Origin of the sequence: Vibrio sp. Y42_MX_L11 (genome assembly GCF_024181785.1) — a bacterium.
Lineage (GTDB): Bacteria > Pseudomonadota > Gammaproteobacteria > Enterobacterales > Vibrionaceae > Vibrio > Vibrio diabolicus.
The window spans coordinates 1-52,158 of record NZ_JAMZAP010000029.1; the positions used below are offsets into that span (position 1 = coordinate 1).

Genomic DNA, 52,158 nt, shown 5'->3' on the forward strand with positions numbered 1-52,158 from the left:
TGAATCCGAAGATTCAATGGTCACTTCGTTTCATTGAAACCTAATTTGAAACCGAAGTTTCTAATTGGATTATCATCAACGAGTGCCCACACAGATTGATAGGTCTATATTGTTAAAGAGCAACTCTTCTTTGTGATTGACATCACTTCGGAAGAGGCGGCCATTCTAGCGAGATAATTTATTGTGTCAAACACTTTCTTCAAATTATTTCGTTTTTCTTTTCAGCCTTATCAACTTCGCTTAAACCCTTGTGAGGCCTTGCCCTGTCGACGAGGAGGCATTATAGAGATCGCGCTCACATTGGCAAGTGTTATTTTTCAAAAATTGCAAAAATAATGGTTAAACGATGAGTTTTCGATCAAACCTTTATTTATTCAACTTTACCCCAAACTCTCACACAACTTATCCACAGAGTTGTTCTTTGAGACGTGTTTTTCAAGTACCATAAATAAAGAAAGCTGCTTTATTGCAGCTATCTTTATTAAACTTAACCTAAACTCTATTTAAAGAGCATTATGGCTATATGCCAGACCCATCTTGTTCAGAACCATCATCTTCGTGTAGGCCACATTCTCGCTTTAAGCCAAAGAATCGAGTTTCTTCCTCTGACATTCCCGGCTCCCATTTACGAGTGGTATGTGTATCACCAACTGAAAGGTAACCTTCATCCCACAATGGGTGGTATTTAAGGCCGTGTTGTTCTAAGTAGTAATGAACGTCTTTATTAGTCCAATCAATTACTGGTAGAAATTTAAACACACCGTTCTGAATTGATAGAATCGGTAAACCTGCACGAGATTTACTTTGCTCTCGACGCAGTCCAGAGAACCACGTTCCAACATTAAGCTCTTTTAGCGCTCGACGCATTGGCTCCACTTTATTGAGCTTGTTGTATTTTTCAATTCCCTCTACACCCTGCTCCCATAACTTTCCATATCGAGCCTCTTGCCAATTCGCACTTTCTTTCGCTCGATAAACTTTTAAGTTTAGGTTGAGAGCATCTGTCAGCTCATCAATGAATTGATAGGTTTCAGCAAACAGGTATCCTGTATCGGTTAGAATGACGGGGATATCCGCTTTGACTTGAGTCACTAAATGAAGCATAACCGCGGCTTGAATACCAAAACTAGAAGAAACCGCAAACTCGCCCTCTAGATTTTCTAAAGCCCACTTTACTCTATCTTGTGCCGAAAGCTTTTCGAGCTCGACATTAATTTGAGCAAGACGGAGGATTTGCTCCGTCTTTGTTAATGTCAATAACTCTGTAAGCTCAAACCTGGATGCTACAGAATCAAGCATGAAAGTCCCTCTTTGATACGAGCACTTCTTGGATAATACCAGCACGAATTGTGAAATCGCCGAAGGCTTCGCCTTCTTCACGCTCTTTCGACCATCGAGCCACCAGCAGATCAATCTCTTCTAAGATTTGCTTATCCGTGATGTTCTCTTTGTACATTTTTGGTACTCGAGTACCAGCACGGTTACCACCTAAATGTAGGTTGTAACGACCTGGCGCTTTACCAACTAAACCAATTTCAGCCAACATGGCACGACCACAACCGTTTGGACACCCAGTTACACGCAAAATGATGTTGTCATTTTCTGGTAGGTTGTGCTTTTCCAAAATCCCCTCCACATCAGTAACAAACTGAGGAAGGAAACGCTCTGCCTCTGCCATCGCTAGCGGACACGTTGGAAAGGAAACACACGCCATTGAGTTTTTGCGCTGCTCACTGATATTGTCATCCATCAAGCCATGTTCACGAGCGATCTTTTCGATCTTCGCTTTTTCGCTTTTAGGTACCCCCGCAACAATTAAGTTCTGGTTGGCAGTCATACGGAAATCGCCTTTATGGATTTTGGCAATTTCAGCAACACCCGTTTTAAGTGGTTTACCTGGGAAGTCCAGCAGACGACCATTTTCGATGAAAAGTGCTAAGTGATGTTTACCATCAATTCCTTCTACCCAACCAATACGGTCACCACGTTCCGTGAACTCATATGGACGACTTTGCTCAAACTTAACACCAGCACGTTTCTCGACTTCCGCTTTAAAGACATCGCTACCTACACGATCCAATGTGTATTTGGTTTTTGCGTTCTTACGGTTTGAACGGTTACCCCAGTCGCGCTGAGTTGTGACAACCGCAGCCGCCACATCAAGTGTTTTTTCTAGTGGGATGAAACCGAAATCGTCCGCACGGCGTGGGTAGGTTGACGTATCGCCATGCGTCATCGCTAAGCCGCCGCCGACCAGGACGTTAAAACCAACCAGCTTGCCGTTATCTGCAATCGCTACGAAGTTGAGATCGTTAGCGTGTACATCTACGTCATTTTGCGGTGGGATAACCACTGTGGTTTTAAACTTACGCGGTAAATAGTTTTTACCCAGAATAGGTTCATCTTCTTCAGTGCTTTCTACTTTCTCACCGTCTAGCCAAATCTCAGCGTAAGCACGTGTTTTTGGAAGCAGGTGTTCACTGATCTTCTTCGCCCATTCATAAGCTTCTTGATGAAGTTCTGATTCGACCGGGTTAGTGGTACACAACACGTTTCGGTTTACATCACCCGCGGTTGCAATCGAATCAATGCCAATACTGTTGAGCGTTTGATGCATCAACTTAATATTCGGTTTCAATACTCCATGAAACTGGAACGTTTGGCGCGTCGTTAGACGAATACTTCCATATAAAGAGTGCTCCGTTGCGAACTTGTCGATCGCTAACCATTGCGTTGGCGTGATGATGCCTCCAGGCATGCGAGCACGAAGCATCACGTTATGCAATGGCTCTAGCTTTTGCTTTGTACGTTCATTGCGGATATCACGATCGTCTTGCTGATACATACCGTGGAAACGAATTAACTGGAAGTTGTCGGCAGTAAAGCCACCAGTAATACGGTCCTGTAAATCTTGCTCAATGGTGCCACGTAATAGGTTGCTTTCTCGCTTCAGGCGCTCGTTATCAGATAGCGGCCCTAGCTCTTCGCCTAATACAATCTGCTTGTTATTTTCAGTAGAAAAAGTCATTAGTACACATCCCTCTGATAACGTTTCGCTTTACGTAGGTCATTAATAAATTGTTCTGCATCGTCACGCGGCATCTTGCCTTCTTGTTCAGCAACGATAACCAGTGCGTCGTGCACATCTTTTGCCATACGAGTGGCATCACCGCAGACATAGATATAAGCGCCTTCTTGGATCCACTGCCACACTTGAGCTGCGTTTTCTAAGATGCGATGTTGTACGTAAACTTTTTCTACTTGGTCACGACTAAAAGCAACATCCAATCGGCTTAGTACTCCTGACTTGAGGTACTTTTGCCATTCCACTTGGTACAAGAAGTCTTGAGTGAACGTGCGATCACCAAAGAACAACCAGTTTTTGCCTTCAGCATCACGGTTTTCACGTTCCTGAATAAAGCTACGGAATGGTGCGATCCCAGTGCCCGGACCCACCATGATAATTGGGGTGCTATCATCTTCCGGCAGTTTGAAGTTGTTGTTATGCTCAACAAATACTTTAACTTCATCTCCCTCTTCGAGACGCTGTGCTAAGAAACTAGACGCACCACCATATCGTTTTTCGTCGTTTTGTTCGTACTCAACCAAAGCAACCGTTAGGTGTACTTCTTCATCGACCTCTTCTTGGCTTGATGCAATAGAGTAAAGGCGAGGAGTAAGACGACGAAGCAAACTAATCAACTCATCTGCGGTTAACTTGGTTTTCTTCTCTGCCAATACATCAACAATTTGAGTATTTGCAGAGTACTCGCGAAGTTTATCTTTATCGTCAACCAGCTTTTGTAGCTTCTTGCTACCGGATAACTCGGCAAACTTTGTAATGAGCTGTGGGTTAGATGTTGTGATTTCATATTTACTCACGAGAGCACTATGGATTGACAAGCTTTCGCCATCAACATCAACGGTTTCAACCCCAGACAAACCGACCTTACCAAGAATGGCATTAGCAAGTTCTGAGCTATTTTCAAACCACACACCTAGCGCATCACCAGGCTGATACGTTAACCCCGAACCTTCCAAGTCAATTTCTATATGACGAACATCCTTTCCAGAATCACGCCCCGTGATTTTTTGACTGGTCAGTAACGTCGCTGTGTATGGGTTTTGTTTATTGTAAGGAGAGTGCGCAGTCGCCGCCTGACCCACTGGAAGTTGAACCACATCCGCTTCAGTGCCAGAAGAAAGCGTATCTTTTACCTTACCTAACGCATTCTTACGCCATTCAGCTGCTGGTGCTTCATAATCCACATCGCAATCAAGACGATCGATAAATGGGGTCGCACCTAACTTTGATAGGTAAGCGTCGAAGTCTTTACCGGTTTGGCAGAAGAATTCGTAGCTCGAGTCACCCAGAGCAATAACGCCATATTGAAGGTTTGACAGCTTAGGAGCTTTCTTAGATTGCAAAAACTCGTGTAGCTCTATAGCGTTATCTGGTGCTTCGCCTTCGCCGTTCGTCGATGCCACAATAATGACATGCGTTTCTTTGGCTAAGTTTTTACCTTTGTAATCACTTGCATCAAAAAGTTCGACAGCAATTCCTTCTGCTTTTGCTTCCTGTTCTAGAGCTTCAGCAACGCCTTTAGCGTTGCCAGTTTGGGAAGCAAAAATAATACTCAACTTACCTGCAGGCTTCGCTGATACGGCTGCCGTCGCTTGTGCAATTGGCGTTACCGCTGTATTTGGTTGATTTTGAGCTAATCCCCAAAAATACCCACTGACCCAAGCAAGTTGCTGTGAAGACAACTCAGAGACAGTTTGTTGGAGTGAGCTAATTTGTTGGTCATTCAGAGGGCTTGCGATTGGAGGAGTTCCTCCTTGCCCATTATTATCTTCAGACACATTCTTGTGAGAATACTCATTCTTTTGAAAAGACATTATCACGACATCCCTATTCATTGCGTGACGATAGAGTACCCACTCTCCTTAATAACAAGAAAGAATAGAAGTGAATGTTTTATAACTTTTTGGAAGTAAGAACGGCTTACTTTTTGCTCATCGATCTTCAATGCGGACTTGTTGAAAGCCTACTGCCATTGCCGATTTTGACGCTGCATCCAAATCTTCATAAAGACATTCTTCACCATGACTGTCCGTCAGAAAAACAAAACCACCGCGCGCATGTCTGAACTCCACAACCCAGCCACCCTCTTGGATTGCAGGTTCAATAATCGCTTCGACAAGCTGGTTTTCACGGAATAGATGTCTTAGTTCGTTTATTGTCATCGCTATCCCTGCTTTAACTTTCACATTGCTCCTAGGTAAGCATGGTCTAAGTCAGCAAAATAGGCAGAAAATTCGATTGGATATAATGAAGTGATATAAAAAAACGCCGCTTATAAAGCGACGTTTTAAAAAAATCGAGTATCTAATCTGGCTGCATTTAGAATGCGTATTCTGCACTCACAAAAAAGCCGTTAGCAAAAATAAACTCTTTCCCTAGATCCGACATGAATTTCTCGGACTCCAAATCAATCACGCGGTAACCACCACGAAAAGCCAGTTGAGCTTTTTCGAGCGGTACATGGTATTGAACACCGGCCATGAAATCAGTGCTTTTGATACCTTTGTTGTCACCAAAGTTTATCTCACCAATCACATCAAAATTTGTGTCCGGAACTTGAATCTCTGCGTAACCGTACCAAGCCCAAATCAGCTCATCAAACTCTTCTATACGCTTGTTTGAGCCAGCATCAATGTATTTAGTGTCACTTAAATTACTGAATGTAACACCCGCATCAAAATGCAATAAATCATGCTCCAGAACTTGGTAGTACATGGTGAAATCGAGCTTATCGAACCCCATGTAATCCGCATCAACACTTGAGTAACGAAGGCGCGCATTAGGAACGTATTTCACATCATGTTCAATCGCCGCGTAAAATGCGCCTGTTGTGCTGCTATCTCGTCTTACTTCATTTACTTTAGTGTCAGCAGCCCAGATCTCTGCGCCGACTTTCGTCGATACAGAATATTCTGCAAAAACAGGAAAAGATACTGCCAACGATAATGCTGTTAAAGCGATGGTCGCTTTATTTGTCATGTAGTGTGTACTCCGAGATAGCTGATGTTCACGTTGAAGACGTGAGAGGAAATATACCATACTCTCACGTCTCCCTATCAACTAAATCATGTCACTCGTTATTTATAGCGGGGCTGGGCAACGTAATTCTTGAAGAACCAAACACCCAATGCAATCACGATTAACCATGGCAATAGTTTGAGTACCGCTCCGACCATTCCCAGTAAAAACATCACAACTAACGCAATACCGGTTGCTGCGAATACGGTCATCATTGTGATACCGGTAACCAATAGGGTCGCCGCAAAGACTAAAATAAAGATTAGCTCCAACATAATCACTTCTCCATTTGTTTTTAATAAACAGAGCAGTTTCCATACCAACTTACCAAGATAACGATAACACAATGATTTTTATTCAAAAATAAAGCCAGAGGCATTTCTGCACTCTGGCTTACTTGTTCTTTAGTTGGTAATTTTAGCCAACCACTGGTGAATTTTACACATTCAATTCTTTTGGAATCTTCGCTAACGCGTCTTGCAGCACTTCTAGACCAGAACCTGGTTTGTGCGCATTTTCACTGATATGACGACGCCATTGACGAGCACCGGGCATGCTTTGGAACAAACCTAACATGTGGCGGGTAATATGACCAAGGTACGCACCTTTCGCTAATTGCGCTTCAATGTATGGATACATCTCTTCAACAATTTCGCTGCGTTTCTTCACTGGAGCATTAGAGCCAAATAACTCTTGATCTACCGATGCTAGTAGATATGGGCTTTGGTAAGCCTCACGACCAATCATCACACCATCAAGATGCTGAAGATGTGCTTTGGCTTCTTCTAGTGACTTTACACCACCGTTAATAGCAATGGTCAAGTGAGAAAAATCTTGCTTCAATTGGTAAGCTCGAGGGTAATCCAATGGTGGGATCTCACGGTTTTCTTTCGGACTAAGACCACTTAACCAAGCTTTACGCGCGTGGATAGTGAACTGCTCACAGCCCCCCTTTTCTGAGACAATAGAAACAAAATCCGTTAGGAACTCGTAAGAATCTTGATCATCAATACCAATACGAGTCTTGACTGTCACAGGAATATCAACCACGTCCTTCATTGCAGCGACACAATCCGCAACCAACTGTGGTTCTGCCATTAGGCAAGCACCAAAGCGACCGTTTTGTACACGGTCAGACGGGCAACCCACATTGAGGTTAACCTCATCGTAGCCACGCTCTTGAGCCAGTTTAGCGCACTTTGCCAAGTCTTCTGGGTTTGAACCACCCAACTGAAGGGCCAACGGATGCTCTTCTTCGTTGTAAGCCAGGAAATCTCCTTTTCCATGAATGATCGCACCTGTCGTCACCATTTCAGTGTACAGCAGGGTTTCTTTGGTCATTAAGCGATGGAAGTAGCGACAATGACGATCGGTCCAGTCGAGCATTGGTGCTACGGAGAGCCTGCAAGAATGAGTCATGATATAAACACCCGTTTTTATGTTGCCAAGGTCGAGCGCAGCAGTACGCTCAAAAAATAAGTCGGGTATTGTATACCCAAGCACCTCTAGGTGCTAGTTTCAGCGAGAATGATTTGGTTGGCTGGCTAGCCAAATGCTTAGGAATATGCAGCAATAATACGAATTCGTCACTCGTTGATTCATTCTGTGATGACTATTCCGACTTCACACCACCACCGACTTGCTTTAATTCATGATTTTCGTTCTGATAGTGGGTAAAATGAAGCATTTCTAAACGAACTTCGTATAGAAATGATTTATCATAGAGCACGTCCGATAGTTATGGTGAAAGGTTTGAACCCAACAATCATTGAACAAATTGAAAGTATCTGCGCAGAGCGTGGAGTACGATTGACTCCGCAACGCCGACGCGTATTTGAACTCATTTGTTCTAATCGCCGCGCCTCAAGTGCGTATGAGCTATTGGAGCAACTAAAAGAGAGTGAGCCTCAGGCTAAGCCTCCCACTGTTTATCGAGCATTAGATTTTCTCCTAGAGCAAGGCTTCATCCACCGAGTGGAATCGACAAATAGCTTTATTACTTGTTGTTCTTTCAATACTCAGCAGCACTTTTTCCAATTACTAATTTGCGATAAATGTGGTGATGTCGTTGAACTCGAAGATGAGACGCTGATATCCTTGTTAGCCGAAAACGCCGAGAAGCATGGATTCAAACTGACCAACCAAGTTATTGAAACTCATGGTGAATGCCAGGCCTGTTCCTCCGAGACGAAAGAAAAAGTATAGAAGAACGTTATGCGCGCTGAATTTGTAAACCCGTTTTTAGCTTCTTTAATGAACGTGCTAAAAACCATGGCTTCTCTTGAGCTGAAGCCACAAAAACCGCGAATCAAAAAAGATGAGATCGCACGAGGTGACGTTTCTGGTCTGATTGGCATGGTAGGTCCACAAACTCGTGGTTCAATGTCGATTACCTTTGATGAAGCGCTAGCTCTAGAAATCATGCAGAACATGCTTGGTGAGCGTCCAAATGGACTCAATGAAGAGGTCACCGATATGGTGGGTGAGATCACCAACATGGTTACTGGTGGTGCGAAACGCATTCTGGCGGAAAGTGGTTTTGATTTTGATATGGCAACACCGGTAGTGGTTTCTGGCCGAGGCCATACGATTCGCCACAAGTGTGAGGGCTCAATCATCATCATGCCTTTCTCTTCCCAATGGGGAAATGCCTTTATCGAAATTTGCTTCGAATAAAAGAGAAAAAATAGGTTGGCACTGGCCAACCTATTTTGTTTTTGCCTCAGACAATAAAAAAGGTCAGCATTTGCTGACCTTTTCTTTATCTATTCAAACCAAACATTAAGCTTTGAACGCTTTAAATGCGTTGATTAGACCATTTGTTGAGCTGTCATGCGAGCTGATTTGAGACTCGTCTGCAAGCTCAGGTAGGATTTGGTTAGCCAGTTGTTTACCTAGCTCCACACCCCATTGGTCAAAGCTGAAGATATTCCAGATAACACCTTGTACGAAAATTTTGTGTTCGTACATTGCGATCAAGTTACCTAGCGTACGAGGCGTGATTTGCTTCACTAGGATAGAGTTTGTTGGACGGTTACCTTCAAACACTTTGAATGGCGCGATCGCGGCCACTTCTTCAGCGTTCTTACCTGCTTTCACCAACTCTTCTTTCACGGTTTCTTCACTCTTACCAAACGCTAGTGCTTCAGTTTGCGCAAAGAAGTTGGACATCAGTTTTTGGTGATGATCGCTAGCTGGGTTGTGGCTGATTGCAGGTGCAATGAAGTCACATGGGATCAACTTAGTGCCTTGGTGAATCAGTTGGTAGAACGCGTGCTGACCGTTGGTACCTGGTTCACCCCAAATAATAGGGCCCGTTTGGTAAGTCACAGCATTGCCTTCACGGTCAACGTATTTACCGTTTGATTCCATGTTACCTTGTTGGAAGTACGCCGCGAAACGGTGCATGTACTGATCGTAAGGTAAGATAGCTTCTGATTCCGCACCGTGGAAGTTGTTGTACCAAATACCGATAAGCGCAAGGATCACAGGGATGTTGCTTTCTAGGTCCGTTGATACGAAGTGCTTGTCCATCTCGTGAGCACCTTCAAGCAGCTCAACGAAGTTGTCGTAACCTACCGCTAATGCGATTGATAGACCGATTGCAGACCATAGTGAGTAACGGCCACCAACCCAGTCCCAGAATTCGAACATGTTCGCGGTATCAATACCGAACTCAGACACGGCTGTCGCGTTCGTTGAAAGCGCAGCAAAATGCTTAGCCACGTGCGCTTGATCACCCGCAGACTCTAGGAACCAATCACGAGCAGTGTGCGCGTTAGTCATGGTTTCTTGCGTTGTGAACGTCTTAGACGCGATCAAGAATAGCGTCGTTTCTGGGTTAACTTTCTTCAACGTTTCAACGATGTGCGTACCATCAACGTTAGATACGAAGTGAAGGTTTAGATGATTTTTGTATGGTGCTAGAGCTTCCGTCACCATGTAAGGACCAAGGTCAGAACCACCGATACCGATGTTCACGATATCTGTAATTGCTTTACCTGTGTAACCTTTCCACTCACCGCCGATAACGCGTTCAGTGAATGATTTCATTTTTTCTAGAACCGCGTTCACTGCTGGCATTACGTCTTCGCCGTCTACCATTACTGGTGTATTCGCGCGGTTACGTAGTGCAGTGTGAAGAACAGCGCGACCTTCTGTTTGGTTGATCGCTTCGCCACTGAACATCGCTTCAATTGCAGATTTCAGCTCAGTCTCGTTCGCAAGAGCGAACAGGTGCTTCAGAGTTTCCTCATTGATGAGGTTCTTTGAGTAATCGACTAGGATGTCTGAGCCGAAACGTGCAGAGTATTTGTCGAAACGCGCTGCGTCTTGAGCAAATAACTCTTTAAGATCCATATCTTGTGCAGATTCGAAATGCGCAGTTAGCGCTTTCCAAGCTTGTGTTTGCGTTGGATTGATATTTTTCAACATGGTCTTTATCCCGATGTTACAGTAGGTTCCATTCCTTACAGTCTAGCGAAAACTGTGGAATCCCCGATTTAGCAAATAGAATATTAATTAGATGTTTGGGCGAATTGCCACAAAACAAGTCTTTGTAATTTTTTTTCAGGTGCCAATTATGACTGAGAGATTTTACACTCACATTGAGTTAGGTCACGTTCCCTGCCCTGAAAATGAACAATTCATTTACGATGACAAGAATCATATCACTTACTAATGACAGGCTCTAATTGGAATAGGATAGACGCCAATTTATAAATTTCCAAAGGAACACGTATGTGGGCACAAAAAACACTGCAATTAAAAGCGAGAAGCCGCGGTTTTCACCTAATAACTGATGAAATTGAACAACAATTACCACAAATAAACGAGCTTTCAGTAGGTTTATTACACCTATTTATTCAACATACCTCCGCCAGTTTGACCTTAAATGAGAATGCTGATCCAACCGTGCGTATGGATATGGAAGCGCACTTCAATAAGTTTGTGCCAGAGCGTGCTCCTTATTATCAGCACACCTATGAAGGTGATGACGACATGCCAGCACACATTAAAGCATCCCTACTTGGCAGTAGTGTGACGATACCAATCCAAAATGGTCGATTAGCTTTAGGAACATGGCAGGGCATTTACTTGGGTGAGCACCGAGACTTTGGCGGCGGCCGCCGCGTTATTGCTACGATTAACGGTGAGTAGATAAAACAAAGGCTAACCTTAGGTTAGCCTTTCGCTGTTTATTTTGAGTACTCCATCTCGACGCGAGGCGTTAGCTTAGTCACGAGTTCATACGCAATGGTACCAATGTGACCCGCCACTTCTTCTACTGGGAGCTCTTTCCCCCAAAGAATCGCTTCGTCGCTGACTTTATCCGTTGCATCTGGTCCCAAATCGACCGTCAGCATATCCATAGAGACTCGACCTGCGATAGGTACTTTACGACCATTTACCCAAACCGGAGTGCCGTTCGGGGCACTTCTTGGGTAACCGTCGCCATACCCTACTGCGATGACACCGACTTTTGTATCTCGCTTACTGGTCCACATACCGCCGTAGCCAACACTTTCGCCCTTCTTAACTTCACGTACCGCAATAAGATGGGATTTAAGTGTCATCACGGGTTGATACCCCAGATCTTGTGCGGTCTTGTCATCAAATGGCGATACACCATACATGATGATACCCGGACGAACCCAATCCAAATGGCTTTGAGGCCATGCCAACAACCCCGCAGATGCCGCAAGTGAACGCTCCCCCTGACAACCAGAGGTCAACGACTTAAACAGCTCAATCTGTTGGGGAGTGATATGGCTATCCAGCTCATCTGCACAACCAAAGTGACTCATGTAACGTAACGGCTTGGCTACGTTTGGACACTCTTTCAACCGCGTGACAAACTCATCATATTGCTCAGGGCGAACGCCAAGACGGTGCATCCCACTGTCAATCTTAAGCCACACGACAACCGGAGTTTCAAGGTCGGCTTGCTCCAAAGCGATAAGCTGCTCTTCACAATGCACCACGGTTTGGATGTTGTTCGTCACAAGAACAGGTAAGTCACCTGGAGAGTAAAAACCTTCTAGCAATAGAATCGGCTTTACCACGCCACAAGCGCGCAGTTGCAACGCTTCTTCAATGCGCGCAACACCAAAGGCATCCGCATGGTTGGCATGTTTTGCAACGTGACGTAATCCGTGACCATAGCCATTGGCCTTCACTACAGCCATCACTTTACTTTGGGGCGCTTGCGCTTTCACGCGCTGTAAGTTGTGCTGCAACGCAGACAAATCAATGCACGCCTTGGCCGCTTTCATATAGCTCATGGGGTTACTCATCATCAATATCGAATGCAGGACCCGCGTAGTTGTCAAAGCGCGAGTGTTGACCTTGGAAGGTGAGACGTACAGAGCCGATAGGGCCGTTACGTTGCTTACCAATGATGATTTCTGCCGTACCTTTGTATGGGCTATCTGGGTGATACACCTCGTCACGGTAGATGAACATGATCAAGTCGGCATCCTGCTCGATAGAGCCCGACTCACGCAAGTCCGAGTTTACTGGGCGTTTATCTGAACGTTGCTCTAGGGAACGGTTAAGCTGAGACAGCGCCACGACGGGCACATTCAGCTCTTTTGCCAACGCTTTCAGAGAGCGTGAAATCTCCGCAATTTCCAGCGTACGGTTATCAGAGAGTGCAGGCACGCGCATAAGCTGAAGGTAGTCGACCATGATCATCGACAGACCGCCATGTTCACGTGCGATACGGCGAGCGCGTGAACGCACTTCGGTCGGAGTTAGACCGGAGCTGTCATCAATGTACATGTTTTTCTTCTGCATCAAGATACCCATAGTAGAAGAAATACGCGCCCAGTCTTCGTCATCCAACTGACCCGTACGGATCTTGGTTTGGTCAACGCGAGACAAAGAGGCCAACATACGCATCATCAACTGCTCGGCTGGCATCTCTAGCGAGAAAATAAGCACAGGCTTCTCTTGTTGCATGGCCGCATTTTCACACAAGTTCATCGCAAAGGTCGTTTTACCCATCGATGGACGCGCCGCGACAATCACCAAATCAGAACCTTGCAAACCTGCGGTTTTCTTATTGAGGTCAGTGAAACCTGTGTCGACACCCGTTACACCATCTTGCGGCGTTTTATATAACAACTCGATACGTTCTAACGTCTTTTCGAGGATGTTATCAACATTTTGTGGCCCTTCGTTTTCACTGGTTCGTGACTCAGCGATGGCGAAAACTTTACTCTCCGCCATATCAATCAGATCTTCCGAACTTCGACCTTGAGGATCGTAACCCGCATCCGCAATCTCATTCGCGACACCGATCAAACCACGGACAATCGCACGTTCGGCAACAATATCAGCGTACGCATTAATGTTAGCGGCGCTTGGCGTGTTTTTCGCCAAATCTGCAAGGTAAGCAAAACCGCCCACATCTTCTAATTGCTCGTGACGCTCCAGGTATTCCGATAAAGTAATAAGATCGAGAGGCTTGCCCGCTTCAAGAATGGTTTTTACACCTTCAAAAATTAGGCGATGCGGACGACTATAGAAATCACTGCTTACAACACGTTCGGCAACGGTGTCCCAACGTTCATTGTCCAGTAAGAGACCACCAATTACTGATTGCTCGGCTTCTAGTGAGTGAGGTGGCACTTTGATTGCGTCGACCTGACTGTCTGAAGGTTTGCGATTTCTGTTTTCCGCCATGACTTTGCTCGATAACTACTATTGACCCACGATTATAACCTTAACCTAACTGAGATGCTTCCCCGAAGCGACAATTACTTGTTAAGAAATCCACATGCGAACCGCACAAGTAATAGCCTGGTTCTTCCGCCCAGCTCTAATAAAAATTAACCTACCATTGACCCAACAAAATATCTGTATCAGTATCATGCCCCTCCTTTTTAATTACGTTCGAGGTTGATGTGTCCCGATACTGGTTACTTAGCTTTAGCTTACTATGCGCTAGTGCATCGTATGCTGACGAATCAGTACAGCCAGAGCAAAATATTGATGTGCCCGACCCATTAAAAACTGAGGTGGAGTTCGGCTATCAAGCTCACACAGGTAACACGGACTCTCGTTCCCTGAATGCTCGTTTGAGTGCTGAATATACGTCAGGTCGACACCGTTCTAATGGTGAATGGAAGTACTACAACTTGTACAAAGACGGTGAAGAAGACAAACGCTCATCCACCTACGCCCTACAGAGTGACTACAAGTTAGGCCCTAAAACGTATTTGTATGGCAGCTTTAAAGGGGTGGATTCTCGTTACAGTGCCTATTTTAAAGACTACACCCTATCAGGCGGTTTGGGTTACCAGTTTTCCTACACTGAAAACTTCATTTTAGAGGTAGAAGTCGGTCCTGGTTTTCGTTATCAAGAACCAAATTTAGATGAGATAGATGATGACGACATTGTCTTTCCCGATATCGTTCGAGAAGGCATTTTTCGAGGGAATATCAATACGACTTGGCACGCACTAGATAATTTGAGTTTCGCGGCTGATATTACGTTGGTAACAGGTAAAAGTAACACTCGGGCCGATAGTGAACTCAGCGTGACCAATGATATTACTGAAGATATTGCACTGAAACTGGCACACTCTCGTCAGTATCACGATAAAGTGCCTGAAGGCTTAAGCAAAGCGGACAGCGTATTTTCCGTTAATTTACTTTTCGCTTTTTAACCCTTTTTCTCTCAGTTTTAGAAATAAAAAAAGCACCTCCGAGGAGGTGCTTTTTAGTATTTCGTCTTGATACTGAATTACTCAGCAGCAACAACTTGTAGGTTCACAGTTGCGAAAACTTCAGAGTGAAGTTGAACGCTGATCTCGAACTCACCAGTTGTACGTAGAGCACCTTCAGGAAGGCGAACTTCGCTCTTAGCAACTTCAACGCCTGCAGCTGTGATAGCGTCAGCGATGTCACGAGTACCGATAGAACCGAATAGTTTGCCTTCGTCACCAGCTTTAGAAGCGATAACTACCGCTTCTAGAGCGTTAACTTTCTCTGCGCGAGCTTCTGCAGCAGCTAGTTGCTCAGCAACTTTAGCTTCTAGTTCAGCACGACGAGCTTCAAACATTTCAACGTTAGCTTTAGTTGCCATAACTGCTTTACCTTGTGGGATAAGGAAGTTACGAGCATAGCCAGATTTAACGTTTGCAGTATCGCCAAGACCACCTAGGTTACCAATTTTATCAAGTAGAATAACTTGCATTGCTTAATCCTCTTTCTTAATAAAATGAACCGATTACTGATGCTTGTCAGTGTACGGTAGTAGAGCTAGGTAGCGTGAACGCTTGATAGCACGTGCTAGTTGACGCTGGTACTTAGCGCTTGTACCAGTGATACGGCTAGGTACGATTTTACCAGCTTCAGTGATGTAGTTTTTAAGAGTTGCTACGTCTTTGTAATCAATCTCTTGTACGCCTTCTGCAGTGAAACGGCAGAATTTACGACGACGGAAGAAACGAGCCATGGGCTATCTCCTGATCTTAAATTTGAGTAATGTTGTCGGCGTGTAACACTAATTTTCCCACGCCATTTCGGCCGGTTTGATAAGTGACAAAACCACTTACCTTAATGTTACTGCCTTGAACTAAATTCTGAGTTAGTGCTTGTGACCCAAGCCCGCTGACGACTACCGGCATACGACAATAAACTTGTCGAGGTAAGTCAGCTTCGATAATAGTAGAGCGATGCTCCAGCCAAAACCGACAGTGTTCAATGCCACCAGGGCTTTTACTACGAATGGGCGGTTTGGCAATGGTGCCGCTCAGCTCCATTCGATTGGCCATAAGAAAACTTACTCAGCAGCTTCTGACTTAGCTTCAGGCTTAGCTTCAGAACGCTCTTCACGACGTGGAGCACGCTCTTCTTTTTGCTTAAGCATGATAGATTGCTCAGTGATCGCTGCTTTAGTACGCATGATCATGTTACGTAGAACTGCATCGTTGAAACGGAAAGCAGTTTCTAGCTCATCAATTACAGCTTGGTCAGCTTCAACGTTCATTAGAACGTAGTGAGCTTTGTGAAGCTTGTTGATTGGGTAAGCCAGTTGACGACGGCCCCAGTCTTCTAGACGGTGGATTTTACCGCCAGCTTCAGTGATTGAACCAGTGTAACGCTCGATCATGCCAGCAACTTGCTCGCTTTGATCTGGGTGCACCATGAATACGATTTCGTAATGACGCATTGGTTGCTCCTTACGGATTATTCAGCTTCCACAAATGGCTCAGTCGTCCAGAGGAAGCAAGGAACTAAAGATAATTGACTGAGTTTAAGGAGCACGAATAGTACAGAAAGGGCGCAAAATAGGCAAGTGATTATTTGCTCAACGCAGGGGATATTTTATTTCATCCAACGCTAGAAATAACAAAGGCTGCCAATAAAGTGACAGCCTTTAAAATCAGGGCATTATCGCGCGTATATCGGGACTTATTTTACTTCAGCCAGTTCCGTGCGCATTTGGTCGATCACTTGTTTGTAATCTGGCTGACCGAAAATCGCCGAGCCTGCAACAAACATGTCTGCGCCCGCTTCTGCGATTTCACGAATGTTGTCAACCTTCACACCGCCATCAATTTCTAAACGGATATCGCGACCAGACTCATCGATCATCTTACGAACTGCACGCAGTTTATCTAGCGTGTGAGGAATGAATGATTGACCACCAAAGCCAGGGTTAACCGACATCAGTAGAATCATGTCGACTTTGTCCATGATGAACTCAAGGCTCGCAAGTGGCGTTGCTGGATTTAGTACCACACCAGCCTGACAGCCGTGCTCTTTAATTAACTGGAGTGTTCGGTCTACATGATCAGAAGCTTCCACATGGAATGTAATCATCGACGCACCCGCTTTTGCGAAATCAGGAATAATGCGGTCAACCGGTTTCACCATTAGGTGAACATCGATTGGCGCTGTGATGCCGTAATCGCGTAGTGCTTTACACACAGGTGCACCAAAAGTCAGGTTTGGTACATAGTGGTTATCCATAACGTCGAAATGTACCACATCCGCACCCGCTGCGAGTACTTTCTCGACATCTTCACCGAGACGAGCAAAATCTGCCGATAAAATGGATGGAGCAATAAGAAAATCTTTCATACCTGACCTCAGTAGTAATGAGCAAACAATCTGCGCGCAATTCTACCGAAGCCAGTGGGGAGATCCACTATTTAGATTTAATAGTGTGAGAACTAAGAGCTTGGTTGATCCATCTCAGGGGCATGAAAAAGCGCAAGCAGCTCATCGACTTTATTACGACCACTGCCATTGCGGCTAATGGTGCGCTTTACTTTTACTACATTGAGATCTGCACCGTGATACAACCGACGCGTCAACGTAGTGTCGTGGTTAGAAATCAGAACCGGAATACCACGCTCAGTCGCCGTTCTTTCAGCAATGTCGGCTAATGCAGCCTGGTCATCCAACGTGAAACCATTACCTGCGTATGAGGTGAAATTTGCCGTGTTTGAAAGCGGTGCATAAGGAGGATCGCAATACACCACACTCCCCTTACGTGCTCGGCGAAAAGTTTCTGGATAACCTTCACAAACGAACGTGGCTTTCTTGGCTTTTTCGGCAAAAAACTCCAATTCCGCCTCTGGGAAGTAAGGCTTTTTATATGAACCGAACGGAACGTTAAAACCGCCTTTTTTGTTGTAACGGCATAGACCATTAAAACCAAAGCGGTTCATGTACAAAAACGCTAAAGAGCGGTACATCACGTCATCGGTTTTATTAAACTCAGCGCGAATGTGTAAGTAGGCTTCTTTACGGTTATTCTCGGCAACAAACCAACGCTTCGCTTCAGAGATGTACTCTTCAGGGCGTTCTTTCAGTAGGTTGTACAGATTGATCAGATCTGGATTGATATCTGCCAGTAGGTAATGGTCATAGTCGGTATTCAGAAAAACTGAGCCCGCGCCAACAAAAGGTTCAACTAGCTTTCGAGCCGGCGGTAAATGACGTTGGATGTCTTCAACCAGTCCGTATTTTCCTCCTGCCCATTTAAGAAAGGCTCGTTGCTTTTTCATCTACTGCTCTATCTATCGACCAAAAATTAAGGCTGCGGAATGTAACATATTTTTCAGCGAAGCTCAGGTTTATTTCACGCGATCAATTTCGCGATGAACCTGACGGAGTGATTTTGCCCAAGGACTCACCGACTTAACCGAATCAGGCAAGCTTGCAACGGCATCGCGAGCCATTTGAATTGTCGGATAATCTTGGTATGTGATGATATACCACTCGGTGTCATTGCGAACGGTAGGATAAATTCGTACTTGATTATTCAGCTGATGCTCATCGAGGAAGGCTTGTACATCGTCCATTGACGTCATAGCAGCAAGCTGCAGTGTATAAGCTCTTGGTGATAGTGCTTTTAATTCTTCGCGAGCAAATGAAAACTTAACCACAGACTGCTTCGCACCGTCTTCTCCTGACTGAGCAGAAGTTTGCGTCATACCTTGATTTGGTTTTACGACTTTAATCAAAGGAGAGTCAGTTTCATCAGCAGTTTCTGCTTTATCAGTACCTACGATATCATCAATCGCTTTTGTGTCTGCTGAATCAGCTTTACCTTCAAGCAATGCATCGACCACATTCGACTCAATCACCACTCTCTGTTGATTGTCATCACTGCCAACGCTCGCCACTTCTTCCGTTACTGCTGGCGGTAATGAATCAGAATCATCAATCGCGCCAGAGCCATCAAGACCACTGCTAGTGTCATCAGTCACAGATTGTAGTGAAGACTGCGCAGCACTGATTCCTGAATCTTCAAAAGTTGGAATAGCCGTTTGCTCTAAACTACCAGCAATTTGCTGCGCTTTATCATCAGGGCTTGGTTGATTATACATCCACCAATAGCCACCAGCAGCAAGCAACAGTAATGCTAATACCACTAACGCAATATTCAGCGGTGAACCGACAATCGAGCGGATAATGATCCTTTTTTCCACTTTCATCTCTCCTAACGCCATGATGTCACCCGGTACTGGGTCAACTTTTTTAAATGCATCTCGAACCCGCTTCTCCGCCTCATCATCAACATAGCGCGCAACAAGTGATTCAAAGAAACGACGGGCTTCCACTTCGGACAACATATCAATATCAAGCTCAACAGGCTTTATCTCTTGTCCGTAACTGAGACGTGACAGCAATCCTTCTAAGCGCCCAGACTGCGTAAATAATAAGACATTGATGGTCCAATTCGGCTTATGATGCGCCTCTAAAACCAGCATCCAAAGCTCAGAAACGAGCGTCTCACTTAATAAATGCGCATCATCAACCACAATCGCGATATCACAAGGCTCATCACCTAATAGTCTTTCGAGGCTATCAAGTAAAGGCTCTTGCTGATTAAACAATGCGTCCGAAACCAGTTGACTCAAAATAAGGATGCGGCGCTGCACATCATCTTGATTAGAATGACAAAGTAACAAACATTGATTCTTGTTACTGGCACCCACTTCAAGGTATCGCTGCGCTAACCAAGATTTTCCATAACCATCATGACCATTAATCGCAATGAAGTTGGAACCAAAATTAGTCAGCAATCCTAACCTATCAAGCAACTCGATTTGAGAATCTAATTCCAGAACGTGAGCAACACTCATCTAATAACCTTAATACACTACAAGAATGACGCCCAAAGGCGCCATTACAAGGTTAAATATCGCGACCGAAGTCTATCGCCTGTTTGAGTACGTCTTGTGTCGTATCAGCAATGACCTCGGCACTACCAATGCCTGTAGGTAGAACTAATCTTAATTGACCAGAGAGGACTTTTTTATCTCGCATCATATGTTTGAGGAAGTCATCGAAGCTCATACTGTCTGGAGTATGAACAGGCAGTTTGGCACGACGTAAAATCGCAACAATACGCTCAAATTGCTCTGCTGAGATAAGACCGCGCAGATGCGAAGTTTTGGCCGCCATAACCGTGCCAGCAGAAACCGCTTCACCATGCAGCCAATTGCCGTAGCCAAGCTCAGCTTCAATCGCATGACCAAAGGTGTGACCTAAGTTGAGCAGAGCGCGGATGCCCGATTCTTTCTCATCCTGAGCCACCACTTCCGCTTTTATTTCACAGCAACGTGCAATGGCATAAGTTAGCGCTTCTTCATCCAACGCGTACAAGCGTTCAAGGTTTTCTTCCAACCATACAAAAAAGTCTGCATCGTAAATGATGCCGTACTTAATGACTTCTGCGATACCTGCTGCGAATTCACGCTCAGGCAACGTCGATAAACAGTTGGTATCGATGATCACGGCTTTAGGTTGGTAAAACGCACCTATCATGTTCTTACCCAACGGATGGTTAACCGCGGTTTTTCCACCCACCGAAGAGTCCACTTGAGATAGTAATGTCGTTGGTATTTGAATAAAGTCGACCCCACGCTGGTAACAGGCAGAAGCAAAACCCACAAGGTCGCCAATAACGCCACCACCTAACGCGATGATCACAACATCACGAGCGTAATTCCCCTCGAGGAGGAAGTTCATCACTTGGTTAAACACATCCAAGTTTTTGTACTGTTCGCCGTCAGGCAATTCTAACAAGGATGCACTACAACCGAGCTGCTCGAGTTGCTTTAAAATTTTGTCTGCATACAAAGGCGCCACTGTGACATTACTGATCACAACAACTTTTTGTTTTGCATTTTTGTTTGAGAGAACTTGAGAGAGGTACGCCGGGTCCTCAAATAACCCGGCGCCAATAGAGATTGGGTAGCTACGCTCAGCTAGGTTGACCGTAATCCGTTCCATCGGTTTGCTCCAATTAAAAAAAAGATAAAAACTTATCTCTCTTCTAGCATTTTTACGATCTGGTTGGCTACCACTTTTGCACTCTGATCGTCAGTGCGAACAGTGTAATCCGCTACTTCTTCATACAGAGGATTACGTTCTTCAGCTAATTGCTCCAATACTTCGCGAGGGTTGTCCGTTTGAAGTAGAGGACGCTTCTTGTCACGGTTTGTGCGCGCAAGTTGCTTTTCAATCGTCGTTTCTAAGTAAACAACAACACCACGTGCCGAAAGACGATTACGGTTTTCTTTGCTCTTAACAGAGCCACCGCCAGTCGCAAGCACGATGCCTTGCTCTTGTGTTAGGTCTTCAAGTACCGCTTCTTCACGCTTGCGGAAGCCTTCTTCACCTTCTACATCAAAAACCCAAGAGATGTCTGCACCAGTGCGTTCTTCGATCACTGTATCGGAGTCAACAAACTCCATATGCAGTTGCTGTGCTAGATGTCTACCAATTGTACTTTTGCCGGCGCCCATTGGGCCAACAAGGAAAATATTACGTTTCTCAGCCATGTTTAGCAGTAATTTACAACATTGATTCAATAAGATCGCCACAAGAAAACACAGCTAAATCGCTGTTCTACAAGGCTTGTGGCACCAGTTCCTCACAGATAATTCGTGATAAGACCCGAAATTATCCAAGCATGGTGCCACTATTGCAACTTTATTTTTGATTTAATCAGTTTTTCACGAGGTAGAACTACTGAATCACCACCTTAGGGGTGACGAAAATTAACAGCTCACTTTTGCCAACATTTTCATAACTTCGACGGAAAAGCGCACCTAATAGTGGCAGATCGCCTAACAAAGGCACTTTGTCCACCGAGTTAGTAATGCTGTGCTGGAAAATACCACCAAGAACGACGGTTTCACCGTTATTTACTAACACTTGCGTCCCGATACGCTGAGTATCAATCGCAACGGCTTCACCAGTGCCTGTTTTCACGACTTGTCCAGGTCTATCTTGCGTAACGCTTAAATCCAACACAAGGCGGTTATCCGGTGTAATTTGTGGCGTCACCTTCAAACTCAATACTGCTTTTTTGAACGTTACCGTCGTAGCACCACTTGATGAGGACTCTAGATAAGGTATCTCGGTACCCTGCTCAATATAGGCAGGCTTCTTATTGGTAGTGATCAAACGTGGGCTTGAGATAATCTCAGCTTTGGACTCTTGTTGCAGCGCAGAAAGCTCGAGGTCTAACAAGGTGTCTGAGCCTAATTTTGCAACCTGAAAAGCAATGCTAGTCGCGTTTGGACTGGTTGCAGCTAAGTTTACGTTTAGGAAGTCATCGATACCTACTCCATCACCGTCACCACCGTCTTCTCCTTCACCACCACCGTTATATAAACCGATCGTGGCAAGGTTGTTTTCGATAGAACCACCAACCGTGTTATTGCCATTAATAGAGGTAAAGCCCCAGCGAATTCCCAACTCGTCCATGTTGCCTTCATTGATGGTCACAATACGCGCTTCAATTTGAACCTGCTTCACCGGGATATCCAAAGATTCAATAATTTCTCGAATCACTTCAATGTTTTCAGGTAGCTCACGAATCAATAACGAGTTAGTCCGCTCATCAATGGTCATACTGCCTCGCTCAGACAACATACTGATGTTCCCTTCTCCGTTGATCATCTCTGCAATATCTGATGCTTTAGCGAAGTTTACCTTGATGATTTCAGACGAAAGCTCTCCCATCGTTTGTTCTAGCTGCTGCTTTTCGAGTTGCTGTTTTTCGCGCAGATCAAGCTCATCTGTTGGAGCAACCAGAATCACGTTGCCATCCACACGCTTATCTAACCCCTTAACTTGCAAAATAATATCCAGCACTTGCTGCCACGGAACACCATCAAGACGAAGTGTGAGGTTACCTTCTACGGAGTCTGAAACAACCAAGTTGAACTGGTTGTAGTCAGCAATCAACTGTAACACATTACGTACAGGAATATCTTGGAAGTTAATCGAAATGAGCTTGCCTTCTTTTTCTAGAATGCTTTTATCCGGGGCTTTCTCATTGGGTTTGATCTTAGCCACTTTGATTTCCAAGAATCGCCCCGTTAAACGGTAATCATGCGTATATTCTTCATTAATGTGCGCAACCAAGCGCGTAGTTGAGGTATCGCGAAACACCTCTACGCTTTCAACCACAGTCGAGAAATCTTTTACGTCTAGGAGATACAGTTGCTCGTCTTTTACCGAAGTATTAAGCAAATCGATACTTAACCCTTCCTGTACGCGTTTGACATCGACAATCGCGGCAGGTGACGCCAGTTCAACGACAATAACGGCGTCTTTATCTTTATTAGTGCGAAAATCGATACTCTTTAAGGCATTAGACGATACTTCTTCTGCTGCCACTAAAGGGGCTAAAAATACAAACAACCATAAGGAGAAGAGCCCAGTTAGTATCCTTGGTGTACGTGTTAATCCTTGTCTCATTTTCATTACTCAATATCAAAAATAAATGGGGCTATCTCAAAGCCAACTTAACTTTACGCTTCTGCCAACACCCTAAGCCGTCGGGCAACGTTTCATTAATTAACAAATAGGAATGGCTGACGTGGGTCACTTTGCCATTGTTGCGTCCGAGGTATTGCCCCGGCTTCACTTTATAAACGGTGCCGTTGGGTGCCTGAACGAGACCAGAAACCGTATTACCCATGCCCATAACTCCTTTCAAACGTAATTGGCTTAATGGGAATTTTTCTAATTTGCCAGTGCGCCTTCTTGAAGGTGGTTGCCAGCAATCTTTTCTTGCAACGGGCTGAGTGGCGATCGTGGCTTCTTTTGGTAACTCAAAGGGCGCTCGCTGTACTTCAGGTGCGTACGTGACGGCAACATACTTATCTGCAGGCTTAAGTTTCTCGACATCTCGACGCGCCTGACTCTCCACCCCTCGAATAAAATCCGTTAATGACTCATCATTCGCCTGACATCCAAGTAGCAGAGACCCCATCAGTACCAGTAACAAATGCTTACTTGTCATTGTTCGTCTCCTCTGGCTTAAACTGATAGGTATTGGCTCGTACCCTAAAGTGCAGAGTTTCACTTTCTTGGCTGACACGCTGCCAAGTCACATCTTTAAACGTGATGATTCGAGGTAGCGTTGCTATCGCCTGAGAAAAATGTCCGATGTCATGAAAATCTCCCGTTAACTCAATGTTTAAAGGAAGACGATAGAGGAAATGCTCTGATTGCTTCTCACCCCAGTCGATACGGGTAAAGGTCAACTTATTGTCGATACCGAGTTCATTCACCGAAGCGAGCATCGTAGCCAACTCTTTTTGCGCGGGCAGTTGTTGTAGTAATAACTCGTAACGCGTGGTGAGTTCATCCAATTGAGATTGAAGCTGAGGCAATGCAGCTACTTTGTTCGCTTTGATCTTCAGTGCTACCTTGAGCGTCTGCTCCTGCTGGACCAAGTTATTCAATTGCTCTTCTTTTGGCTTAAGGTAAAACCAATAGCCAAAACCTTGAATTAGGAAAATCAGCAGCGCGATAACCACAAGCTGAGGCAACAATGGCCACTCTGCCATTTCATCTATTTCGAGATCCTGCCAATCAACCATGCTGGGCCTCCGCTTTCTTCTCCGGCACTTTGAACATGAAAGACACTTTGAACGTTTGGAACTCTTTTCCAAAACGCGCTTTTCCGTGAACGATGGAGTGCATTTCTACATCATTCAACTTGGCCGAACGCTCCATGTTGTCCAGCATCGTGGCAAGTTTTGGAGTGCTATCAGAGATCCCCGAGATCTCAATTTCCAGATCATTCATTTTGATCTTGTCGACATATACACCTTCAGGAATGACGGCTGGCATCAAGTTCATAAACTCGGTCGTTTTGTTTCTACCGTTTTGTAACCCTTCAACCACTTTTAAACGTTCGAGGATTTTGCTGTGCTCTTGCTCGGCGATTTTCATTGCTTCAATACGCTGGTCGAGCTCAGCAATGTAGTGAGTAAGGTAATCAAGCCGCTCCTGCTGCTGATCTTGTTGGTACTCAAAAAACTTTCCAATACCCCATTGAATACCAATGGCGACCAACATGCCTAACGCGACCAAGCTAATGAAACGACGTCGGTGCTCTTCTCTTTGGTTCTCTCGCCAAGGAAGTAAATTAATGCGATAAAGCACGCGCACCTCCTAGCCAATGAATGCCACGAATCGCGAGTCCTGCGGCTGTAGAGAAATGCTGCCAATCCGCGGCACGACGTTTACGTTTGGACACCTTCATCTCAAATAGCCCTAGCGGGTTTAGCAATTCACACTCTAGTGACAGTTGCTGAGATAACTCTTCCGCGAGCATTGGTGTCGAAGCTCCTTCCCCTGATAACCAGATACCTTTGATATTTTGCGAGCCATTAATTGAGGTGTAGAGCTGCATCTGACGTTTCACCCGTTCCACGATTTGGCGATTAAACAGCTCTGTTTTCTCCTGAGCATCATCGGACATCAAATCATCTTGAACAGGGCTGTTTGCTCCGCGTGTGCCGCAAGCAAACTCTTTGTGAAACAGCTCACCTTGTTCGGTAAACATGGTAAAGGAGCTCGATGAGGTGCCAATATCGAGTAAGCAGTACTTATTTTTGTCAGGAAAGCGATCGGCGGTGAGCTTCCAGATATGACCAAGACTTTGTGAATGCACGTCCACTAAAACGGGTTTTAGTCCGGATTTTTGTAATGCATCCACGCGACTATCGACCACATCTTTTCTTGTCGCAAACACTTGATAGTTATCAGTCCCACGCAACCCATCTTCGGCACGAAGACGGACGAAGTCTAAACTCAGCTCTTCGACAGGGAATGGCGATTGATGAGAAAATGCCTGAATCACAGCAAACTCAACTTCGCTATCTTCAAGGTTTTGTTCTATTTGCAATTTTTTACTGATCAGCGAATTATCAGGCACTGAAATTGCGACCTTTTTAGCACCAAAAGGCAGTTCTTTTTTAATCAGCTTTAGGGTCTTTACAATTTCTTGATGATTTATAGTGTTATTTTCAGCGACAATACCTTCCTTTAGTAATATTTCTTTGTAACCCAACAGAGCGTAATTGTTGCCTGTGGGTTTAAGTACTACGGCTTTGAGGCTGTTATGGCCTATATCGATGCCGGTAACGATTAGCTTATCCATCTCTTACTCTCGCTCCGAAATTTCTTCGTGCAAAGGTTGTTATTAGCACCCAAATAAGAGTTAATATCTCTATGTGCTAAATTTTTGACCTAAGAGTACAAGGGTTTGCCGTTACACAGCCTCAACCAATCAGGGATTCTCCGGTGAAGTTCATAAAGCGTTTATTATTTTTAACATTGATTTGCATAATTCTTGGAGTCACCACAATATTTGGCTTCTATCAGTACGTGAAGCCTGAATTGCCAGATGTTGCAACTCTAAAAGACGTTGAATTACAAACACCTATGCAGGTGTTTAGTCAAGACGGGAAGCTGATCGCACAGTTCGGTGAAAAGCGTCGTATTCCTGTTACTTATGATGAAATTCCTCAAGACTTAATTCATGCGCTAATCGCCACCGAAGATAGCCGTTTTTACGAACACCCAGGTATCGATCCTATCGGCATCACTCGTGCAGCCGTTGTAGTTGCGATCTCAGGTTCAGCCAAGCAGGGCGCAAGTACCATTACGCAACAGCTAGCGCGTAACTTCTTCTTATCTAATGAGAAGAAGATCATGCGTAAGATTAAAGAGATTTTCATTGCTATCCACATTGAGCAGCTTCTGAGTAAGCAAGAAATCATGGAACTTTATGTCAATAAAATCTTCCTTGGTTACCGCTCATATGGTTTTGGTGCGGCCGCTCAAGTTTACTTTGGTAAGAGCCTTGATGAATTGACGTTAAGCGAACTTGCGACACTCGCAGGGATGCCAAAAGCGCCATCAACGATGAACCCAATTTACTCTCTTGAGCGTGCGACAAAACGCCGTAACGTCGTGTTAATGCGAATGCTTGATGAAAAATACATCACGCAAGAACAGTATGACGAAGCACGCAACGAACCTATCGTGGCGCGTTACCACAGTGCTGAAATTGAACTTTCCGCTCCTTATGTGGCGGAACTAGCTCGTGCATGGGCCGTGAAAGAGTACGGTGAAGAAGAAGCCTATACCTCTGGCTTGAATATCTACATGACGGTGGACTCTAAACTGCAAGATGCCGCGAATACATCCGTGGTAAATAATCTGCTGTCATACGATGAACGTCACGGCTACCGCGGTGCGGAGAAAGTGCTTTGGAAAGAAGGTGAAACCGCTTGGAACAGCGAGCAAATAGAAAAGCACCTTAAGAAGCAGCCAACTTATGGTGACCTTTACCCTGCCGTCGTGACAAAAGTCGATGATAAAACTGCGCAAGTTTGGGTTAAAAACCATGAAGAGCAGACCATTCCTTGGACTGGAATGCATTGGGCACGTAAATACATCACCGAAAACCGCCAAGGTTCAACACCAAAATCAGCGCATGATGTGCTAGCGACGGGTCAACAAGTTTGGGTTCGCGAAGTGAGCGAAACCAATGAAGATGACAACACGACACAAAGCTGGAAACTGAGCCAAGTGCCAACAGCGAACACCGCGTTTGTCGCGATGAACCCGGAAAATGGTGCGATATTGTCGTTAGTAGGTGGCTTTAACTTTGTTCATAGTAAGTTTAACCGTGCCACTATGTCAGTGCGTCAGGTTGGCTCAAGTATCAAACCATTTATCTACTCAGCCGCAATTGACAAGGGACTTACCTTGGCCACTCTGATCAACGATGCGCCGATTAACAAATGGGACGCAGGTTCTGGTTCGGCTTGGCGACCTAAAAACTCACCACCAACCTATGGCGGTCCAACTCGCCTTCGCCTCGGCTTAGCTCAGTCAAAGAACGTGATGGCAGTGCGTACGCTGCGTGAAGTAGGCCTTGATGAAACTCGTCAGTACCTTACTCGTTTTGGTTTTGATATTAACCAAGTACCACGTTCAGAGACCATCGCGCTCGGTGCTGGTAGCTTAACACCAATGAAAGTGGCACAAGGCTACTCTGTATTTGCGAACGGAGGTTATTACGTCGAACCGTTCTACGTAGAACGCGTGGAAGATGCATTCGGTGAAGTGCTGTTTAAAGCGAATCCAAAGAGCGTTTGTCATAAGGATTGCCCACAAATGAGCGCTCAGCCAGACAATCGCTATGCCGATGAGTTTGGCGAACAAGACGTCGCGATTGATGGTTTGGCAACAGACAACGCACTGGAAAATGATGAACCTCAATATGCTCCACAAGTTATCTCTGAGCAAAACGCATTCTTGATGCGTGAGATGATGTACAGCAACATTTGGGGTGGTGGTAACTGGCGTGAAGGTACGGGGTGGAACGGTACTGGCTGGCGTGCACAAAAACTAGGGCGTCGTGATATCGGTGGTAAAACGGGTACAACGAATGACTCCAAAGATGCTTGGTACAACGGCTATGGTCCTGGTGTTGTTGCCATTGCTTGGGTTGGTTTTGATGATCACTCACGCGCCCTTGGTCGCACAACGGTTAATAGCAACCTAGGCAAAGGCCAAATTTCTGGTGCAGAATCGGGTGCGAAAACCGCAGAACCCGCTTGGATTGACTTTATGCGCGTTGCACTAGAAGAAACACCTGAGCAAGGTAAAAATATTCCAGATAACATCATTCGTGTTCGTATTGATCGCAACACTGGCATGCTAACGCACAAAGTAGACAGCACATCAATGTTCGAATACTTTGAAAAAGGCACTGAGCCTACCGAATACGCTGGAGACCGTTTGGAAGACAGTATTTATTCTTCCGGCTCTGGCGCAGAAGAGCTGTTCTAAATCACTAAAGCAAAAGGGAGAGCATTCGCTCTCCCTTTTTTATGTCGGCTTTTACGCCGCGGCGTTCAATGAAGGATAAGAAGCCAATACTTCTTTAATCTTCGCCGCCAAAGCTTCAAACCTTGCACGCAGTGGTGAACCCGGGCGATATACAAGGACTATATTGCGCGAAGGCGTAGGGTTAACGGCTGGTACATAGCACACACCATCTTTTTGCTTCTCATTGGGGATAGAAAGCTGAGGCAATAACGTAATCCCAGCACCAGCAGCGACCATATTCCGCAGTGTCTCCAAACTGGTTGCCTTAAAGCGTTCATCGTCTTTCGCTCCGGCAGCAAAACAGAAACCTAACGCTTGATCACGAAGACAGTGACCGTCTCCTAGCGCTAAAACGGTTTTACCATTCAGCTCCAACATATCAACATGGTCGAGAGAGGCCCACTCATGATCACATGGCACCGCAACGCTTAACGGCTCGTTATACACTTCGATTTCTTTAAAAGGTGCCGTTTCATCAACCGAAGCCAAGACCAAGCAGTCCAATTTACCTTCTTCTAATTGACGCACCAACTGATGTGTTTGAGCTTCGTGCAGGAACAGCTCCAGTTCAGGAAATGCTTCTTTTATCTGCGGCAGAATTTTGGGTAGTAGATACGGACCTACCGTCGGGATGAAACCGATATGCATCGGCCCAGTCATTGCTCCGCTCTGACCACTCGCCATATCTTTAAAAGTTTTCACTTCACTTAAGATACGCTTAGCTTGCTCCACCAACTGCAACCCTGAATCGGTAAACAAAACGCGACGGCTGCTTCGCTCTAAAAGCGTGGTACCGAGTTCATCCTCTAGCTTACGAATTTGTCCACTCAATGTTGGTTGGCTAACAAAACATGCTTCTGCCGCTTTGCGAAAGTGCTTATGTTCCGCAAGTGCAACTAAGTACTCAAAATCTCGAATATTCATAACTCACAATTCGCTTCTTTTAACAATAGCTAATACCTATCAAAACCATAACACCAAACGATTAGAGCTATCAAAGGATTTTTACAATAATGGGCTCAACAGAACGAAACAGAGCAAAGAAAAACGCTAAGCTCTATACGCATAATTTAAAATAGTTAAAGGAAATCATTATGTTTGTATCTAAAGAAGGTCAACAAGTCCCTCAAGCTACTTTTCCAGTTCGTCAAGGTGACTCTTGGATGAATGTAACGACTGATGAGCTATTTAAAGGTAAGACCGTTATCGTATTTAGCTTACCGGGTGCATTTACTCCAACCTGTTCATCAAGCCATCTACCTCGTTACAACGAATTGTTCCCTGTATTTAAAGAGCACGGAGTGGATGAGATTATTTGTGTCTCAGTCAATGATACGTTCGTGATGAATGCATGGAAACAAGACCAAGAAGCAGAAAACATTACCTTCATTCCTGACGGTAATGGTGAATTCACCGATGGCATGGGTATGTTAGTGGATAAAAACGACATCGGCTTTGGCAAACGTTCATGGCGTTACAGCATGCTAGTAAAAGATGGCGTAGTGGAAAAAATGTTCATTGAGCCAAACGAACCAGGCGACCCATTCAAAGTGTCAGACGCAGACACCATGCTGAACTACATTGCGCCAGACTACAAAACGCAAGAGTCCATCACGGTATTCACTAAGCCAGGCTGCCCTTTCTGTATGAAAGCGAAACAAAACCTGATTGACCACGGTCTTCAATATGAAGAAGTGATTCTGGGTAAAGACGCAACGACAGTTAGTCTACGAGCTATATCTGGTCGCACGACTGTTCCACAAGTCTTTATCGGTGGCAAGCACATCGGCGGTAGCGAAGAGCTAGAAGCGTATCTAGGCTAAGCTGTCCATAGCCTACACCCTCGGTCTCCGGTGCCTTTGGCTCGGAGGCCAACCCTAACTCACTTCTTCTACTAGTCTAGATAAGTAGTCGTCTACCGATAAGGTGACTCCTTATACAGATTCAACGACCCAATTCACTCTCCAAGCTCAATGTAGCTAGCTTGGCTTAAAAACGAAAAGCGAGAGTTCACGATGAAACAAGTTAATGTCGACGTAGCGATTATTGGTGGTGGTACTGCTGGTCTTGGCGCTTATCGAGCAGCAAAAGCTCATACTAATAGCGTAGTAATGATTGAAGGCGGCCCTTACGGAACAACCTGTGCTCGCGTCGGTTGCATGCCCTCTAAGCTGTTGATTGCGGCCGCAGAAAGTGTCCACCAAATCGAAAAAGCGCCTGGATTTGGGATCCATCCGCAAGGTGAAATACGCATTAACGGACAAGAAGTCATGGATCGTGTAAAACGCGAACGTGATCGTTTTGTTGGCTTTGTGCTTGAAAGCGTCGATGATATTCCCGCAGACGACAAGTTGTCAGGTTACGCGAAGTTTGCCGATGATCATACACTTATCATAGATGACCATACTCAGGTCACCGCAAAACGGATTGTGATCGCGACGGGCTCTCGTCCTGCTTATCCAGCAGCTTGGAATGAGTTGGGTGACCGTCTCGTAATTAATGATGATGTCTTTGGTTGGGATGATTTGCCTGAGTCCGTTGCGGTATTTGGCCCTGGAGTGATCGGTCTTGAACTCGGTCAAGCATTGCACCGCCTAGGGGTGAAAGTGAAGCTCTTTGGTCTTGGTGGTCAAGTTGGTCCACTGACAGATCCAGAGGTGATGGCTTATGCCGATAAAACTTTTAAAGAAGAGTTCTATCTTGATGCCGATGTAAAAGTAGAAAGCATGAAGCGCATTGCTTCATCAGACAATGACAGCGAAGACAAGGTCGAAATCCAATTCATCAACCACGATGGCGAATTAGAAACCTTTATTGTTGATTACGTTTTAGCAGCCACTGGACGACGTCCTAACGTAGATAAGCTAGCGATCGAGAACACCAATATTACCCTCGATGAACGCGGCGTACCAACCGCAGATCACTATACATTGCAAACTTCGGTAGAGAGCATCTTCATCGCAGGTGATGCAAGTAACCAAATTCCACTGCTGCACGAAGCCGCTGACCAAGGTCGCATTGCTGGTGATAATGCTGGTCGCTTTCCGGATATTCGTGCAGGTCTGCGTCGTTCGCCAATTTCAGCTGTATTCTCCGATCCGCAAATAGCTATGGTCGGTGAAACTTTCAAACAACTGGAAACTCGCTTAGGAAGCTGTGGTTGTTTTGTTACTGGCGAAGTCTCGTTTGAGAATCAAGGACGTTCGCGTGTCATGCTACGAAACAAAGGGATGTTACATGTCTATGGCGAGCAAGGTACTGGACGCTTTTTAGGTGCAGAGATGATGGGGCCGAACGCAGAACACCTCGCGCATCTTTTGGCTTGGGCACACCAAAATAGAATGACGATTTCTGAGATGCTAGATATGCCCTTCTATCATCCAGTGATCGAAGAGGGTGTCCGCACCGCTCTACGTGATTTGAATGCAAAACTACACTTAGGGCCAGAAATGGTGAAACATTGCCTTGACTGTGGGCCTGGTTGCTAACGCTTTCATGCTCAATCGAGCCAGTCTTTACACACCAAACAAAACAGAAAGCCTCGTGATTAACGAGGCTTTCTGTTGACTACTTTGAGGCGATTACATAAGTACTACACTGCCATCATTGCGTAACGACTTACCATGATGATCGCGACTACACCGATCGTAAAAAAGCCACCAGCGATACTCAGCGCAAATTTCAATTCTGTCGACATGATTATTTTTCCTATTAAAGACTGACAGCGCACCATACATCAATCACGTGCCACATAAGCTCTACAAAGCTAACTTTCCATTTTTGGTTGTGTTCCTGCGCTCTAAGCTGCGACAAAAAACGCTTTCTCTCTTTGTGTTGGGTATATAATCTGAAGCAACACTGATGCCTTGGAAAACACTATGACTTGTCGCCGTTGCGAGGAACATTGGTTTTGGAAAAAGCTTGGGCGTTGCCAACGATGCTTGGATCAGTTAACGGTGCTTTCGGTACTGTGCTGGATTGTGTGGTGGTTTGCGTTCAAAGATGATCCACAAAGCATCGAGTCGATCGCTTTGATCTTTGCTGGTTTCGCTTTCAATATTTTATTGTTTTTGCACTTATGGATGCGTTTTGTCATCTTGCCGTGGCAACGTCGGCGAGGACGAAAAGAGACGGATAAAAAAGAGTAAAGTGGCAGATAGAAAAAAGCCCCAAAACCAATATCAGTTCTGGGGCTCTCTTAGATTCTTCTAAGAAAAAGCAGTGGTACTTTAATAGACCGAGCTTCCTCTCAAAGGTTCCAAATTTTTTCGATTTTTTTAGCAAATACTGATGTAAGTGAATCAGAAAATAACTATGTCATTGAATGCTAATAAAATCACTCCGAAATTTCAGCTCATGCCACATGCGATTTTTGGATCACTTGCTCCATTAAATTGATCTCTAGCGCCACTTCATCACACGCGTGCTGACGTGGACACTGATCGCAATCTTTCAAGACTTTTTCTGGCAACAGCGACTTCGATGTTGGTAAGAAGCTCTGCTTCATAAAGAACTCTGGCGTTCGAGTGAGGACAAAGACCTTCTTTATCGCCATTTGACGTGCTTTCTCAACCAAGTGATTTACGATTGCACTGCCCTGTCCTTGACCTTGCCAGCCCGCTTCGATACCAAGAGAGCGTATTTCAGCCAACCCTGAGTCATACACATATAGAGAAGCGCAACCTGTCACTTCACCATGATGCTCAGCCACCGCGAAGGAGCCAATATCTCTCACGAGCTCATTACGAGAGCGGGGTAGATTCTCACCGAGGTTCGCCCAATAAGCCACCATGCCCTCTAGTGTTTCAATGTCCGTCAAACGTGCAGGACGCACTTTCACTGCCGAGCTGTCACGCTGGCTCAGACGTTTATCCGCTTGCTCTACCGCATAAGCGACTTGGTGAGGCGAAACGCCACCCAGCGCACAACGTTTTTCCAAACAAGACTCTATTGTCAGAATGTCATACACATCATCTTCAATCACCTCAGAGAAGGTTTTTAGCTCTTGCAGAGACAATTCTTCCAGCGCACAGCCTTTATCAATTGCCCCTACCACCGCTACGCCCACAATATGGTGCGCCTCACGGAATGGGATGCCTTTCGCCACTAAGTAATCAGCTAACTCAGTCGCGTTCGCATACCCTTGCTTCGCAGCTTCAAGCGTACGCTCACCATTCACTTTAATGCCATCAAAACACAGCGCTGCCATTTCCATGCAATCATTCCATGTGTCTAACGCATCAAACAACCCTTCTTTATCTTCTTGCATGTCTTTGTTGTACGCCAATGGTAGGGCTTTCACTGTCATCATCATGCTCGATAATGCGCCATAGACACGCCCTGTCTTACCACGGATCAACTCAAGTGCATCCGGATTTTTCTTCTGTGGCATCAATGACGAACCAGACGTCACCGTATCCGCTAACTCAATAAAGTTAGACTCCCCTGAGTTGTAGAAGATCATATCTTCTGCAAGACGAGAAAGGTGCAACATAGAAATCGAGGCCACCGACATCAGTTCCATCACATGATCACGATCCGAAACCGAATCGAGTGAATTACGCGTAGCGCGGTGGAAACCAAGGTTATGAGCTAATTGTTCACGATCAATCGGATAAGCCGTGCCAGCTAAAGCACCCGAACCAAGTGGACAAGTGTCGAGGCGCTGTAAGGCATCATTCAGACGAGAGTAGTCACGCTCGAACATTTCAACATAAGCCAAACACCAGTGAGCAAAGGTGACAGGTTGAGCGCGCTGAAGATGAGTATAGCCAGGCAATACTGTGCCTTGGTGCTGCTTAGCAACATGAACCATTTGTGCTTGCAGACGATCTAAAGCAATCAACAGTTGCTGGCCTTGCTGACGACACCAAAGTTTTAGGTCTGTCGCTACTTGGTCATTACGAGAACGCCCAGTGTGGAGTTTTTTGCCTAAATCTCCCACTTTACTAATCAGCTGCTGTTCAACCCAAGAGTGGATATCTTCTGCATCTGAGCGAAGAATTTGATGAGGATCTTCCATCACTTCTAACTTCAGCTCGTTTAAAGCAAGTTCCAGCTTTTGCTGTTCTTCTGCCGATAGAACATCTACAGAAAGCAGAGCTTTAGACCATGCGATTGAACCTACGATGTCTTGCTCAGCCAATCGGTAGTCAAAACGCAACGAATCGTTAAACTCTTTAAATCTAGTGTCTGCCGCTTGGGTAAATCTTCCGCCCCATAATGCCATTGCGTTTCTCCTGATGACTATTGCTTACTCTAACGTTCTCGAATGAGTAGTAACCAATTTGATGGTCATTTGCTCACTTTTTCTTATGGGTCAACGTTACGGCAATTTCGACAAAAAATAAAGTATAAATTCAATATTTTTACATATATATTCAAAAGAAATGTATTTGCATCTTTGTGCTCATAGACGTAAGCCAACAAAAAAGACCTGCTATCCAATAGCAGGTCTTTACTCAATCCGAGATGTGGAGAGATTATTTCTTCTGGCTGTTCAATGCACGGATACGGCTTGATAGCGAGTAAAGACGGATGAAACCACCCGCATGGCTTTGGTCGTAAACCTCATCTTCACCAAAAGTCGCGAACTTTTCTGAGTACAAGCTGTTGTCAGAACGTTTTTGCGTTACCGTGGCTTGGCCTTTGTAGAGCTTAACAACCACTTCGCCATTCACGTCTTGCGCTAGCTCTTCTGAAGCGGCAAGGATCGACTTACATAGTGGCGTAAACCAACGGCCATCGTACACAAGGTGAGACGCTTTTAGACCCAGCTCTTCACGGAATTCGAATGATGATTTGTCTAGCACGAGCTGTTCAACGGCACGCAGCGCTTCCATCATGATGGTGCCTCCCGGTGTTTCGTAGCAGCCACGAGATTTCATTCCTACTAGGCGGTTTTCCACGATATCAATACGACCAACACCGTGCTTCGCACCTTTTTCGTTTAGGTAAACCAACGCGTTGTATGGTGTCATCGCTTCACCATCAACTTCGACCACTTCACCTTTTTCTACTTTCAGCGTGACGTATTCCGCTTCATTTGGTGCTTGCTCTGGGTCTACAGTCCATACCCAGCAATCTTCGTTTGGTGCGTTCCACGTATCTTCTAGGACGCCACCTTCAGTGGAAATGTGCCATGCATTTGCATCACGTGAGTAGATCTTAGTAAGAGACGCAGAACAAGGAATATTACGCTCAGCTAGGTAATCTAAACATTCTTCACGGCTCACTAGGTCCCATTCACGCCAAGGGGCAATCACTTGTAGATCTGGTGCTAGTGCTGCGAATGCGCCTTCGAAACGAACTTGGTCATTACCTTTACCTGTACAGCCGTGACACAATGCGTCCGCGCCCACTTTACGTGCGACTTCAACCTGTGCTTTAGCAATAATTGGACGCGCCATTGATGTACCCAGCAGGTACTTACCTTCGTAGTACGCGCCGGTTTTTAGCGTTGGGTAAATGTAATCCGCCACCATCTCTTCTTTCAGATCAGCGATGTAACACTCAGAAGCACCTGAAGCTTTTGCTTTCTCTTCAATACCTTCTAGCTCTTCTGCGCCTTGACCAACATCGGCAACGAAAGCAACGACTTCACAATCGTAGTTCTCTTTTAGCCACGGGATAATTACTGAGGTATCTAGACCGCCTGAGTATGCGACTACCACTTTATTTACGTTCACTTTGCTCATCTTTCTTCTCCAAACTTAACTGGCGCTGCGCTCGGCGGTCAGTGCCAACTACTACTTCCTAATATTGAATTCTTTTGCTGATGCTTATTGAGGCAAAAATTGCGTTCCAATACTTTCACCAGCGAATAGCTGTACTAATTTTTCTGGGTAACGCCAGGTCGCGACTTCGATAGGGCGACCAAGATCATTGGCCGCCTCCAAAGCAGCTTTAACTTTGACGATCATGCCGTCTGTGATCACATGTCCATCGATCAACATGTTCGCTTGTTGTTCCGACAGGGTTTTGATCAAATGGCCTTTACCATCTAATACACCACTCACGTCTGATAGCAGGACCAACTCCGCATCTAATGCGCCCGCAACCGCGACTGCGGCTTGGTCAGCATTCACATTCATCATCTGGCCATCTGTGGTTAAGCCAATTGAACTGATGATCGGCAGTGCGCCTGTGTTTAATACCGCTTGTAATAGCGTTGAATCACCCGGTGATGCTTTACCTACCGCGCCCAACTCTGGGTCAAGTTCTTCAACAAGACACAAACCACCATCCGCAAGGCTAAGACCTACTGCATTGAGTCCATCTGCGATGGCTTGACCTTGAAGTAGCTTATTCGCTGTGCCTGCAAGCGCGCCTGCAATCACCGGAATTTGATCGTAAGGCGTTACGCGTAAACCGTTTTTCTTTACGGTTTCAAGCTGAAGCTTTGCCATCAACTCATCAACTAGGTAGCCACCGCCATGAACGATGGCGATTTGTCGCTGTGCCGATTTTTGGTAAGCCGCAATGGCACCAAACAGTTGGCTTAAGGTTTGAGTGCAAGATAGAGCAGCACCGCCTAGCTTAATGACTAAAGGAGCTTGATTGGTTTGCGTCATCGCATTTCCCTCTTTCAACGACTACAGCAACGCTGTCAGTTCTGGGTAACCATAATGAATATTGAGACATTGCATCGCTTGACTTGATGCACCTTTGAGTAGGTTGTCGATGGCTGAAATCACAATGATGTGTTCGCCTTGTACCTTCCAGCCGATATCGCAGAAAGGGGTATTTTCGACATCCTGAATACGTGGAATGCCATCGCCTTTTAAACGCACGGCTGGCTTTCCTAGATAAGCTTGTTCAAATGCTTGAGCGACTTGTTGCTCTGTAACGCCTGATGCTAGCTTCATGGTGATCGTGGCAAGAATGCCGCGTTTAAAGTTGCCTAGGTGCGGAGTAAAAATCACATCGCAACCTAAGTGTTGAGCAATTTCTGGTTGGTGACGATGAGTAAATACACCATAAGGTTGCAAGCTCACTTCACAGAAACTGTTCACCATAGAAGCTTTACGCCCAGCTCCGGACACACCGCTAGTCGCGTTAATGACAGGCCATTGATTGGTATCCACTAATGCATTTTCGAGTAGAGGTTTGATGGCTAACTGCGAAGCAGTCGGGTAGCAACCTGCTACAGCAACTAAGGGAGCAGTTTTAATTGATTCCTGGTTCCACTCTGCTAAGCCGTATGCAGCTTTATCTAGCCAGTTATTATGTTGATGCTCGAAGCCATAAAAGGTGTTGTAAAAACCTTCACTTTGGACGCGGAATGCCCCCGATAAATCGAATACCTGACAGCCTGCCTCCAAGAAAGTTGGGGCTAGATCGTGGCTCACCTCATGAGCCGTTGCTAAAAACACCACATCCGATTCTTGAGCGATTTGCAGTGGTTCCGTTAGTGGCGAGACCGGCATATCAATGATGCCTGCTAACTTACCGTGCAGCTGCGCAATATTCTTTCCTGCATCAACACTGTTGGCGGAGACGTATAAACCTGATAGCGTGAGTTGTGGGTGTTTATTAACCATTAACGCTAACTCTGCGCCGGTGTAACCGCTGGCTCCAATAATCGTGGTTTTTAGCATTGTGTGACATCCATATACTTAAAGGCTTAAATGACTATTCATATTTAATTTTTGCTTTATTTTGATTTTTTATTCATTAAATATGATTTAATATGTGTTTTACATTTTTGTGGTCTGTCTGTCAACAGGAGATTTGAAGAATCCATGCAATTACCAACTTTTCTAGAGGTCTATGAAGGACTCATCAGCACCTCTTCTATCAGCTCCACGGATCCGAGCTGGGATCAGGGCAATGCAAAAGTCATCGAAAAACTCGCATCTTGGTTTAAAGATCTGGGTTTTAGCGTTGAAGTGATCGAGGTCGAGCCAGGCAAGCACAATATGATTGCACGTATGGGTGAGGGTGAAGGCGGCCTTTTACTTGCGGGCCATAGTGATACCGTGCCATTCGATCAAGGACGATGGAATTTTGATCCACATAAACTGACTGAAAAAGACAACCGCTTTTACGGTTTAGGCACGGCAGACATGAAAGGCTTTTTTGCCTTTATTTACGAAGCCGTCAAAAAAGTCGACTGGAGCAAGCAGACCAAGCCGCTGTACGTATTAGCCACTTGTGACGAAGAGACCACAATGTTGGGTGCACGACATTTCACCGTAAACGCCCCTTTTAAGCCGGATTACTGCATTATTGGTGAGCCTACCAGCCTCGTTCCTATTCGCGGCCACAAAGGTCATGTGGCGAATGCAATTCGGGTCACGGGTAAGTCAGGCCATTCATCCGATCCTGCCTTAGGCGTTAACGCGATTGAGATCATGCATGAAGTGATGTTTGCCATGATGCAACTGCGCGATAAATTGGTGAAAGAATACCACCATCCGGGTTTTGCCATTCCAAGCCCTACCCTAAACCTTGGACACATTCACGGCGGTGACAGCGCTAACCGTATTTGTGGTTGCTGTGAGCTGCACTATGATGTTCGCCCTCTACCAGGGATCAGCCTGGATGGCCTAGAAAATATGCTGCGCGGAGCATTAAAAGAAGTCGAAGCAAAGTGGCCTGGACGCTTGGAGATAATTCCGTTACATGAACCAATTCCGGGTTACGAATGCCAACATGACCACCCATTTATCGGTGGTGTTGAAGAGATCTGCCAAACCAGTTCAGAAACCGTGAACTACTGTACTGAGGCGCCCTTCTTACAACAGCTCTGTCCAACCTTAGTTCTTGGTCCGGGTTCAATTGACCAAGCGCACCAACCGGATGAGTTTCTCTCATTTGATTTTATCGATCCCACAATTGATGTGCTTTCAAAGGCAATGGTCAAGTATTGCTGTTAATACGCGAATAAACTCAAAAGTCAGTGCAGCTCGATTGAGCTGCATCTTTTTATCTTCACAATTTAGCGCTAGCCTTAACACTTCTTTAACTTGTTATTTTGTAATTAATTTTCACTTCTTATTCTACAGCTGCCGTAAATTTGCTCTAAATCAGGAGACAGCGGAATAATTGCAAACTTAGTCTGCTTTATTTGACTATAACTGGTGCTTTTCGCTAGATTGGAGTCTTAACAAGGACAATGGATGTAGTTTTTTTACGAGGCAGGACGACAATGAACGAGAAATACGCCGCACTCAAAAGTAATGTGCGCATGTTAGGCCACTTATTGGGTAACACCATTCGCGATGCCCATGGCGAAGAAATCTTCGAGAAAGTGGAAACCATTCGTAAATTATCCAAATCAGCTCAAGCAGGAAATCAAGCAGACAGGGACAGCTTGATCGAAGAAATCAAACATTTACCTGATGAGCAGCTAACGCCCGTTACCCGTGCGTTTAACCAATTTCTAAATCTCACCAATATTGCTGAGCAATACCACACGATTTCACGCCATTGTGAAGAGCACATTTGTGAACCAGACGCGATTAACTCGCTGTTTTCTAAACTGGTACAAAACAATGTGAGCAAACTGGACACTGCGCAAGCGGTTCGTGATCTGAATATTGAATTGGTATTGACGGCTCACCCAACGGAAATCACGCGTCGCACGATGATCAACAAGTTGGTCAAGATCAACGAGTGCTTATCAAAGTTGGAACTGAGTGATCTTTCTTCTAAAGAGCGCAAGAAAACTGAGCGTCGTTTAGAGCAACTGATCGCGCAAAGCTGGCATTCAGACGTAATTCGACAACAGCGCCCTACTCCGCTGGATGAAGCAAAATGGGGGTTTGCGGTCGTTGAAAACTCACTATGGGAAGCGGTGCCAGACTTCTTACGTGAAATGCACGATCGCTTGAAATCTTACTTGGGTGAAGGTTTACCAATTGATGCTCGCCCAGTGCACTTCTCTTCTTGGATGGGGGGTGACCGCGACGGTAACCCGTTCGTCACTCATAGCGTGACGCGTGAAGTATTGCTTCTGTCTCGTTGGAAAGCTGCAGATCTTTATCTCAATGACATCAACGAGTTGATCAGTGAACTGTCTATGACGGTTTCAAACGATCAAGTTCGTGAACTTGCTGGCGAAGATCAGCACGAACCATATCGTGCGATCCTGAAACAACTTCGCTCACTATTGAACGAAACCAAAGATATTCTCGATGCTAAAATCCATGGTCAAAAACTGGCCGTTAAAGCTCCGTTGCAAAAAGTCGAGCAACTTTGGGAACCTCTGTATGCCTGTTACCAGTCGCTAAATGAATGTGGCATGGGTGTGATCGCAAATGGCTCTCTACTAGATACATTGCGCCGCGTAAAAGCATTTGGTATTCATCTTGTTCGCCTTGATATCCGCCAAGAGAGCACGCGTCATTCAGACGTATTGTCTGAATTAACCCGCTACTTAGGCATTGGTGATTACGAACAATGGAGCGAGCAAGATAAGATTGCTTTCCTAACCAACGAACTCGCATCTAAACGTCCTCTTCTGCCTCGTGATTGGGAACCATCAGAACCTGTCAAAGAGGTTTTGGACACCTGTAAGATTATTGCAGCACAACCGCGTGAAGCATTCGGTGCCTACGTTATTTCTATGGCACGCACTGCATCGGATGTGTTAGCAGTCCACCTACTTCTGCAAGAAGCTGGCTGCCCATATCGTATGGATGTTTGCCCATTATTCGAGACGCTAGACGACTTGAACAATGCAGAATCGGTCATCAAACAGCTGATGGGTATCGACCTATACCGTGGCTTTATCCAAAACCACCAAATGGTCATGATTGGTTACTCTGACTCAGCGAAAGATGCGGGTGTCATGTCTGCAGGCTGGGCTCAGTACCATGCGATGGAATCGTTAGTAAAAGTGGCGGAAGAAGAAGGTGTTGAACTGACTCTATTCCACGGTCGTGGCGGTACAGTAGGCCGCGGCGGCGCGCCAGCACACGCAGCACTTCTGTCTCAACCACCAAAAAGCTTGAAAGGTGGTTTGCGCGTAACAGAACAAGGCGAGATGATCCGCTTTAAACTGGGCCTTCCAGATGTCGCCGTAAACAGTTTTAACCTTTACGCGAGCGCGATCCTAGAAGCCAACCTATTGCCACCACCAGAACCAAAACAAGAATGGCGCGACTTAATGGAAGTGCTATCAGAAGTTAGCTGCGAGTCTTATCGCAACGTAGTTCGCGGCGAGCCTGATTTTGTGCCTTACTTCCGTCAAGCGACACCAGAGCTCGAGCTCGGTAAGTTACCACTTGGCTCTCGTCCTGCAAAACGTAATCCGAAGGGCGGAGTGGAAAGCTTACGTGCAATCCCGTGGATCTTCTCGTGGAGCCAAAATCGTTTGGTACTTCCAGCATGGTTAGGTGCGGGTGAAGCGATTCAATACTCGATCGATAAAGGTCACCAAGCGCTGCTCGAAGAGATGTGTCGTGAATGGCCGTTCTTCTCGACTCGCCTTGGCATGTTAGAAATGGTGTACTCGAAGTGTAATATCGATATTTCTCGCTATTACGATGAGCGATTGGTGGATGAATCACTCCGTCCACTCGGTGAAAAGCTGCGCGCTCAGCTTCAAGAAGATATCAAAGCAGTACTGAATGTAGAGAACAACGAAAACTTGATGCAGCATGACCCTTGGGGACTCGAATCGATTCGCTTGCGCAACATCTACGTTGAGCCATTGAACATGCTACAAGCCGAGTTGCTATACCGTACACGCCAAACCGAAGAAGCATCTGCAAACCTAGAAGAAGCGCTAATGGTGACAATTGCTGGTATTGCAGCTGGCATGCGCAACACAGGCTAATCGCTTCATTTGTAATAAAAAAGCTGAGCAAGTGCTCAGCTTTTTTTTGGCGCTGGATAATTGCGCAACAAAAAGGCAGTTTAATAAACTATAAAAAGCCCAAAAATTACCACACAAAAAGAATAAAAAACCACAAGTTAACACTATTGATTATTATGTTAGTTTTTTAGGGTAATTTTGTCCTACTATTCCACTTCATGCTTATTATTTATATACTACTTGCCTGCTGAGAGCTCATAAATCCAATCATACCTGCTCCAGCCATGATGGGACTCCCCATCTCTCTAGGTGATAAACGGCTTTAAGGTGACAGGACCAACATTGTTGGTGCTACTTATACATTAAAAAACTCAAGTGCCAGAAAGAGCACAGCTGAAAGTATAAGTAGCTTGTTTACAAGTTTATTGACCATTTGGATTGAAGACATGTCATTACCACACGTAATCTTAACTGTTCTTAGCACTCGCGACGCAACCGGTTACGATATCACTAAAGAATTCTCTGCTAGCATCGGTTACTTCTGGAAAGCAAGCCACCAACAAGTGTACCGTGAACTCAATAAAATGGCCGAGAAAGAGCTGGTTACTTGCGTATTAGAACCCCAAGAAGGCAAACCAGACCGTAAGGTTTACTCCATCACAGATGCTGGTCGCAGCGCTTTAGGAGAATGGTTTGATCAACCAACTGCACACCCGACTGTTCGTGATGAATTTTCAGCGAAATTGATGGCATGTGCCGTTCAACCATCAACACCTTTCCGTGATCAACTCGCCGAACTGGTTGAAGAGTCTCGCAAACTGGTTTCTCACTACAAAGAAATTGAAGCGGCTTACTACGCAACGCCGTCAACTTTAGACAAACAAGCTCGCCTAGAGCGTTTAACGCTTCGTCGTAACCTACTGTTACGTGAAACGTGGATCACGTGGGCTGAAGAAGTCCTAACAGAACTTGAAGTGATTGGTTAATTTCCTTTTACTTTGATACAACGAAAAAGGCTTGCCACTCGGCAAGCCTTTTGTCTTTTTGAAACCCGATTTATGCACCTACTGCAGCGCGAGGACGAACGCCTAGCGTATGACATAAAGCGTAAGTCATCTCTGCACGGTTTAGGGTGTAGAAGTGGAAATCCTTAACGCCTTCACGACTAAGTACGCGCACCATATCAATAGCTTGGCTTGCTCCCACAAGCTGACGAGTCACCGGATCATCATCCAAGCCTTCGAACTGTTTACTCATCCAGCCTGGTACTTTCACATTGTTCTGCGCAGCAAAGCGAGAGGCTTGCTTAAAGTTCGACACTGGCAAAATACCAGGAACAATTTCCACATCAATTCCTGCCGCCACACAGCGATCGCGGAAACGAAGGTAAGACTCAACATCAAAAAAGAACTGAGTAATTGCACGGTTTGCACCTGCATCTACCTTACGTTTTAGGTTCAATAAGTCAGACTGCGCACTTTTAGCTTCAGGGTGAACCTCAGGAAATGCGGCTACTGAGATATCAAAATCGTGACGTGATTTCAGCAGCTCAACCAGATCCGAGGCATACATGTCAGGCGCACCGCCACCAGGAGGAATATCACCACGCAGAGCAACGATATTTTCAATGCCATTATTCCAGTAATCATCGGCAATATTAATCAACTCTTCGCGAGTCGCATCAATACAAGTGAGGTGAGGAGCAGCAACCAATCCGGTTGTTGCTTTGATTTCTTTAATGATGGAGTGCGTTCTGTCACGCTCGCCAGAGTTCGCGCCGTAAGTCACAGAAACAAATTTAGGTTGGAGCGTTTTAAGACGGTGCACTGAATTCCAGAGTGTCTCTTCCATCTTCGCGCTGCTTGGTGGAAAAAACTCAAATGATACATTGATGTTGTCTGACAACTCAGCAATATTCTGGTTCAAGGCGTCAATATGGCCTGCGTGCGTGTATCCCATCTTACTCTCCCTGTGGCACTCCGCCACGAAAACAAATTCCTTAAATCGACGTTTAGACGTCTATATGTCTACAGAATGTATTGAATACGATTTAATGTCAACCTTGTAATTATGAATTTTTCTCAAGTTAATAATGAGGATAGTTCAAGTTATTACTTGAACGTTATTTCACCACTTATCACAAGCCGATACTTCAGTATGGCACTGAAGGAAAAATAAAAACCCTGGTCGGGTTCCAGGGTTTTAGGTATCTCGCAACTTTAGAATAAACCAGCTAATCGGTTGAGATCGGATTGAATCGCGCCGGCTGTCACTTCTCTTCCTGCGCCAGGCCCTCGAATAACGAGTGGATTATCTTTATACCACTTACTTTCAATGGCAAAAATGTTGTCACACGGCAGTAGGTTGGCGAGCGCATGTTCACGAGATAACGCTTCTACTCCCACCGTCGCTTTACCATTTTTTTCTAAACGAGCAACGTAGCGAAGCACTTGGTCGTTTCTCTGTGCTTTTGTCAGGCGCTCTTGCAGTATTTCACTCAACAGCCCTCCGTTATCGAAGAAGTCATCGATGCTAAGTTCTCTTAATTCTTCTGGTACCAGAGATTCAACCTTAACGCTGCCCGGCTCAATATCGAGACCAGACTCTCGAGCTAAGATAACCAGCTTACGCATCACATCTGAACCATCTAAATCAGAACGAGGATCAGGCTCTGTTAAACCTTGCTGCCAAGCGAGGTCAACTAAATCATTAAATGGTACTGAGCCGTCAAATTGTTGGAATAACCATGATAACGTCCCTGAGAAAATACCCGATAGAGCAACGATCTCATCCCCACTTTCACGTAGATCTCGCACGGTATGGTTTATCGGTAACCCCGCACCAACCGTCGCGTTGTACAGCCAATAACGACCAATTTTAGCGAATGCATCTTGAACCTGATGGTAATACTGGCTATCTGCCGAACCCGCCACTTTGTTAGCGGAAATCAAATGAATGCCCTGCTGCGCAATTTCTACATAGCGCTGAGCTAAGTCTTTACTCGCTGTCACATCAAGCACTACGGCTTCATCGTAATTTTTTAGCGCTCCTAAGTGAGTTAACCAAGACCCATCGTTTGCTAGGCTTTCATCATCAAATCGTTCAGCAACACTTGCTGCATCAATACCTTGCTCATCGAACCAGTAGGTTTGACTATCCACGACCGCGACAAGGTCGAAGCTCATGCCATGACGTTTTTCGATCTCACCTTTTTGAGTTGCAAATAAATTTAACCAACTAGAACCAATGTTGCCCTTGCCACATAAAGCCACCGCCACACGCTTTTGCGCTTGGAACAACTGGCTATGAATCGTTTGAACCAACACTTCGGTATCAGTACGACGCAAAACGGCGACTAAACTCAGCCCCGACTCAGTTTCAGAAATAAATTCAACCGGAGAGTGTTTTAACTTCTGATAAAAACCAAAACAATGGTTGGCGTTTTTCGTAACGCCAGCGCCTACCGCCGCTAAGAGAGAGTAGCCTTCTTTGAGCTTAATCTCCGCTTCAACCGCAAGCTCTTGTAAGTGTTTCAGTGCGCCACCGGCAATTTCTGCGGTATACGCCAAGCGCAACGTGTGTTGATCGGGCTGTGCCTCAAATGCCAATGGCTCCAATTGCGCTCGCTGCAACGCTTGTAATACATCATTCTGTGTTTTTTCGAAGTCGTGCCCATGCATGAAAGACAGCTGCACCAATAAAACATCATCCAGCGAGGTAATAATTTTAGCGCCACGGCCAGACGCCAAGACACGCTCAATACGAGTAGAGCCCGATTCCGGCAGATAGCTACATTTGAGGTTGAGATCCATAGTACTTTGCGCCACAGGCTGAAGTGTACGACTGTGTAGGACTGGGGCGGCTAAACGGGCGAGTTCGCTGGCTTCATCCAATCGAAGTAACGGTAACAGACACGCGTCTGCCACCAAACGCGGATCGGCACTATAGACACCGGCAACGTCACTCCAAATGGTGACCGTGCTCACTTCAGCCAGAGCACCAATGACAGTTGCAGAATAGTCAGAGCCATTACGACCAAGTAAAATGGTTTCGCCCGCCTCGTTCTGAGCCATAAAGCCAGTAATTACCACACGTTTATGATTGTGTTGCGCGAGAACTTCTTTTATCAAAGGATATGAACGAGCGCGATCAACTTCAGGTTGAGTCCCGGCTTCCGCACGTAAAAACGCTCGTGCATCTTGTGCAACAGCGGGGATAGAACGTTGAGATAATAACGCGGCCAATAGGCGAGCAGACCAAACTTCTCCGTGTCCTAGTACCGCGGCTTTTTGCGCGCCAGTGAGTGGTGCTGTCAGCTCAGATAAGGTACTGAACTCATCATGCAGTAACGCTAATAGCTCTTCTTGTACTTCATTTTCCAACAAGTTTTCTATTAGCTCCGTTTGGAACTGCCTTAGGCTTTGAAGTGCTTCATGCGCGATTCGGCCATCTTTGTCTAACCCTTCTAGGAACTCAATCAAGCGGTTAGTGGTTTTTCCTGCCGCCGAGACGACCACAAGATCATTTTCCGTCGAATACTCCTTAAGAATATCCACAACGCGTAAATAGCATTCTGGGTTTGCTAAGCTACTGCCACCAAACTTATGCAGCTGACGTTGTAAAGTCATTATTATCGTCTCCTATTGTTGGGCAGCTTTAGCGAATGCTTGCTCTAAATCTGTGATGAGATCTTGTGCATCTTCCAAGCCGACAGACAAACGCAATAGTTGATGCGACACCCCCGCATCTGCAAGTGCTTCCTCTCCCATAGCGCGATGCGTCATGGATGCCGGATGACAAATCAAGCTTTCTACTCCACCTAATGACTCAGCCAATGAAAACAGTTGGAGCTCTTTAACGAACACTTTTAACTGCTCAAACGAACCGGCAAACTCAAAGCTCAGCATAGAGCCAAAGCCCGTTTGCTGCTTTTTAGCAATGTCATGACCTGGGTGCTCCGGCAGGCTTGGATGATAAATGGTTTTAACTAACGCTTGCTTCTGGAGATAAGCCAGTACCTGCTGTGAACTCTCTTCATGCACTCGCATGCGAGCACCAAGTGTACGAATGCCTCGCAACGTCATATAACTATCGAAAGGTGTGCCGGTCGCACCAATGCAATTTCCCCACCATGCAAGCTCTTCTGCATGCGCTTCTGTTTTGGTGATGATCACGCCACCAATCACGTCTGAATGACCGTTGATGTACTTCGTTGTGGAGTGGATAACAAAATCCGCACCTAGTTCTAAAGGTTTTTGGTACACGGGTGTCAAAAAGGTATTGTCCACCGCAACTAACGCGCCGACTTGTTTCGCTTTTTCACAGGTAGCTGCAATATCCACTACGCGAACCAGAGGGTTTGACGGAGTTTCTAGCAAAATGAGTTTTGGTTTTTGTGCTAATGCTGCATCCAAAGCTTGCTCGTCTGATTGATCGACAAACTGAACCTTAAAATCGCCTTTGTTGGCTCGGGTATTAAAAAGACGATAGGTGCCGCCATAACAATCGTGAGGAGCAATAATGAGATCATCAGGGCCAAGAAAAGCGGACACCCATAAATTTAATGCCGACGTACCGCAATTCGTGACAACCGCTCCTTTTCCAGACTCGAGTTCAGATAACGCACTTTCCAACAGTCCGCGGTTTGGATTTCCAGATCGTGTGTAATCATACTTAGGTACTTCACCAAAGGCAGGGAAACCATAGTTAGTGGAAAGATAAATAGGTGGAACGACAGCGTGATATTGGCTGTCTGATTCAATACCAGTGCGTACTGCAATGGTCGCAGGTTTGCGAGAGCTCATGGGTGTATCCTTTCACGGGTAATGACTTCTAAATAGGAATGCGCTATATCTAATGAGTAAAATAAAGTGATCAACACGCTTCCTTTGCTGTTCTGTTCACTTTACTCGTCAAAAAATGAGACGTCAACACTTCTAGACGTCTATATGTCTTTGCTTATGGCGGTAAATGCAGCTAAAATCAGCACCTAAATTATTTTTAACCGATTACATAAATGAAGGTGTGCAATGGCTGACTGGAATGGCGAATACATTAGCCCATATGCAGAGCACGGCAAAAAAAGCGAACAAGTAAAAAAAATTACCGTCTCTATCCCGCTAAAAGTTTTAAAAGTGCTAACTGATGAGCGTACTCGCCGTCAGATCAATAACTTACGCCATGCAACCAATAGCGAATTACTATGCGAAGCATTTTTGCACGCGTATACAGGTCAGCCACTTCCAACAGATGAAGACCTTCGTAAAGACCGTCCAGATGATATTCCAACAGAAGTAAAAGCACTGATGACCGAAATGGGCATCGAATTTGAGTCGTTTGACGAAGAGTAAAAAGCGAGACTGGAGGCTTCAGATAGCAATTCTTATCTCGAGCCAAAAGAATGATATAAAAAATGGGACGCGATTGCGTCCCATTTTTTGTACATCACATCTAATAGATATATTACTCTGCCATGTAGTTTTCAGGCATCTCGATACGAGCAACACCTGAATCAACTGCCGCCTGAGCCACAGCTTTTGCAACACGTGGTAGTAAACGTGAATCCATTGGTTTTGGAATGATGTAGTCTGCACCAAACTCAAGCTTATCGACGCCTGCGGCCTTCAATACAGTTTCAGGTACAGGCTCTTTTGCTAGCTCACGAATCGCCTCAACGGCTGCAAGTTTCATTTCATCATTGATTTCACTTGCGCGCACATCAAGAGCACCACGGAAGATGAATGGGAAACATAATACGTTGTTTACTTGGTTCGGGTAATCACTACGGCCAGTACCCATGATCAAATCATCACGAACAGCGTGGGCAAGTTCAGGCTTAATTTCAGGATCTGGATTCGAACATGCGAATACGATTGGCTTATCTGCCATCAGCTTCAACGCTTCCGCTGGCAATAGGTTTGGACCAGATACACCTAGGAACAGATCCGCGCCTTCAATTACATCTTCTAATGTGCGTTTGTCCGTGTTGTTTGCGAATAGCTGCTTGTATTCATTAAGATCATCACGACGAGTGTGGATCACACCTTTACGATCCAGCATGTAAATTTTTTCGCGCATTGCACCACATTTAATCAGCAGCTCCATACACGCAACAGCTGCAGCGCCAGCGCCAAGACAAACGATCGTTGAGTCTTCAAGCTTCTTACCTTGAAGTTCGATCGCGTTCAGCATGCCTGCCGCCGTTACAATCGCAGTACCGTGCTGATCATCGTGGAATACTGGTACATCACAACGCTCAATTAGACGCTTTTCAATCTCAAAACAATCTGGTGCTTTAATATCTTCAAGGTTGATACCACCAAAGGTGTCTGCAATGCTTGCAACAGTATCAACAAATTCATCGATCGTGCGGTGCTTAACTTCAATATCAATCGAGTCAAGGCCAGCAAAACGTTTAAACAGTAACGCTTTACCTTCCATCACTGGCTTAGATGCAAGTGGACCTAGGTTACCTAGACCCAGGATAGCGGTACCGTTAGAAATAACAGCAACCATGTTGCCTTTCGCTGTGTACTTGTACACGTTATCAGGGTTTTGTGCGATTTCACGCACTGGTTCTGCAACACCTGGGCTGTAAGCAAGGGCAAGATCACCCGCCGTTTCCGCAGGTTTTGTCAATTCGACAGCAATCTTCCCTGGAGTTGGATAAGCATGGTAATCCAATGCTTTTTGGCGATGTTCTTCTTCTGGAGTGGCTGCTTGGCGATTGTCTTCAGACATGGACGTTTCTCTTTTTTATTTTTAGGTAAGGGGGGATAAATTCTATCGGATAGAAATCAAACTTCATAGGCAAGATTGCGAGCAATATCCTTAAAAAGCCGATAATAAAAGAGATTAGACCAGATAGCGGGGATAAGCACCTGATTTTCGAGTCAGGTGCTCTTTTCTTCTTACAATTGAAGTACGCAAAATCCTGGACGCTATTACTCTTCGTCTACGTATTGCGCTTGGAGGTAGTTCTCAATGCCAGACATTTCAATCAAGCCAAGTTGCGTCTCTAGCCAGTCAACATGCTCTTCTTCATCTTCAAGAATATCTTGAAACAGATCGCGAGACACATAGTCTCGAATGTCTTCAGCATAGGCAATCGCATCTTTTAAATCTGGAATGGCGGCCATTTCAAGCTTTAAGTCACACTCGAGCATTTCTTTAGTATCTTCACCTATCATCAACTTGCCTAAATCTTGTAGATTCGGTAAGCCCTCAAGAAACAAAATACGCTCAATCAGATGATCGGCATGTTTCATCTCATCGATAGATTCGTGATATTCCTTATCTGCTAGGTGCTTTAACCCCCAGTCCTTATACATTCGAGCATGAAGAAAATACTGATTAATAGCGATAAGCTCATTTCCGAGCACTTTATTGAGATGTTGGATGATGATTGGATCGCCTTTCATGACAAAAACCTCCTCTTTAGCTTCATTTAAATGTAGAAGCAAATGAGAAGGTGTCAAAACGCTAGGCAAATAATTACTTAATTACCGCATGCTCACAGTAATTAGCTAGCTTGTTTGAATACCGTGTAACTGGTTTCCGCTAAAATATCCTTGGCCTGTCTGATGCACTTACCACATTGGCTACCCAATGCTGTGCATTTTTTGATTCCTTTAATATCCGTTACGCCTTCATCTATCGCCAACTTCCTAATTTTCTTGTCGGAGACCCCATGGCAAAGACAAACGTACATACTCAAAAACCTATTAAATTAACCTGTGGCAACCAATATAAACAAGAATAGTTCTTGTTACCAGTCGCATTGATAGGCCTGTTCAGAATATTTTGTTATATAGATTTGGTGACAGTAGGCAAAGATCAGAGGGTTAGGTGTTACGACTAAAGGTGTTGAAAAATAGAGCCGGTAATATTCTGTTTTTAAATTAAAAAATTAACGTATTTCCTACGAACACTTATAACCAAATATAATTTAGATATAAAAAAGGGAAGCCTAAGCTTCCCTTTCTCGATGCGCTTTCTTCATAAAGAAGAAGAGTGCAAGATTTCGTTTAATTCGTTATGAATTAGTCGAAGATCTTAGCAACAACACCAGCACCTACTGTACGGCCACCTTCACGGATCGCGAAACGTAGACCTTCGTCCATTGCGATTGGCGCGATTAGCTCAACAGTCATCTGTACGTTGTCACCTGGCATTACCATTTCTACGCCTTCTGGTAGCTGGATGTCACCAGTTACGTCAGTTGTACGGAAGTAGAACTGTGGACGGTAGCCTTTGAAGAATGGAGTGTGACGACCACCTTCATCTTTAGACAGTACGTATACTTCTGATTCGAACTTAGTGTGTGGAGTGATTGAACCAGGCTTCGCTAGTACTTGACCACGTTCAACTTCGTCACGCTTAGTACCACGTAGAAGTGCACCAACGTTCTCACCTGCACGGCCTTCATCTAGAAGCTTACGGAACATCTCAACACCAGTACATGTAGTAGTAGTAGTGTCTTTGATACCTACGATAGCAACTTCGTCACCTACAGTTAGGATACCACGCTCGATACGGCCAGTTACTACTGTACCACGACCTTGGATTGAGAATACGTCTTCGATAGGCATTAGGAATGGCT

General features: G+C 45.3%; 48 protein-coding genes. 12 read left to right on the forward strand and 36 right to left on the reverse strand.

Features of this window, described 5'->3' with window-relative positions:
- Nucleotides 1-519: 519 nt before the first annotated feature.
- The 7 genes from NL643_RS21120 to dusA form a co-directional block, all read right to left on the reverse strand.
- A complete protein-coding gene (locus NL643_RS21120) occupies nucleotides 520-1,299 on the reverse strand; it encodes a phosphoadenylyl-sulfate reductase (protein ID WP_253645122.1) in 780 nt (259 codons plus the stop codon).
- Nucleotides 1,292-3,028: an assimilatory sulfite reductase (NADPH) hemoprotein subunit gene (cysI, locus tag NL643_RS21125; protein ID WP_253645123.1), complete on the reverse strand. Its 1,737-nt coding sequence runs from the start codon at nucleotides 3,026-3,028 to the stop codon at nucleotides 1,292-1,294. The genes NL643_RS21120 and cysI overlap by 8 nt, the downstream gene beginning before the upstream one ends.
- Nucleotides 3,028-4,899: an assimilatory sulfite reductase (NADPH) flavoprotein subunit gene (locus tag NL643_RS21130; protein WP_048626709.1), complete on the reverse strand. Its 1,872-nt coding sequence runs from the start codon at nucleotides 4,897-4,899 to the stop codon at nucleotides 3,028-3,030. The genes cysI and NL643_RS21130 overlap by 1 nt, the downstream gene beginning before the upstream one ends.
- A 117-nt stretch (nucleotides 4,900-5,016) precedes the next feature.
- Entirely contained in the window at nucleotides 5,017-5,247 is a 231-nt protein-coding gene (locus tag NL643_RS21135; RefSeq protein ID WP_005455817.1) for a hypothetical protein, read from the reverse strand.
- Nucleotides 5,248-5,404: 157 nt separating this feature from the next.
- On the reverse strand, nucleotides 5,405-6,064 hold the full coding sequence (locus tag NL643_RS21140) for a TIGR04219 family outer membrane beta-barrel protein (protein WP_104971004.1): 660 nt from the start codon (nucleotides 6,062-6,064) through the stop codon (nucleotides 5,405-5,407).
- 98 nt (nucleotides 6,065-6,162) lie between these two features.
- Nucleotides 6,163-6,378, reverse strand: coding sequence for an envelope stress response protein PspG (gene pspG / locus NL643_RS21145; protein WP_005398086.1), 216 nt, complete (start codon nucleotides 6,376-6,378; stop codon nucleotides 6,163-6,165).
- A 163-nt stretch (nucleotides 6,379-6,541) separates the two neighbouring features.
- Nucleotides 6,542-7,522, reverse strand: a complete 981-nt coding sequence (gene dusA / locus NL643_RS21150; RefSeq protein WP_046874642.1) for a tRNA dihydrouridine(20/20a) synthase DusA — start codon at nucleotides 7,520-7,522, stop codon at nucleotides 6,542-6,544.
- Nucleotides 7,523-7,843: 321 nt separating this feature from the next.
- Between dusA and zur the strand changes: the two genes are divergently transcribed.
- Both zur and NL643_RS21160 read left to right on the forward strand, forming a co-directional pair.
- Nucleotides 7,844-8,308 (forward strand): zinc uptake transcriptional repressor Zur, encoded by a 465-nt coding sequence (zur, locus tag NL643_RS21155; RefSeq protein WP_005381268.1) that lies wholly within the window; start codon nucleotides 7,844-7,846, stop codon nucleotides 8,306-8,308.
- A gap of 9 nt (nucleotides 8,309-8,317) precedes the next feature.
- On the forward strand, nucleotides 8,318-8,779 hold the full coding sequence (locus tag NL643_RS21160; RefSeq protein ID WP_005381269.1) for a chemotaxis protein CheX: 462 nt from the start codon (nucleotides 8,318-8,320) through the stop codon (nucleotides 8,777-8,779).
- A gap of 105 nt (nucleotides 8,780-8,884) precedes the next feature.
- On the opposite strand, the gene pgi is transcribed toward NL643_RS21160, so the two are convergent.
- Entirely contained in the window at nucleotides 8,885-10,537 is a 1,653-nt protein-coding gene (gene pgi, locus NL643_RS21165) for a glucose-6-phosphate isomerase (protein WP_053807699.1), read from the reverse strand.
- Between the two features lie 306 nt (nucleotides 10,538-10,843).
- Between pgi and NL643_RS21170 the strand changes: the two genes are divergently transcribed.
- Entirely contained in the window at nucleotides 10,844-11,263 is a 420-nt protein-coding gene (locus NL643_RS21170) for a secondary thiamine-phosphate synthase enzyme YjbQ (protein ID WP_046874640.1), read from the forward strand.
- Nucleotides 11,264-11,301: 38 nt separating this feature from the next.
- On the opposite strand, the gene alr is transcribed toward NL643_RS21170, so the two are convergent.
- Together alr and NL643_RS21180 are read right to left on the reverse strand one after the other, a co-directional pair.
- On the reverse strand, nucleotides 11,302-12,378 hold the full coding sequence (alr, locus tag NL643_RS21175) for an alanine racemase (RefSeq protein ID WP_041853013.1): 1,077 nt from the start codon (nucleotides 12,376-12,378) through the stop codon (nucleotides 11,302-11,304).
- Between the two features lie 13 nt (nucleotides 12,379-12,391).
- Nucleotides 12,392-13,792 (reverse strand): replicative DNA helicase, encoded by a 1,401-nt coding sequence (locus NL643_RS21180; protein WP_005395704.1) that lies wholly within the window; start codon nucleotides 13,790-13,792, stop codon nucleotides 12,392-12,394.
- A 221-nt stretch (nucleotides 13,793-14,013) separates the two neighbouring features.
- Between NL643_RS21180 and NL643_RS21185 the strand changes: the two genes are divergently transcribed.
- Nucleotides 14,014-14,778: a DUF481 domain-containing protein gene (locus NL643_RS21185; protein WP_006743223.1), complete on the forward strand. Its 765-nt coding sequence runs from the start codon at nucleotides 14,014-14,016 to the stop codon at nucleotides 14,776-14,778.
- Nucleotides 14,779-14,855: 77 nt separating this feature from the next.
- Here the strand turns inward: NL643_RS21185 and rplI are convergent, their stop codons facing one another.
- The 14 genes from rplI to pilM form a co-directional block, all read right to left on the reverse strand.
- The gene (rplI, locus tag NL643_RS21190) at nucleotides 14,856-15,308 is read right to left on the reverse strand and encodes a 50S ribosomal protein L9 (RefSeq protein WP_005381278.1); all 453 of its coding nucleotides are present in this window, start codon (nucleotides 15,306-15,308) and stop codon (nucleotides 14,856-14,858) included.
- A gap of 33 nt (nucleotides 15,309-15,341) precedes the next feature.
- Nucleotides 15,342-15,569, reverse strand: a complete 228-nt coding sequence (gene rpsR / locus NL643_RS21195; protein WP_000090472.1) for a 30S ribosomal protein S18 — start codon at nucleotides 15,567-15,569, stop codon at nucleotides 15,342-15,344.
- Nucleotides 15,570-15,585: 16 nt separating this feature from the next.
- Nucleotides 15,586-15,888 (reverse strand): primosomal replication protein N, encoded by a 303-nt coding sequence (priB, locus tag NL643_RS21200; protein ID WP_005381298.1) that lies wholly within the window; start codon nucleotides 15,886-15,888, stop codon nucleotides 15,586-15,588.
- Nucleotides 15,889-15,896: 8 nt separating this feature from the next.
- The gene (gene rpsF, locus NL643_RS21205; protein ID WP_005381299.1) at nucleotides 15,897-16,286 is read right to left on the reverse strand and encodes a 30S ribosomal protein S6; all 390 of its coding nucleotides are present in this window, start codon (nucleotides 16,284-16,286) and stop codon (nucleotides 15,897-15,899) included.
- Between the two features lie 242 nt (nucleotides 16,287-16,528).
- A complete protein-coding gene (rpe, locus tag NL643_RS21210; RefSeq protein WP_005395709.1) occupies nucleotides 16,529-17,200 on the reverse strand; it encodes a ribulose-phosphate 3-epimerase in 672 nt (223 codons plus the stop codon).
- A 92-nt stretch (nucleotides 17,201-17,292) separates the two neighbouring features.
- Nucleotides 17,293-18,132: a Dam family site-specific DNA-(adenine-N6)-methyltransferase gene (locus NL643_RS21215; RefSeq protein WP_005395710.1), complete on the reverse strand. Its 840-nt coding sequence runs from the start codon at nucleotides 18,130-18,132 to the stop codon at nucleotides 17,293-17,295.
- A 69-nt stretch (nucleotides 18,133-18,201) separates the two neighbouring features.
- Complete coding sequence (locus NL643_RS21220; RefSeq protein WP_253645124.1) at nucleotides 18,202-19,716, reverse strand: SPOR domain-containing protein; 1,515 nt, start codon at nucleotides 19,714-19,716, stop codon at nucleotides 18,202-18,204.
- A 52-nt stretch (nucleotides 19,717-19,768) separates the two neighbouring features.
- Nucleotides 19,769-20,869: a 3-dehydroquinate synthase gene (gene aroB / locus NL643_RS21225; protein WP_114324102.1), complete on the reverse strand. Its 1,101-nt coding sequence runs from the start codon at nucleotides 20,867-20,869 to the stop codon at nucleotides 19,769-19,771.
- 32 nt (nucleotides 20,870-20,901) lie between these two features.
- Entirely contained in the window at nucleotides 20,902-21,420 is a 519-nt protein-coding gene (gene aroK, locus NL643_RS21230) for a shikimate kinase AroK (protein WP_005381319.1), read from the reverse strand.
- A gap of 187 nt (nucleotides 21,421-21,607) precedes the next feature.
- Entirely contained in the window at nucleotides 21,608-23,356 is a 1,749-nt protein-coding gene (locus tag NL643_RS21235; protein ID WP_006742777.1) for a type IV pilus secretin PilQ, read from the reverse strand.
- Between the two features lie 25 nt (nucleotides 23,357-23,381).
- Nucleotides 23,382-23,897, reverse strand: a complete 516-nt coding sequence (locus NL643_RS21240; RefSeq protein WP_005395715.1) for a pilus assembly protein PilP — start codon at nucleotides 23,895-23,897, stop codon at nucleotides 23,382-23,384.
- Nucleotides 23,887-24,480, reverse strand: a complete 594-nt coding sequence (locus tag NL643_RS21245; RefSeq protein WP_012841351.1) for a type 4a pilus biogenesis protein PilO — start codon at nucleotides 24,478-24,480, stop codon at nucleotides 23,887-23,889. Before NL643_RS21245 ends, NL643_RS21240 begins: the two co-directional genes overlap by 11 nt.
- On the reverse strand, nucleotides 24,473-25,048 hold the full coding sequence (locus NL643_RS21250; RefSeq protein WP_005395717.1) for a PilN domain-containing protein: 576 nt from the start codon (nucleotides 25,046-25,048) through the stop codon (nucleotides 24,473-24,475). The genes NL643_RS21245 and NL643_RS21250 overlap by 8 nt, the downstream gene beginning before the upstream one ends.
- On the reverse strand, nucleotides 25,032-26,048 hold the full coding sequence (gene pilM / locus NL643_RS21255) for a type IV pilus biogenesis protein PilM (RefSeq protein ID WP_253645125.1): 1,017 nt from the start codon (nucleotides 26,046-26,048) through the stop codon (nucleotides 25,032-25,034). Before pilM ends, NL643_RS21250 begins: the two co-directional genes overlap by 17 nt.
- Nucleotides 26,049-26,191: 143 nt before the next feature.
- Between pilM and NL643_RS21260 the strand changes: the two genes are divergently transcribed.
- Nucleotides 26,192-28,753, forward strand: coding sequence for a penicillin-binding protein 1A (locus NL643_RS21260; protein WP_104974736.1), 2,562 nt, complete (start codon nucleotides 26,192-26,194; stop codon nucleotides 28,751-28,753).
- 51 nt (nucleotides 28,754-28,804) lie between these two features.
- On the opposite strand, the gene oxyR is transcribed toward NL643_RS21260, so the two are convergent.
- Nucleotides 28,805-29,716 carry a DNA-binding transcriptional regulator OxyR gene (gene oxyR, locus NL643_RS21265; RefSeq protein WP_005395720.1) on the reverse strand — a complete coding sequence of 304 codons (912 nt, stop codon included), beginning with the start codon at nucleotides 29,714-29,716 and terminating at the stop codon, nucleotides 28,805-28,807.
- Nucleotides 29,717-29,886: 170 nt separating this feature from the next.
- Between oxyR and NL643_RS21270 the strand changes: the two genes are divergently transcribed.
- The 3 genes from NL643_RS21270 to NL643_RS21280 all read left to right on the forward strand — a co-directional run bounded on the left by NL643_RS21270 (nucleotide 29,887) and on the right by NL643_RS21280 (nucleotide 32,940).
- Nucleotides 29,887-30,615: a redoxin family protein gene (locus NL643_RS21270; RefSeq protein ID WP_253645126.1), complete on the forward strand. Its 729-nt coding sequence runs from the start codon at nucleotides 29,887-29,889 to the stop codon at nucleotides 30,613-30,615.
- Between the two features lie 192 nt (nucleotides 30,616-30,807).
- Nucleotides 30,808-32,280, forward strand: a complete 1,473-nt coding sequence (locus NL643_RS21275; RefSeq protein WP_253645127.1) for a dihydrolipoyl dehydrogenase — start codon at nucleotides 30,808-30,810, stop codon at nucleotides 32,278-32,280.
- 390 nt (nucleotides 32,281-32,670) lie between these two features.
- A complete protein-coding gene (locus tag NL643_RS21280; protein WP_012841349.1) occupies nucleotides 32,671-32,940 on the forward strand; it encodes a DUF3624 domain-containing protein in 270 nt (89 codons plus the stop codon).
- A gap of 206 nt (nucleotides 32,941-33,146) precedes the next feature.
- Here NL643_RS21280 and argH read toward each other — a convergent pair whose 3' ends face one another.
- The 4 genes from argH to argC all read right to left on the reverse strand — a co-directional run bounded on the left by argH (nucleotide 33,147) and on the right by argC (nucleotide 38,391).
- Nucleotides 33,147-35,021, reverse strand: coding sequence for an argininosuccinate lyase (gene argH / locus NL643_RS21285; RefSeq protein WP_006742774.1), 1,875 nt, complete (start codon nucleotides 35,019-35,021; stop codon nucleotides 33,147-33,149).
- 253 nt (nucleotides 35,022-35,274) lie between these two features.
- Nucleotides 35,275-36,489 (reverse strand): argininosuccinate synthase, encoded by a 1,215-nt coding sequence (locus NL643_RS21290; RefSeq protein WP_253645128.1) that lies wholly within the window; start codon nucleotides 36,487-36,489, stop codon nucleotides 35,275-35,277.
- A gap of 84 nt (nucleotides 36,490-36,573) precedes the next feature.
- Nucleotides 36,574-37,365 carry an acetylglutamate kinase gene (gene argB, locus NL643_RS21295; protein ID WP_048626700.1) on the reverse strand — a complete coding sequence of 264 codons (792 nt, stop codon included), beginning with the start codon at nucleotides 37,363-37,365 and terminating at the stop codon, nucleotides 36,574-36,576.
- Between the two features lie 21 nt (nucleotides 37,366-37,386).
- Nucleotides 37,387-38,391: an N-acetyl-gamma-glutamyl-phosphate reductase gene (gene argC, locus NL643_RS21300; protein ID WP_152815630.1), complete on the reverse strand. Its 1,005-nt coding sequence runs from the start codon at nucleotides 38,389-38,391 to the stop codon at nucleotides 37,387-37,389.
- Between the two features lie 144 nt (nucleotides 38,392-38,535).
- Between argC and argE the strand changes: the two genes are divergently transcribed.
- The 3 genes from argE to NL643_RS21315 all read left to right on the forward strand — a co-directional run bounded on the left by argE (nucleotide 38,536) and on the right by NL643_RS21315 (nucleotide 43,543).
- Nucleotides 38,536-39,672: an acetylornithine deacetylase gene (gene argE / locus NL643_RS21305; protein WP_012841347.1), complete on the forward strand. Its 1,137-nt coding sequence runs from the start codon at nucleotides 38,536-38,538 to the stop codon at nucleotides 39,670-39,672.
- Between the two features lie 272 nt (nucleotides 39,673-39,944).
- The gene (ppc, locus tag NL643_RS21310) at nucleotides 39,945-42,578 is read left to right on the forward strand and encodes a phosphoenolpyruvate carboxylase (RefSeq protein WP_253645129.1); all 2,634 of its coding nucleotides are present in this window, start codon (nucleotides 39,945-39,947) and stop codon (nucleotides 42,576-42,578) included.
- A gap of 425 nt (nucleotides 42,579-43,003) precedes the next feature.
- A complete protein-coding gene (locus tag NL643_RS21315; RefSeq protein ID WP_005395734.1) occupies nucleotides 43,004-43,543 on the forward strand; it encodes a PadR family transcriptional regulator in 540 nt (179 codons plus the stop codon).
- Nucleotides 43,544-43,613: 70 nt separating this feature from the next.
- Here the strand turns inward: NL643_RS21315 and metF are convergent, their stop codons facing one another.
- The 3 genes from metF to NL643_RS21330 form a co-directional block, all read right to left on the reverse strand.
- A complete protein-coding gene (gene metF, locus NL643_RS21320) occupies nucleotides 43,614-44,516 on the reverse strand; it encodes a methylenetetrahydrofolate reductase (RefSeq protein ID WP_046874624.1) in 903 nt (300 codons plus the stop codon).
- Nucleotides 44,517-44,776: 260 nt separating this feature from the next.
- Nucleotides 44,777-47,185, reverse strand: a complete 2,409-nt coding sequence (locus NL643_RS21325) for a bifunctional aspartate kinase/homoserine dehydrogenase II (RefSeq protein WP_114324093.1) — start codon at nucleotides 47,183-47,185, stop codon at nucleotides 44,777-44,779.
- A 12-nt stretch (nucleotides 47,186-47,197) separates the two neighbouring features.
- Nucleotides 47,198-48,361: an O-succinylhomoserine (thiol)-lyase gene (locus NL643_RS21330; RefSeq protein ID WP_005395740.1), complete on the reverse strand. Its 1,164-nt coding sequence runs from the start codon at nucleotides 48,359-48,361 to the stop codon at nucleotides 47,198-47,200.
- Nucleotides 48,362-48,586: 225 nt separating this feature from the next.
- Between NL643_RS21330 and metJ the strand changes: the two genes are divergently transcribed.
- Complete coding sequence (metJ, locus tag NL643_RS21335; RefSeq protein ID WP_005381353.1) at nucleotides 48,587-48,907, forward strand: met regulon transcriptional regulator MetJ; 321 nt, start codon at nucleotides 48,587-48,589, stop codon at nucleotides 48,905-48,907.
- Between the two features lie 112 nt (nucleotides 48,908-49,019).
- On the opposite strand, the gene NL643_RS21340 is transcribed toward metJ, so the two are convergent.
- The 4 genes from NL643_RS21340 to NL643_RS21355 all read right to left on the reverse strand — a co-directional run.
- Complete coding sequence (locus NL643_RS21340) at nucleotides 49,020-50,297, reverse strand: malic enzyme-like NAD(P)-binding protein (protein WP_006742766.1); 1,278 nt, start codon at nucleotides 50,295-50,297, stop codon at nucleotides 49,020-49,022.
- A 203-nt stretch (nucleotides 50,298-50,500) separates the two neighbouring features.
- On the reverse strand, nucleotides 50,501-50,977 hold the full coding sequence (gene bfr / locus NL643_RS21345) for a bacterioferritin (protein WP_005395745.1): 477 nt from the start codon (nucleotides 50,975-50,977) through the stop codon (nucleotides 50,501-50,503).
- Between the two features lie 101 nt (nucleotides 50,978-51,078).
- Complete coding sequence (locus tag NL643_RS21350; RefSeq protein WP_031780493.1) at nucleotides 51,079-51,267, reverse strand: (2Fe-2S)-binding protein; 189 nt, start codon at nucleotides 51,265-51,267, stop codon at nucleotides 51,079-51,081.
- 331 nt (nucleotides 51,268-51,598) lie between these two features.
- Nucleotides 51,599-52,158 (reverse strand): EF-Tu/IF-2/RF-3 family GTPase (locus NL643_RS21355; protein ID WP_253645130.1); only part of this gene is annotated, 560 nt, incomplete at its 5' end.

Excerpts from the sequence above, each read along its gene's own strand:
- NL643_RS21120 (WP_253645122.1), bottom strand. The coding sequence starts at position 1,299 with ATGCTTGATTCTGTAGCATCCAGGTTTGAGCTTACAGAGTTATTGACA.
- cysI (WP_253645123.1), bottom strand. The coding sequence starts at position 3,028 with ATGACTTTTTCTACTGAAAATAACAAGCAGATTGTATTAGGCGAAGAG.
- NL643_RS21130 (WP_048626709.1), bottom strand. The coding sequence starts at position 4,899 with ATGTCTTTTCAAAAGAATGAGTATTCTCACAAGAATGTGTCTGAAGAT.
- NL643_RS21135 (WP_005455817.1), bottom strand. The coding sequence starts at position 5,247 with ATGACAATAAACGAACTAAGACATCTATTCCGTGAAAACCAGCTTGTC.
- NL643_RS21140 (WP_104971004.1), bottom strand. The coding sequence starts at position 6,064 with ATGACAAATAAAGCGACCATCGCTTTAACAGCATTATCGTTGGCAGTA.
- pspG (WP_005398086.1), bottom strand. The coding sequence starts at position 6,378 with ATGTTGGAGCTAATCTTTATTTTAGTCTTTGCGGCGACCCTATTGGTT.
- dusA (WP_046874642.1), bottom strand. The coding sequence starts at position 7,522 with ATGACTCATTCTTGCAGGCTCTCCGTAGCACCAATGCTCGACTGGACC.
- zur (WP_005381268.1), top strand. The coding sequence starts at position 7,844 with ATGGTGAAAGGTTTGAACCCAACAATCATTGAACAAATTGAAAGTATC.
- NL643_RS21160 (WP_005381269.1), top strand. The coding sequence starts at position 8,318 with ATGCGCGCTGAATTTGTAAACCCGTTTTTAGCTTCTTTAATGAACGTG.
- pgi (WP_053807699.1), bottom strand. The coding sequence starts at position 10,537 with ATGTTGAAAAATATCAATCCAACGCAAACACAAGCTTGGAAAGCGCTA.
- NL643_RS21170 (WP_046874640.1), top strand. The coding sequence starts at position 10,844 with ATGTGGGCACAAAAAACACTGCAATTAAAAGCGAGAAGCCGCGGTTTT.
- alr (WP_041853013.1), bottom strand. The coding sequence starts at position 12,378 with ATGAAAGCGGCCAAGGCGTGCATTGATTTGTCTGCGTTGCAGCACAAC.
- NL643_RS21180 (WP_005395704.1), bottom strand. The coding sequence starts at position 13,792 with ATGGCGGAAAACAGAAATCGCAAACCTTCAGACAGTCAGGTCGACGCA.
- rplI (WP_005381278.1), bottom strand. The coding sequence starts at position 15,308 with ATGCAAGTTATTCTACTTGATAAAATTGGTAACCTAGGTGGTCTTGGC.
- rpsR (WP_000090472.1), bottom strand. The coding sequence starts at position 15,569 with ATGGCTCGTTTCTTCCGTCGTCGTAAATTCTGCCGTTTCACTGCAGAA.
- priB (WP_005381298.1), bottom strand. The coding sequence starts at position 15,888 with ATGGCCAATCGAATGGAGCTGAGCGGCACCATTGCCAAACCGCCCATT.
- rpsF (WP_005381299.1), bottom strand. The coding sequence starts at position 16,286 with ATGCGTCATTACGAAATCGTATTCATGGTGCACCCAGATCAAAGCGAG.
- rpe (WP_005395709.1), bottom strand. The coding sequence starts at position 17,200 with ATGAAAGATTTTCTTATTGCTCCATCCATTTTATCGGCAGATTTTGCT.
- NL643_RS21215 (WP_005395710.1), bottom strand. The coding sequence starts at position 18,132 with ATGAAAAAGCAACGAGCCTTTCTTAAATGGGCAGGAGGAAAATACGGA.
- NL643_RS21220 (WP_253645124.1), bottom strand. The coding sequence starts at position 19,716 with ATGAGTGTTGCTCACGTTCTGGAATTAGATTCTCAAATCGAGTTGCTT.
- aroB (WP_114324102.1), bottom strand. The coding sequence starts at position 20,869 with ATGGAACGGATTACGGTCAACCTAGCTGAGCGTAGCTACCCAATCTCT.
- aroK (WP_005381319.1), bottom strand. The coding sequence starts at position 21,420 with ATGGCTGAGAAACGTAATATTTTCCTTGTTGGCCCAATGGGCGCCGGC.
- NL643_RS21235 (WP_006742777.1), bottom strand. The coding sequence starts at position 23,356 with ATGAAAATGAGACAAGGATTAACACGTACACCAAGGATACTAACTGGG.
- NL643_RS21240 (WP_005395715.1), bottom strand. The coding sequence starts at position 23,897 with ATGACAAGTAAGCATTTGTTACTGGTACTGATGGGGTCTCTGCTACTT.
- NL643_RS21245 (WP_012841351.1), bottom strand. The coding sequence starts at position 24,480 with ATGGTTGATTGGCAGGATCTCGAAATAGATGAAATGGCAGAGTGGCCA.
- pilM (WP_253645125.1), bottom strand. The coding sequence starts at position 26,048 with ATGGATAAGCTAATCGTTACCGGCATCGATATAGGCCATAACAGCCTC.
- oxyR (WP_005395720.1), bottom strand. The coding sequence starts at position 29,716 with ATGAATATTCGAGATTTTGAGTACTTAGTTGCACTTGCGGAACATAAG.
- NL643_RS21270 (WP_253645126.1), top strand. The coding sequence starts at position 29,887 with ATGTTTGTATCTAAAGAAGGTCAACAAGTCCCTCAAGCTACTTTTCCA.
- NL643_RS21275 (WP_253645127.1), top strand. The coding sequence starts at position 30,808 with ATGAAACAAGTTAATGTCGACGTAGCGATTATTGGTGGTGGTACTGCT.
- NL643_RS21280 (WP_012841349.1), top strand. The coding sequence starts at position 32,671 with ATGACTTGTCGCCGTTGCGAGGAACATTGGTTTTGGAAAAAGCTTGGG.
- argH (WP_006742774.1), bottom strand. The coding sequence starts at position 35,021 with ATGGCATTATGGGGCGGAAGATTTACCCAAGCGGCAGACACTAGATTT.
- NL643_RS21290 (WP_253645128.1), bottom strand. The coding sequence starts at position 36,489 with ATGAGCAAAGTGAACGTAAATAAAGTGGTAGTCGCATACTCAGGCGGT.
- argB (WP_048626700.1), bottom strand. The coding sequence starts at position 37,365 with ATGACGCAAACCAATCAAGCTCCTTTAGTCATTAAGCTAGGCGGTGCT.
- argC (WP_152815630.1), bottom strand. The coding sequence starts at position 38,391 with ATGCTAAAAACCACGATTATTGGAGCCAGCGGTTACACCGGCGCAGAG.
- argE (WP_012841347.1), top strand. The coding sequence starts at position 38,536 with ATGCAATTACCAACTTTTCTAGAGGTCTATGAAGGACTCATCAGCACC.
- ppc (WP_253645129.1), top strand. The coding sequence starts at position 39,945 with ATGAACGAGAAATACGCCGCACTCAAAAGTAATGTGCGCATGTTAGGC.
- NL643_RS21315 (WP_005395734.1), top strand. The coding sequence starts at position 43,004 with ATGTCATTACCACACGTAATCTTAACTGTTCTTAGCACTCGCGACGCA.
- metF (WP_046874624.1), bottom strand. The coding sequence starts at position 44,516 with ATGGGATACACGCACGCAGGCCATATTGACGCCTTGAACCAGAATATT.
- NL643_RS21325 (WP_114324093.1), bottom strand. The coding sequence starts at position 47,185 with ATGACTTTACAACGTCAGCTGCATAAGTTTGGTGGCAGTAGCTTAGCA.
- NL643_RS21330 (WP_005395740.1), bottom strand. The coding sequence starts at position 48,361 with ATGAGCTCTCGCAAACCTGCGACCATTGCAGTACGCACTGGTATTGAA.
- metJ (WP_005381353.1), top strand. The coding sequence starts at position 48,587 with ATGGCTGACTGGAATGGCGAATACATTAGCCCATATGCAGAGCACGGC.
- NL643_RS21340 (WP_006742766.1), bottom strand. The coding sequence starts at position 50,297 with ATGTCTGAAGACAATCGCCAAGCAGCCACTCCAGAAGAAGAACATCGC.
- bfr (WP_005395745.1), bottom strand. The coding sequence starts at position 50,977 with ATGAAAGGCGATCCAATCATCATCCAACATCTCAATAAAGTGCTCGGA.
- NL643_RS21350 (WP_031780493.1), bottom strand. The coding sequence starts at position 51,267 with ATGTACGTTTGTCTTTGCCATGGGGTCTCCGACAAGAAAATTAGGAAG.